The sequence below is a fragment of the Sphaerospermopsis sp. FACHB-1094 genome (genome assembly GCF_014696195.1).
Taxonomy (GTDB): domain Bacteria; phylum Cyanobacteriota; class Cyanobacteriia; order Cyanobacteriales; family Nostocaceae; genus Sphaerospermopsis; species Sphaerospermopsis kisseleviana.
In genome coordinates this window covers 1-42,170 of record NZ_JACJPT010000040.1, presented here as the reverse complement: position 1 = coordinate 42,170, position 42,170 = coordinate 1, and the positions used below count along the sequence as shown (strand labels likewise).

General features: G+C 38.0%; 40 protein-coding genes, 1 rRNA gene and 1 pseudogene. 24 read left to right on the top strand and 18 right to left on the bottom strand.

What is annotated here, in order from left to right:
- Positions 1 to 753: 753 nt before the first annotated feature.
- The 3 genes from gyrA (at position 754) to H6F47_RS14060 (ending at position 5,376) form a co-directional block, all read left to right on the top strand.
- Positions 754 to 3,342: a DNA topoisomerase (ATP-hydrolyzing) subunit A gene (gene gyrA, locus H6F47_RS14070; RefSeq protein WP_190649648.1), complete on the top strand. Its 2,589-nt coding sequence runs from the start codon at positions 754 to 756 to the stop codon at positions 3,340 to 3,342.
- The gene (gene lnt / locus H6F47_RS14065; RefSeq protein ID WP_242027398.1) at positions 3,323 to 4,906 is read left to right on the top strand and encodes an apolipoprotein N-acyltransferase; all 1,584 of its coding nucleotides are present in this window, start codon (positions 3,323 to 3,325) and stop codon (positions 4,904 to 4,906) included. The genes gyrA and lnt overlap by 20 nt, the downstream gene beginning before the upstream one ends.
- Before the next feature lie 116 nt (positions 4,907 to 5,022).
- Positions 5,023 to 5,376, top strand: a complete 354-nt coding sequence (locus tag H6F47_RS14060; protein WP_190649645.1) for a hypothetical protein — start codon at positions 5,023 to 5,025, stop codon at positions 5,374 to 5,376.
- 61 nt (positions 5,377 to 5,437) lie between these two features.
- Here H6F47_RS14060 and H6F47_RS14055 read toward each other — a convergent pair whose 3' ends face one another.
- The gene (locus tag H6F47_RS14055) at positions 5,438 to 6,376 is read right to left on the bottom strand and encodes a phosphoribulokinase (RefSeq protein ID WP_190649643.1); all 939 of its coding nucleotides are present in this window, start codon (positions 6,374 to 6,376) and stop codon (positions 5,438 to 5,440) included.
- A gap of 435 nt (positions 6,377 to 6,811) precedes the next feature.
- Between H6F47_RS14055 and H6F47_RS14050 the strand changes: the two genes are divergently transcribed.
- Entirely contained in the window at positions 6,812 to 7,474 is a 663-nt protein-coding gene (locus tag H6F47_RS14050; protein WP_190649641.1) for a class I SAM-dependent methyltransferase, read from the top strand.
- Here the strand turns inward: H6F47_RS14050 and H6F47_RS14045 are convergent.
- On the bottom strand, positions 7,405 to 7,641 hold the full coding sequence (locus tag H6F47_RS14045; protein WP_190649639.1) for a hypothetical protein: 237 nt from the start codon (positions 7,639 to 7,641) through the stop codon (positions 7,405 to 7,407). The genes H6F47_RS14050 and H6F47_RS14045 overlap by 70 nt on opposite strands.
- A gap of 266 nt (positions 7,642 to 7,907) precedes the next feature.
- On the opposite strand from H6F47_RS14045, the gene H6F47_RS14040 reads away from it, so the two are divergent.
- Together H6F47_RS14040 and H6F47_RS14035 are read left to right on the top strand one after the other, a co-directional pair.
- Entirely contained in the window at positions 7,908 to 8,987 is a 1,080-nt protein-coding gene (locus H6F47_RS14040; RefSeq protein WP_190649637.1) for a D-alanine--D-alanine ligase family protein, read from the top strand.
- Positions 8,988 to 9,158: 171 nt separating this feature from the next.
- Entirely contained in the window at positions 9,159 to 9,518 is a 360-nt protein-coding gene (locus H6F47_RS14035) for a hypothetical protein (protein WP_096571206.1), read from the top strand.
- Positions 9,519 to 10,071: 553 nt separating this feature from the next.
- On the opposite strand, the gene H6F47_RS14030 is transcribed toward H6F47_RS14035, so the two are convergent.
- The 3 genes and pseudogenes from H6F47_RS14030 to H6F47_RS14020 all read right to left on the bottom strand — a co-directional run.
- Positions 10,072 to 11,007: an alpha/beta hydrolase gene (locus H6F47_RS14030; RefSeq protein WP_137666466.1), complete on the bottom strand. Its 936-nt coding sequence runs from the start codon at positions 11,005 to 11,007 to the stop codon at positions 10,072 to 10,074.
- A gap of 175 nt (positions 11,008 to 11,182) precedes the next feature.
- A complete protein-coding gene (locus tag H6F47_RS14025) occupies positions 11,183 to 11,686 on the bottom strand; it encodes a DUF4112 domain-containing protein (RefSeq protein ID WP_190649635.1) in 504 nt (167 codons plus the stop codon).
- Positions 11,687 to 11,740: 54 nt separating this feature from the next.
- Positions 11,741 to 12,235: pseudogene (locus H6F47_RS14020) on the bottom strand (YihY/virulence factor BrkB family protein); the annotation flags it as partial.
- 377 nt (positions 12,236 to 12,612) lie between these two features.
- Between H6F47_RS14020 and H6F47_RS14015 the strand changes: the two are divergent.
- Both H6F47_RS14015 and H6F47_RS14010 read left to right on the top strand, forming a co-directional pair.
- The gene (locus H6F47_RS14015) at positions 12,613 to 13,113 is read left to right on the top strand and encodes a hypothetical protein (protein ID WP_137666464.1); all 501 of its coding nucleotides are present in this window, start codon (positions 12,613 to 12,615) and stop codon (positions 13,111 to 13,113) included.
- A 53-nt stretch (positions 13,114 to 13,166) separates the two neighbouring features.
- Positions 13,167 to 13,751 carry a Uma2 family endonuclease gene (locus tag H6F47_RS14010; RefSeq protein ID WP_190649633.1) on the top strand — a complete coding sequence of 195 codons (585 nt, stop codon included), beginning with the start codon at positions 13,167 to 13,169 and terminating at the stop codon, positions 13,749 to 13,751.
- Positions 13,752 to 13,853: 102 nt separating this feature from the next.
- On the opposite strand, the gene thrC is transcribed toward H6F47_RS14010, so the two are convergent.
- Entirely contained in the window at positions 13,854 to 14,945 is a 1,092-nt protein-coding gene (gene thrC / locus H6F47_RS14005; RefSeq protein ID WP_096571216.1) for a threonine synthase, read from the bottom strand.
- Between the two features lie 323 nt (positions 14,946 to 15,268).
- On the opposite strand from thrC, the gene H6F47_RS14000 reads away from it, so the two are divergent.
- The 3 genes from H6F47_RS14000 to H6F47_RS13990 all read left to right on the top strand — a co-directional run bounded on the left by H6F47_RS14000 (position 15,269) and on the right by H6F47_RS13990 (position 16,983).
- Positions 15,269 to 15,457 (top strand): hypothetical protein, encoded by a 189-nt coding sequence (locus H6F47_RS14000; RefSeq protein WP_096571218.1) that lies wholly within the window; start codon positions 15,269 to 15,271, stop codon positions 15,455 to 15,457.
- 654 nt (positions 15,458 to 16,111) lie between these two features.
- Positions 16,112 to 16,429 carry a DUF2605 domain-containing protein gene (locus H6F47_RS13995; protein WP_096571220.1) on the top strand — a complete coding sequence of 106 codons (318 nt, stop codon included), beginning with the start codon at positions 16,112 to 16,114 and terminating at the stop codon, positions 16,427 to 16,429.
- Between the two features lie 227 nt (positions 16,430 to 16,656).
- On the top strand, positions 16,657 to 16,983 hold the full coding sequence (locus H6F47_RS13990; RefSeq protein ID WP_137666461.1) for a DUF2973 domain-containing protein: 327 nt from the start codon (positions 16,657 to 16,659) through the stop codon (positions 16,981 to 16,983).
- 396 nt (positions 16,984 to 17,379) lie between these two features.
- Here H6F47_RS13990 and H6F47_RS13985 read toward each other — a convergent pair whose 3' ends face one another.
- The gene (locus tag H6F47_RS13985) at positions 17,380 to 17,550 is read right to left on the bottom strand and encodes a type II toxin-antitoxin system HicB family antitoxin (protein WP_137666460.1); all 171 of its coding nucleotides are present in this window, start codon (positions 17,548 to 17,550) and stop codon (positions 17,380 to 17,382) included.
- A 179-nt stretch (positions 17,551 to 17,729) separates the two neighbouring features.
- Entirely contained in the window at positions 17,730 to 19,958 is a 2,229-nt protein-coding gene (locus H6F47_RS13980; RefSeq protein WP_137666459.1) for an amylo-alpha-1,6-glucosidase, read from the bottom strand.
- On the opposite strand from H6F47_RS13980, the gene H6F47_RS13975 reads away from it, so the two are divergent.
- From H6F47_RS13975 to H6F47_RS13965, 3 genes are all read left to right on the top strand, one after another.
- Positions 19,957 to 20,151 carry a hypothetical protein gene (locus H6F47_RS13975; protein WP_137666458.1) on the top strand — a complete coding sequence of 65 codons (195 nt, stop codon included), beginning with the start codon at positions 19,957 to 19,959 and terminating at the stop codon, positions 20,149 to 20,151. The two genes, H6F47_RS13980 and H6F47_RS13975, sit on opposite strands and share 2 nt — an antisense overlap.
- Positions 20,152 to 20,367: 216 nt before the next feature.
- Positions 20,368 to 22,368, top strand: a complete 2,001-nt coding sequence (locus tag H6F47_RS13970; protein ID WP_190649631.1) for a DICT sensory domain-containing protein — start codon at positions 20,368 to 20,370, stop codon at positions 22,366 to 22,368.
- Positions 22,369 to 22,496: 128 nt separating this feature from the next.
- Complete coding sequence (locus H6F47_RS13965; RefSeq protein WP_190347667.1) at positions 22,497 to 23,519, top strand: DMT family transporter; 1,023 nt, start codon at positions 22,497 to 22,499, stop codon at positions 23,517 to 23,519.
- A 253-nt stretch (positions 23,520 to 23,772) separates the two neighbouring features.
- Here H6F47_RS13965 and H6F47_RS13960 read toward each other — a convergent pair whose 3' ends face one another.
- The gene (locus tag H6F47_RS13960; protein ID WP_096571228.1) at positions 23,773 to 24,168 is read right to left on the bottom strand and encodes a metal-sensing transcriptional repressor; all 396 of its coding nucleotides are present in this window, start codon (positions 24,166 to 24,168) and stop codon (positions 23,773 to 23,775) included.
- 258 nt (positions 24,169 to 24,426) lie between these two features.
- Here H6F47_RS13960 and H6F47_RS13955 point away from each other — a divergent pair, with 258 nt between their 5' ends.
- Positions 24,427 to 25,620 carry an HhoA/HhoB/HtrA family serine endopeptidase gene (locus H6F47_RS13955; RefSeq protein WP_096571230.1) on the top strand — a complete coding sequence of 398 codons (1,194 nt, stop codon included), beginning with the start codon at positions 24,427 to 24,429 and terminating at the stop codon, positions 25,618 to 25,620.
- A gap of 255 nt (positions 25,621 to 25,875) precedes the next feature.
- Positions 25,876 to 26,388: a hypothetical protein gene (locus tag H6F47_RS13950; protein WP_096571232.1), complete on the top strand. Its 513-nt coding sequence runs from the start codon at positions 25,876 to 25,878 to the stop codon at positions 26,386 to 26,388.
- A gap of 195 nt (positions 26,389 to 26,583) precedes the next feature.
- Here H6F47_RS13950 and H6F47_RS13945 read toward each other — a convergent pair whose 3' ends face one another.
- The 3 genes from H6F47_RS13945 to H6F47_RS13935 all read right to left on the bottom strand — a co-directional run bounded on the left by H6F47_RS13945 (position 26,584) and on the right by H6F47_RS13935 (position 29,091).
- A complete protein-coding gene (locus H6F47_RS13945) occupies positions 26,584 to 26,802 on the bottom strand; it encodes a helix-turn-helix domain-containing protein (protein WP_242027397.1) in 219 nt (72 codons plus the stop codon).
- A gap of 247 nt (positions 26,803 to 27,049) precedes the next feature.
- Complete coding sequence (locus H6F47_RS13940) at positions 27,050 to 27,835, bottom strand: ABC transporter ATP-binding protein (protein WP_137669118.1); 786 nt, start codon at positions 27,833 to 27,835, stop codon at positions 27,050 to 27,052.
- A 140-nt stretch (positions 27,836 to 27,975) separates the two neighbouring features.
- Positions 27,976 to 29,091 carry a branched-chain amino acid ABC transporter permease gene (locus H6F47_RS13935; RefSeq protein ID WP_190649629.1) on the bottom strand — a complete coding sequence of 372 codons (1,116 nt, stop codon included), beginning with the start codon at positions 29,089 to 29,091 and terminating at the stop codon, positions 27,976 to 27,978.
- Positions 29,092 to 29,344: 253 nt separating this feature from the next.
- Here H6F47_RS13935 and H6F47_RS13930 point away from each other — a divergent pair, with 253 nt between their 5' ends.
- Positions 29,345 to 30,931 carry a glucose-6-phosphate isomerase gene (locus H6F47_RS13930; protein ID WP_190347687.1) on the top strand — a complete coding sequence of 529 codons (1,587 nt, stop codon included), beginning with the start codon at positions 29,345 to 29,347 and terminating at the stop codon, positions 30,929 to 30,931.
- A gap of 70 nt (positions 30,932 to 31,001) precedes the next feature.
- Here the strand turns inward: H6F47_RS13930 and H6F47_RS13925 are convergent, their stop codons facing one another.
- Positions 31,002 to 31,655 (bottom strand): Nif11-like leader peptide family natural product precursor, encoded by a 654-nt coding sequence (locus H6F47_RS13925; protein WP_190347666.1) that lies wholly within the window; start codon positions 31,653 to 31,655, stop codon positions 31,002 to 31,004.
- A gap of 196 nt (positions 31,656 to 31,851) precedes the next feature.
- Between H6F47_RS13925 and H6F47_RS13920 the strand changes: the two genes are divergently transcribed.
- From H6F47_RS13920 to H6F47_RS13905, 4 genes are read left to right on the top strand one after another with little or no spacing between them, the layout of a single operon-like run.
- Positions 31,852 to 32,169, top strand: coding sequence for a hypothetical protein (locus tag H6F47_RS13920; protein ID WP_137668594.1), 318 nt, complete (start codon positions 31,852 to 31,854; stop codon positions 32,167 to 32,169).
- The gene (locus tag H6F47_RS13915; RefSeq protein ID WP_190347665.1) at positions 32,166 to 32,528 is read left to right on the top strand and encodes an aspartyl protease; all 363 of its coding nucleotides are present in this window, start codon (positions 32,166 to 32,168) and stop codon (positions 32,526 to 32,528) included. The genes H6F47_RS13920 and H6F47_RS13915 overlap by 4 nt, the downstream gene beginning before the upstream one ends.
- A gap of 44 nt (positions 32,529 to 32,572) precedes the next feature.
- Positions 32,573 to 32,890, top strand: coding sequence for a hypothetical protein (locus tag H6F47_RS13910; protein ID WP_096571248.1), 318 nt, complete (start codon positions 32,573 to 32,575; stop codon positions 32,888 to 32,890).
- Entirely contained in the window at positions 32,887 to 33,249 is a 363-nt protein-coding gene (locus H6F47_RS13905) for an aspartyl protease (RefSeq protein ID WP_190649627.1), read from the top strand. The genes H6F47_RS13910 and H6F47_RS13905 overlap by 4 nt, the downstream gene beginning before the upstream one ends.
- 67 nt (positions 33,250 to 33,316) lie before the next feature.
- Here the strand turns inward: H6F47_RS13905 and H6F47_RS13900 are convergent, their stop codons facing one another.
- Genes H6F47_RS13900 through H6F47_RS13885 form a run of 3 tightly spaced genes read right to left on the bottom strand, consistent with a single transcriptional unit; the run spans position 33,317 to position 37,767 of the window.
- Complete coding sequence (locus H6F47_RS13900; protein WP_242027396.1) at positions 33,317 to 35,089, bottom strand: DUF1802 family protein; 1,773 nt, start codon at positions 35,087 to 35,089, stop codon at positions 33,317 to 33,319.
- A gap of 6 nt (positions 35,090 to 35,095) precedes the next feature.
- Positions 35,096 to 37,036 (bottom strand): P-loop NTPase fold protein, encoded by a 1,941-nt coding sequence (locus tag H6F47_RS13890; protein ID WP_137668590.1) that lies wholly within the window; start codon positions 37,034 to 37,036, stop codon positions 35,096 to 35,098.
- Between the two features lie 47 nt (positions 37,037 to 37,083).
- Positions 37,084 to 37,767: a hypothetical protein gene (locus H6F47_RS13885; RefSeq protein ID WP_096571256.1), complete on the bottom strand. Its 684-nt coding sequence runs from the start codon at positions 37,765 to 37,767 to the stop codon at positions 37,084 to 37,086.
- Positions 37,768 to 38,201: 434 nt separating this feature from the next.
- Here H6F47_RS13885 and rplI point away from each other — a divergent pair, with 434 nt between their 5' ends.
- Both rplI and dnaB read left to right on the top strand, forming a co-directional pair.
- The gene (gene rplI / locus H6F47_RS13880) at positions 38,202 to 38,660 is read left to right on the top strand and encodes a 50S ribosomal protein L9 (protein ID WP_096571258.1); all 459 of its coding nucleotides are present in this window, start codon (positions 38,202 to 38,204) and stop codon (positions 38,658 to 38,660) included.
- Between the two features lie 159 nt (positions 38,661 to 38,819).
- Positions 38,820 to 40,607, top strand: a complete 1,788-nt coding sequence (gene dnaB, locus H6F47_RS13875; RefSeq protein ID WP_190649625.1) for a replicative DNA helicase — start codon at positions 38,820 to 38,822, stop codon at positions 40,605 to 40,607.
- 77 nt (positions 40,608 to 40,684) lie between these two features.
- Here dnaB and H6F47_RS13870 read toward each other — a convergent pair whose 3' ends face one another.
- Both H6F47_RS13870 and H6F47_RS13865 read right to left on the bottom strand, forming a co-directional pair.
- Positions 40,685 to 41,212 carry an FKBP-type peptidyl-prolyl cis-trans isomerase gene (locus H6F47_RS13870; RefSeq protein ID WP_096571262.1) on the bottom strand — a complete coding sequence of 176 codons (528 nt, stop codon included), beginning with the start codon at positions 41,210 to 41,212 and terminating at the stop codon, positions 40,685 to 40,687.
- A 79-nt stretch (positions 41,213 to 41,291) separates the two neighbouring features.
- Complete coding sequence (locus H6F47_RS13865) at positions 41,292 to 41,615, bottom strand: phasin family protein (protein ID WP_096571264.1); 324 nt, start codon at positions 41,613 to 41,615, stop codon at positions 41,292 to 41,294.
- A 476-nt stretch (positions 41,616 to 42,091) separates the two neighbouring features.
- Here H6F47_RS13865 and H6F47_RS13860 point away from each other — a divergent pair.
- Positions 42,092 to 42,170 (top strand): 16S ribosomal RNA (locus tag H6F47_RS13860); the annotation flags it as partial.

The window sequence follows — 42,170 nt, the reverse complement described above, 5'->3', positions numbered from 1 at the left end:
CCTGAGCCTGTCCTGAGCCTGTCCTGAGCCTGTCCTGAGCCTGTCCTGAGCGGTGTCGAAGGGCGGTGTCGAAGGGCGGTGTCGAAGGGCGGTGTCGAAGGTCGCAGTCGAAGTAAGTCGAAGTAAGCCGAAGTGCTTTCAAAAAGTGCCAGCTTTTATGAGGTGGCAAGTGAAAAACCCTGCACTTACAGCAGTTTTCATGTCTTTAGACTACAGTAAGGGCGAAGCATTCGGACAATTAATTATCGGTTTTTACCTAAGACTATCATCCGAATGCTTCGCCCCTACATTGTTGACGCGAAACCTAAATCAAAATGTGGTTTATTTACCTGAAAATAGCTGTAATTCCTACATAAAGAAAAAATCGTTCCTATCCAACTCTTGAAACTGTCACCTGTCACCGTGGTGTAGGCTATCAAACATCAAACTGATTTTATTCCTCAATCCTCAATCTTGAATTCTTAATTCTGAATCCTCAATTATTAGCTGCATTTTTTTAATAAAATCTTGAATTTGTGAATTTATGATTTGATAATTATTCTGACTCCTGACTCCTGACTCCTGACTCCTGACTCCTAAATTCTTACTTTTCTCTGATATGATCTTTTTGTTTGACTGTCTTTACCACAAACGGGGTCTATATATGTTAGAATTGTAGGAAAATATGACAATTTTTCAAGATTAATTTGACATAATTTTGTATTTTGTCAAGTACAAAGGCTAAAATCTACGTTTTTTGGAGTTTTGCAGGTTATGACAACCTCACAGGAGAGGATTATCCCGACGGATTTACGACAAGAGATGTCACAATCTTATCTGGAATACGCTATGAGCGTAATTGTCGGTCGGGCGCTACCAGATGCTAGGGATGGTCTAAAACCTGTGCATCGTCGCATCCTCTATGCTATGCACGAGTTAGGGCTGTTGCACGATCGCCCGTTTAGAAAGTGCGCCCGTGTGGTGGGGGAAGTTTTGGGTAAATATCACCCCCACGGTGACACGGCGGTATATGATGCTTTGGTACGGATGGCGCAGGACTTTTCCATGCGATCGCCTTTAATCAACGGTCATGGTAATTTTGGTTCTATTGACAATGACCCACCGGCGGCGATGCGTTATACAGAATGTCGTCTACAAGCATTAACTAGTCATTCCTTATTGCAAGATATTGAAGCTGAAACTGTAGACTTTATTGATAATTTTGATGGTTCTCAACAAGAACCCACAGTATTACCTTCCCGTATTCCCCAACTATTACTTAATGGTTCTTCGGGAATTGCGGTAGGCATGGCTACTAACATTCCTCCGCATAATTTGGGAGAATTAATTGATGGGTTAGTGGCATTAATTCACAACCCAGAAATAACCGACACTCAATTAATGCAGTATGTTCACGGTCCTGACTTCCCCACAGGGGCGCAAATTCTAGGAACATCAGCCATTAAAGAAGCGTACACCAGCGGACGGGGTTCAATTACCATGCGGGGTGTGGCAACTATTGAAACCGTTGAACAACGCAACCGCCCAGCTAGAGAAGCAATAATTGTTACCGAGTTACCCTACCAAACCAACAAAGCGGCCTTGATTGAAAAAATTGCCGAGTTGGTGAATGATAAGAAAATTGATGGTATTGCAGATATCCGAGATGAAAGCGATCGCGACGGGATGCGAATCGTCATAGAATTAAAACGTGATGCCTATCCCCGTGTTGTTTTAAATAATCTTTATAAACAAACCCCACTTCAGTCCAACTTTGGCGCGAATATGTTGGCTTTAGTGAACGGGGAACCACAAATACTCACCCTGAAAAACTTCCTCAGCGTCTTTTTAGATTTTCGCATTGAAACCATTAACAGACGTACTCGTTACCAACTGAGAAAAGCAGAGGAAAGAGATCATCTATTGCAAGGTTTATTAATTGCCCTCTCTCATTTAGATGCAATTATCAACCTGATTAGAAGCGCCCCCGACGCACCCTCAGCCAAAGGTGAATTAATTAGCAATTATGGACTTTCCGAAGTGCAAGCTGATGCCATTTTGCAAATGCAATTGCGGCGGTTAACAGCCTTAGAAGCGGATAAAATTCGCTTAGAACATGAAGAATTGCAAGTACAAATTGCAGACTTGCGGGATATTCTGGATAGACGGGAAAGGGTACTGGAAATTATCGAAACCGAAGTTACCCAAATTAAAACCCAGTTTGCCACACCGCGACGCACAGCTATTACCCATGCCGAAGGGGAAATAGATGATATAGACTTGATCGCTAACGAGAAAGTTTTAATTTTGGTGACACAACAAGGTTACATCAAACGGATGCCCGTGAATACCTTTGAAGCTCAAAACCGGGCTACCAGAGGAAAAGCCGGTGCTAAAGTCAAAGAAGATGATACCATCGAGCATTTTTTAACCTGCTGTGATCATGATAGCGTCTTATTTTTTAGCGATCGCGGCGTAGTTTACAGCCTCAAAGCTTATCAAATACCAGAAGGTTCACGCACCAGTCGGGGTACACCCATCGTCCAGATGTTACCCATACCCAAAGAAGAAAAAATCACTTCCATTGTGCCTGTAGACGAATTTAGCAGCGAAGAATATTTAGTCATGCTCACCAAAGGCGGTAACATCAAAAAAACCGCATTAGAAGCATTTAGCAACATTCGCGCTAACGGGTTAATAGCCATATCCTTAGAAGAAGGCGATCATTTGCGTTGGGTGAGACGTGCCAAAGTAGAAGATAGTATCATCATCGGTTCACGTCATGGTATGGCCATACACTTCCGTTGTACCCATGATCAACTGCGTCCTCTGGGAAGGGCAACTCGTGGGGTAAAATCAATGAAACTCAAACCCGGTGATGAACTGGTAGGAATGGATATTCTTCCTGCGGCCATTCTCGACACCTTAAACACAGAAACAGAAGCGGAACTAGAAGAAGAAACCATCGAAATTGAAGAAACCGCAGAAAATAGCGAAGAAACCACCGAAACACCAAACAGCACAGGACCCTGGGTATTAATCATCACGATGGGAGGCTATGGAAAGCGTGTACCCGTAGGACAATTTAGACTACAAAACCGCGCTGGACAAGGTATCACCGCCACCAAATTCAAAAACCGCAAAACCAAGGATCAACTAGCAACCTTGCGAATAGTCAACCCCGACGAAGAGATCATGATGGCGACAAACAGAGGTATTATTATTCGCCAATCTGTTAACGCCATTTCTGTACAATCACGGACAGCAACCGGGGTAAGAGTACAGAAACTCGATGAAGATGATGCCATTACTGGAGTAGCAGTAGTTCCCCCCGATGCTGGAGATGCTGAAGATTCTGAGTAAAAGAACAAGGCAGAAGTTAAAATACTTACTTCTTTACCTAGTAGCTTTAACTAGTGGGGCATTGATGGGGGTGACAGTCGCCCCTGTCGGTGCTTGGTTTTTGGCTTGGGTTGCCCTTGCACCTCTTTGGGTGATAGTTGTTAAATACACAACACAAAAAAATACTCCTGCCTTTTTATGTGCCTTTTTATGGGCGATCGCCTATCATGGAATAGCCCTATCATGGATCACAGGTATTCACCCCATGAAATGGTTAGGTGTACCCTGGTGGCCAAGTTTATTTATTACCATCTTTTGCTGGTCATTTATTAGCCTGTGGGGAGGTTTGTTAGTCTCTCTTTGGGCGTTTTTGATGGTGTGGTTAGATAAGCAACAGTCTTGGTTAAGGGTGTTAATTGGTACAGCTATATGGTGTGGTTTGGAAAGTTTGTGGAGTTCTGGATCTTTGTGGTGGAGTTCTTTATCTTACACTCAGTCACCGCATAATTTGGTAATTTTGCATTTGGGGCAATTTTCTGGACCGAATACGGTAACGGCGGTTATTGTGGCGGTTAATGGGTTGGTTGCGGAGTCTTGGATTTATTTTTGCACGCAGAGACGCAGAGACGCAGAGGAGAAAAAGAGTTTAAGGAAGGGGTTTTTTAATGGTTATTTGGTTTGTGCTGTTTTACTGTTAATTATCTCCCATGTTTTAGGCTTTGTTCTTTATTCCCAACCTTTGAATAATCGTGAAAATTCAGGTTTAAAAATAGGTATTGTTCAAGGTAATATTCCTAATGAAATTAAGTTGCTTCCTCAAGGATTTAGACGAGCAATTACAAACTATACTAATGGATATTTAACATTAGTAAATCAAGGTGTTGATGGGGTGTTAACTCCTGAAGGTGCTTTACCTTTATATGAACGTAATTTTCAAAATACTGCTTTGTTAGATGCGGTGAAGGATAAAGGGGTTGTAGTTTGGATCGGTGGTTTTGGGCAAAGGGGGAGAAGTTATACTAATAGTTTATTTGGGGTAAATGGTAAAGGGGAAGTTACTAGTAGATATGATAAGTCAAAGCTTGTACCTTTGGGGGAATTTGTTCCTTTTGAAGAAGTTATTGGGGCGTTAGTTCAACGGTTATCTCCTTTGGATGAACATCAAGTACATGGGGCAAAAAATCAAGTTTTTGATACTCCTTTGGGGCGGGTTATTGTGGGTATTTGTTATGAGTCTGCTTTTTCGGAAATCTTTAGATATCAGGCTGTTAATGGTGGGGAATTTATTTTGAGTTCTTCTAATGATGCCCATTATACGGCAGCAATGGCAGATCAACATCATGCCCAGGATATCATGCGAGCAATTGAAACTGATCGATGGGCTGTGAGGGCAACAAATACCGGTTATTCTGCTTTTGTCGATCCGCATGGGAGAACTTTGTGGAAATCAGGGTATAATATTTATGAAACTCACGCTGAAACTATTTATACTCGGAAAACTCAGACTTTATACGTGCGTTGGGGTGATTGGTTGATGCCTTTGTTGTTGGTTTTGGGGTTTTTGGGGTGGTTTATGACTAAATAGCCGGGAATTTTGGTAAGTAGGACTTGCTGGATATAAGATATCCTTATTTGACAAGTAGCTATTTTGTAACACATACTTTTAAAGTATCCTTTTTTTTAAATTAAAGAGTTGTCACCATGCAACTGAAAACCTTTTTGACCAGTGTTGCCGTCACCGCTTTGGTTATTCCCAGTGTATTAGCAAATACATCAAAAGTTTTGGCTGAAGACATTACCATTCTGTTAGAAAATAAAACAAGGGCAAATATGACAGAATTTTACGCTTCTCCTAGTGGGGTTAAAAATTGGGAAAACGATATTTTAGGTGATGATGTTTTACGATCTGGAAAGGTGATAGAAATTAATTTCAATGACGAGCGCACAACTTGTATCTATGACTTTCTAGCCAAATTTGCTGATGGTGATGTAGTGGAAAAATATGATATCAATATTTGTAAATTGGCAGGTGGTAGTTACGAATTTTATGATTAAGTTTAATACTTATCATGTCTGCCTAGTCTGCTAACCACCAGTCACCAATCAGCAGTCCTATTTACTGATGAATCTGCGTTGCTTTGAGCATATGATAGGTAATAATCAACTGTGTCAAAGCTAGGGGGTAACTTTGCAATGTTTCCCCTGTTGTGCCAGCGATTTTACCAAGTTCAGGATTGATTTCGCGATCGCAAATATTCTTTAAATAAGGCAGATCATTACACATGATATGCTCTATCTTATTCACCTGTTCCAAGGTAGCGTGTCCATCAACTTCCAACACATCCACCGGTTTACCCATATCCCTACCTAGTCCCAAACGCACCGCTGATTCAGAATCATCATTATCTGGGTGAATAATCTGAGTAAAATCAGGATGGGGAATAGTTGGACGCAATACCAAACGTACATTTAAATGTCCATTGCTTTCATCCTCATTTTCATTGGGAGGATAGAAACTCACCACAATATCAGACCATTGACGTTGGGGACGAATAAACGCTTCTGAGTCAGGTTCCCGCTTTTCTAACTCTGCTAATACTTGTTCTTCACTATAACCGCGTTTTTCGGTATCCCGTTTAACCTTCCATTTTGCCCGTAGTGATTCAGGAGGAGCAAGATAAACCTTAACATCATAAGCATCACGAGCAGCACGGGTAGAGTAACCCAGTAAACCTTCAATAATGACAAACTTATTCGGTTTAATGTACTGTGGAGGCTCAAATTGACCCGTTTTGTGGCTATAAACAGGCTTTAGAATTGTTTGACCTGTCCGTAGCAGCGATAAATGCTGCTGCATAATATCTAAGTAATTACAGTCAGGATGCAAGGCTGTAATACCGATTTCCGCCCGTTGTTGACGATCATAACGGTGGTAATCATCGGTACAGATGAGTGTAACATTCTCCGGTCCAAGTACCTGAGCAATACCCCTAGTTAGCGTAGTCTTTCCTGCTGCGCTATCACCAACAATACCAAGAATGATTGGACGACTCATCTTACCCCCTTGAATACAAGCTGGTTACTTAATGCTGGTTACTTAATAATGTTTCTGGAGAACATTTTCAGTTAGTTTATTCATTCTAGTGGCAAATTAGTTAAAAAATTCCAGCTTTCTCTTTTCTCGCAACATCTCTCAACATAATCCTGCTCTTATCCTGATTCAAAAACTGTAAAATTCGCATTTATAATTGTGATAAGGAAAAAATATGTTAAGTTAAATAGAAATCTCCACAATAGAATGTATTAATTTGTCATAAGTTGTAGGGGCGAAGCTTATGGGCGATAATTTAACGGAAAAATCAGACATCTAGATATCCCATAAGCTTCGCCCTGCCCCCATAAATAGGTTCCATAATTTCTTTTCTGGAGATGTCTAATAAAAAATACTGAGATACAGATATATTAGTTCAATAAATTTAGCATCACAGTAATGGCAAAACAAACTATAGGCTTAGAACAAAACCTGTATGATTATTTACTTTCTGTTTCTGTACGTGAACCAGAAATTTTAACCCAACTACGTCAAGAAACCGCCCAGCTACGAATGTCTATAATGCAAATTTCCCCAGAACAGGGACAATTTATGGCACTGTTGGTTAAATTACTAGGAGCAAAAAAAACATTAGACATAGGAGTATTTACGGGTTATAGTTCCTTAGTAGTAGCGTTGGCTTTACCAGCAGATGGTAAAATTATTGCCTGTGATGTCAGTGAAGAATATACCAGCATAGCTAGGCGATATTGGGAAAAAGCAGGAATAGCAGATAAAGTTGACTTGCATATTGCCCCAGCTTTGGAAACTTTGGATAACTTGTTAGCAGCAGGAGAAGCAGAAAGTTTTGATTTTGCCTTTATTGACGCTGATAAAGGAAACTATGAAAATTATTATGAGCGATCGCTGCAATTAATTCGACCCGGTGGACTAATTGCCATTGATAATGTCTTATGGTCTGGGAAAGTAGCAGATCCAGAAATACAAGATAATCAAACTAAAAAAATTCGCGCCTTTAATCAAAAATTATATCAAGACTCAAGAATTACCTTGAGTTTAGTTCCCATAGCTGATGGTTTGACATTAGCTAATAAAAATTGAAGTACAGGGAACGGGGAACGGGGACTGGTGACTGGGGACTGGGGACTGGTGACTGGGGACTGGGGACTGGTGACTGGTGACTGGTGACTGATGACTGGGGACTGTGAAAACAAGAAACAGGAAATATTTAGGGGATGCTGAATAAATGTAAAACCTAGATAAATCAAGGGATTGAGGATGATGAAAATTAAAATTGCGCCTGGTTTTAGGTGCTATGATCCTCAAAAAGCTTGCACTTTGTGAGTGTTTGCAGAATTTCAAAATAAAAAAAACTCCTTGATAGCGAAGCGTGGCGTTAGCCATACTCCTAGCCCTCACAGATAACTTTTTCAGCAAACCCTATTTATCTTTCTCCTGACTCCTTGATCTCCTGACTCCTAATAACATTCCTTGTGGTACGCTATCACCTTTAGATAGTGTCGAGGTAAGGAAGATGTCTAAACTGCGGGTGGGGTTGCTGTTTGGTGGACGTTCTGGAGAACATGAAGTATCAATAATTTCTGCAAGGGCGATCGCAAATGCTTTGAGTGCAGAAGCAAATAGTCAGAAATATGAAATTGTGCCTTTTTACATCCAAAAAAATGGTGTTTGGCAAGGGGGAGAAACTGCACAACAAGTTTTAAAATCTAGTGAAGCCACAGAAAATCCCGCTATAACCCCTAATTTATGGCAATTTCCCGCAGAAACAGCAGAAATTGATTTGTGGTTTCCCATACTCCACGGACCCAATGGCGAAGATGGAACAATTCAAGGTTTACTAACATTAATGCAAGTTCCCTTTGTTGGTTCTGGGGTGTTAGGTTCAGCCGCCGGGATGGATAAAATTGCTATGAAAACCGCTTTTGCTCAAGCAGGTTTATCCCAGGTAAAATACAAAGCAATAATGAGAGCGCAAATTTGGTCAAACCCTTGTATATTTCCTAAATTGTGTGATGAAATAGAAGCAACATTAGGCTATCCTTGTTTTGTCAAACCTGCTAATCTGGGTTCATCCGTAGGAATAGCCAAAGTGCGATCGCGTCAAGAATTAGAAGCGGCTTTAGATAACGCTGCAACTTATGATAGACGCATCATAGTCGAAGCCGGAGTAGTTGCCAGAGAAGTAGAATGTGCGGTTTTAGGCAACGACAACCCCAAAGCCTCCGTTATTGGTGAAATTACCTTTGATAGCGATTTTTACGATTATGAAACCAAGTATACTGAGGGTAAAGCAGACTTATTAATTCCTGCACCTTTACCAGAAACAGTAGTTCAACAAATTCAAGAAATGGCATTACAAGCCTTTGCAGCAGTTGATGGTGCAGGTTTAGCGCGAGTAGACTTTTTCTATGTAGAAGCTACTGGAGAAATTTTGATTAACGAAATTAACACCTTACCAGGGTTTACATCTACAAGTATGTATCCGCAACTTTGGGCAAATACTGGTATTTCTTTTACAGAATTAGTAGATCAATTAATTCAACTTGCCATTGAAAGACATACCAATTCTAAATTAGAAGATTCAGTAAAGTAATTTGCAGATAATGGGGAAAAAGTAGCATAATATCCAATTTTTTTGGAAATTTTTGGTAAAAAACCGCTATTTTGCCAAAAAACTACTTTCAACCCCCTTTATCCTACTGTTAAATAACACTTGTATCTTATAGTATAATAAACTACTAGAGGATGCAAGTGGAAATGAATCATGAACAGTCACAATGCAAAACCAGAACTAACCACAACTGTAAACAGCACTTCAGAAGAATTAAAAAATACATCTCTAATTAAGAAACGGTGCCTAAAGTATCCTTGGTTATGGTTTGTGGGGTTGTTAGTTATTCCCCTGGGAGTGGGAATATTTGGCTATTTCCAGCTAATTTATATTGGCTACGTTCCCAAAATAGAACCAGAAAAAACCATAGAAGTAGTCAGTAAAAAAGAAAACGTACTATCTTCTAATATCAGTAATCCTACACCTTTATGGTTAATGTTGGCGATCGCCCTCAGTTGTGCATCTGGTTGTTGGGTTATTTATCGCATACTCAAACTTCCACAACGTATTTAAGAAAGGGTGTCGAGGAATAGGTGAAAGGTGACAGGTGACAGTGAAGAAGCAGGGGAGAAGATTTTCCCCAATGACTAATGGCTAAAAACAAATAATAAAAAGTGCCAACTTGGCAACCAATCAGTAAACAACCCAGTTAAATTATTAAAAGATAAACGACTTCAATAATGTTGTTATCTGGGGTTACTACATAAAATATCTTCTGCTTAAAAAGGCTGTTTCACAAGTTTGAATTATGAACAAACAAAGCAATCTACTAATATTTTGTTGGGCTATTAGTTCAGCAAAAAATAATAAAAAATCAAAGAAATCAAAAAGAAATCAGGTTTAACATTTGCTGCAACAGGAATACTCACATCATCTAGACACTATCGTTGAAATACATAGCCCCCTAAATAACGGATAGCGTCTATTAAAACATATTCCTGAACGCCCCAGCAGCAAATGTAGAGTGGGAGAAAAAAGGCGCTTGGTATGCCTTCTCCCACTCTTCTTTTATCAATTAATAATTGATAATTGATGATTGACAATTGATAATGGCTTAAATTACAGTTTAACAGAAATTCGTATCTTGCAAAAATTTCATAATTTCTCTATTCACTACATCATTAGCACCTGTGGATGCGTCATGATAACAATTTTCTATAATTTTTAACTGTGAATGAGGAATATAATGATGTAATTTTTCACCGTGACTCACAGGAAACCAACTATCTTGATCACCCCATAAAATTAAAGTTGGACATTCAATAGCAGTGAGACTATTTTGAATTTCAGTTAACATATTTGGTTTTTTAGCTTGTAAATTCTCAATTTCTCTAGCTGCTATTTGTAATTCTTCCGCAACTTTCACTAAAGTTCCGGGAATTTCAATAAAAGGATAAGTTATCCAATAAACATCTTCCTCTGTGAGAATAGCAGGATTAAATAACACTTTTCGTCTTTCCATACCCATGACTTCCCTGACTAGAGGTGCAAACACAAAAGCAAGACGTAAAAAATCAATTGTGTGGATAATTTCTAATGGTGTTTGTGCTAATAAACCCATTGCCCAATGAGGTAAGGTTTCGGTAAAAATGGGCGCATTCATAACCACTAAACTCCCAATTAATTGAGGATTTTTAGCCGCTAATGCTAAAGAAACTAACGCACCTAAAGACTCAGCGACAATGACGGGAGGTTCATCACATAAAGATTGAATAATCCGTTCTAATTCAATTATTTGATGACCACTCTTTTCTCTACGGTAAATAGCTTTTTCCGAAAAACCATAACCTTTAGCATCAAAACAAATTACCCGAAAATATTTAGATAATGGTTCAATACTGTATCGCCAATTATAACTCCAACTGCCCAAACCATGTAATAAAATTAATGGTTTACCTGTACCTTTTTCACCATAAGCAATTTTTACAGGATAGCCATACGCATCAGTAATAATTATATTTTGTTGACCTTGAGGAAAATGAAATTGCCACCAGTTTTTCATATTATTAGTTAGGGAATAGGGAATAGGGAATAGGGAATAGGGAATAGGATATTTTGAGTTAAGCTGTTACACAACTAAATTGTATAATCCTAATATTCTGAACTCTTGTTTAACAGGCAAGATGCCTGTTCCACTTATACAAATTAAATGCATAACAGCTTAGTTAATGATTAATTTACCCACCATTTAAAGCTTTCCATAGCATTCCTATAAAAATAACAGGTAATGCAATTAAAACAATACCAAGTACAACCAACACTGCAAAAAGAGCAATAATAAAACCTTGATCGGCCTTCTTTTTTTCAGCAGGAGATTTTAAGTAATCTTCCAATAAAATCAGGTTGTAATTATTTGCTCTCCAAGCAAAATCAAATAAATCTCCCAACATCGGAATAGCACCGACTAAAGCATCAATGATAATATTTACAATCATTCTGCCTAAAGTTGCTTTTGATATACCTAACTTTGCCGATTCAATGATAATATAAAGAGAAAATATCAATCCCAAAACATCACCACCAACAGGTATTAATCCCAAAATTGGATCTAAACCAATACCTACTGGAGTTCCCGGAATGGTAATAGCATTATCTAACAGTTTACTAATTTGTTGTAAACGTTTTAATGTTGGTGCATAACCATCAGATTCAATGTAAATTTTATTGTGAGAGTTAGACATTTTATATAATTGGTAATTGGTAATTGGTAATTGGTAATTGGGTTATTTACCTTCCTAGTTTCCTGTTTTCACTGTCATAGAGTCACCAACAATTACATTTAATTGGTTGCAAACAAGGAGAACAAAGGCACTCATCCATAACCATAACATTAATACTATAAAAGTTCCCACTGTACCATAAACTTTATTATAATTTCCAAAGTTGGTAACATAAAGGCGAAATAATGCCGAAACCAGCGCCCAAAAGATAGCTGCTAAAACTGCTCCTGGCATTAATGGTGTACCTGGTTTCCACACACTTGGTCCATAACGATAGACTAAGCTAAATGTAGCAGCAACAATCATTAAAGCTAAAGGCCAAAGTAACAATTTCCAAAGAGGTAATAAGAATCCCAAATAAGGATTACCACGCACCAGCATACCCAAAAGTAAATCACTAATAAATACCAGAAAAGAAGCCAGCATTAAAAGTAAGATAGTACCAATTGTTAATCCTAAAGAAATGAGTTTAGCTTTCCAAAAAGGGCGCGTATCTTGTGGGGAAACTTCTGTTCCTATTTGGGTGCTGATCCGAGCATCACTGACTTGCCATTTTAATTGTAGGTATTCTGTAATAGCTTGCGATCGCTTCTGAATTATATCTTGTGCTTCGGTAACTTCCTGGTTAACTAGAATACTCCCCATCAATGGAGAAATCAACATTGCCCCAATAATTGATGAGAGTCCAGTTTTACTGTCAATATATAGCAGGGAACAGGGAACAGATTTTATGTCAAAATTTATACATAAAAGCTACTATGATATAATGTCCGCCCAATCACTTACGATATAGCTGTTTCATGAGAAATTACCAATTACCAATTACCAATTACCAATTACCAATTACCAGCCTCAACAGATATGATAATTGTGCAACCGGACATGATATGACTCAAGATTTAACACAAAAATGGTTATCCGAAATTCAAAGCCTCAAACAGCAGATGGCTCAACTGCAACAAAAACGTGATGAAGCTTGGGAAAGTTCACAAAAATGGCGACAACTCTATAACACTGAATCAGAACAACGTCGCACCGATGCCAAGATGTATCAACAAGAAATTGCATCTTTAAAAGCTGAACTTTGGAAACTTCAAGGTATTAACACTGATACAATTACAGAAACTACCACAACGGCTATTGAGTCAGAACTAACCGAAGACACATCTATAGAGGAATTAAAAGCTAAATTGATCGCTGTGACTCAAGAACGCGATCGCCTCATTCAAGCATTCAAAACAGAACAGGAAAACCACGAGCAAACCCGTAAAAATCTCACTACAGCTTTAGGTGATGCTATTGATAGTTTGACACAGTTGAGAGCAGCCACAAAGGCAACAGGGGAGACAGAGGAAGCAGGGGAGGTGGGAGATAACGTAAGTACCTAGTTATCAACTTGGGTTAATATGTACTAAGCGAATGGAATTATGGAATTATATTTATGGTTCAAACTCCTCAAGCACCAATCAATTATTTTTCCTTTGAAGATTACTATGCCTATGATGATGGCACTGGAAATCGCTATGAATTAGTAGATGGAGAATTAGTTTTAATGCCACCAGAATCAATTTTTAATTCTGATATATCAATGCGATTATTGTTGGAATTGTCTAAAATAGTCCCTCTTCATTTATTAAAATATAAAGAAATTATGATTGAAGTAAGTGGACGTAGAGCTAAGGTAAGAATCCCTGATTTACTAATCTTGGGTGAAGAATGTCGCGCCGCTTTAGAAGCGACAAAAAGAGGAACTATTACCCATGAAATGCCACCACCATTAATAGCTATAGAAGTGGTATCACCTGGTACTGAAAATGAAGTGCGAGACTATCGCTTCAAGCGTTCTGAGTATGCAGCTAGGGGAATTTCTGAATATTGGATTGTTGATCCTGTACAAAACAAAATTACGGTTTTGTCTTTAGTAGAAGGTTTGTATGAAGAATTTATTTATACAGGTGATGAATTAATTAAAAGTGAAGTATTGCCAGAAATTAAGATTAAGGTCAGTGATATTCTCGTTTCATAGATAGCTATTAAAATCAGGGGAAGCAGGAGAAGCAGGGGGGTAATTATTTGTATTTTTCCAATCACCAGTCACCAGTCACCAGTCCCCAGTCCCCAGCATTCTTTAAAAACCCATAGCCTCAGCTACCGCTTGCAAATCTGCGGGAATACCTTGTTTAAACTGAGCATGACTGTGTTTAATGGCTGTATCTGGATCTTTCAAACCATTACCAGTTAAAATGCAAACTATCGTCGCACCAGCAGGAACTTGATCTTTCACTTTTAATAACCCAGCTACGGAAGCAGCACTGGCAGGTTCACAGAAAATACCTTCAGAAGACGCTAACAACCGATAAGCGTCCAAAATTTCCTCATCTGTAACAGAGTTAAAACTACCCATACTGGAAGTTTGGGCAGCGATCGCCTTATCCCAACTCGCAGGATTACCAATTCTAATCGCCGTCGCTATAGTTTCAGGATGTAGCACTGGTTGACCATTTACCAACGGTGCAGCCCCAGCAGCTTGAAAACCCATCATTTTTGGCAAGCGATCGCATTTTCCCGCTTGATGGTATTGACAAAAACCCATCCAATATGCTGTGATATTTCCCGCATTTCCCACCGGAATACACAACCAGTCAGGAGCATTACCCAACGCATCCACCACTTCAAAAGCCCCTGTTTTCTGACCTTCCAAGCGGTAAGGATTGACAGAATTTACCAAAGTAATCGGATAATGATCCGCCATTTCCCGGACAATTTCTAAAGCCCGGTCAAAATTACCTTTAATAGCTAAAACTTCCGCCCCATATAACAAAGCTTGAGCCAACTTACCCAAAGCCACATAACCATCAGGAATCAATACAAAGGGGCGCATTCCTCCGCGTTTAGCATAGGCAGCAGCAGCAGCGGAAGTATTGCCTGTACTAGCACAAATCACCGCCTTAGCACCAGCTTCCTTAGCCTTGGTAATAGCCATAGTCATACCCCGGTCTTTAAAACTGCCAGTGGGGTTCAGACCATCATATTTAACAAATACTTGCACCTGCTTACCAATACGTTCAGCGATCGCTGGTACAGGAATCAAAGGAGTATTACCCTCCAACAAAGTCACCACAGGGGTACTTTCGCTCACAGGCAAGTATTCACGGTAGGCTTCTATTAGCCCCGGCCAAGGTTGGCGATGAGATTTAGCAACAGACAAGCTCAAAGTCACAGGATTCTAAACTTCTTAACTAGGGATTAGGAGATGAGAAAAATAGATTTTTTTTGATAGTGTCAATCACTTTACCATGCAAATGGCGATATCTAGCAACAGATCAGGCAGGGAGCAGGGGAGGAAAGATTTTTCCTAGTCACCAATCACCAGTCACCAATCACCACCGAGGAACACACTCACTATTATCGCAGTCACTTATGATTTAGCAGGAAACCTATTAGAGTATGTAATTAAAAGTATACTTGATTTTAAGAAAGGTTAAGATAGCTTTATTATAATATCTCTAATGGTGTGAGTTTAGTTTCGGAAAGAACATAACTATGTCAACTTTATCATCCAGTGTTGCCAGCTGCGAATCTCATAGTGAATTGGTAAAGAAGCTCACCAAGGCTTACTACCAAGACGAACAACAAGAAAAATTTATTGACCTGCAAGCAGAAGTAGATTCCCTGCTGCAACAGTTACAGAACCTCAAAAGCCAAAGACTAGAAACTTCTAGCCACGAATAATAAATTAACCAGCGAGGTCATCATTCCAGGCGCTGATTAATTTTCGACCAGCGCCTCAAGCTATATATATCAGCAGTTTCCACCAGCAAAGCTAGAGATTGGTCACTGTGGAGTTGAGCGATCGCTGTCAGATTTTGTGGTGATTTATCAGTAAAATTCAGTATAGATAACCTGACAATTAGCAGAAAAAATCATGGTTCGGACGGAAAAAATCATGGTTCGGGGAAGTTTCTGCGCTTATTCATTTACTAAATTTTCATTTCCATCTGGAGTCAAAGAAGCAATAGCTGAACCAGAAATAGTCAAAACCACATCATAGTTACCATCATTGGTAAGATCAATCATCTGTACAGGTCAGTCACTCATTTTGATCTGGGAGTAATGCAATTTTGTGGGATGACCCCACAAAACTGCATTGCCCCCTAACAATTGTTTGTAATTATTATCTCTAAATGTTCACAATAGATACTCCTTTAGACAGATCAAAAAATAGTCGCAAGGAACTGTACAAACCTCTTGCCAAAATTATACAATTGTGTATTGTATAACAAATTACAAATTTTGGTTGTTTTGGCAGGTAAGTTATGAGGCGATTGTTAAGTTTCGTAAATAGCGTTAATATTAAGAAGACATTAGGAAATATGCTTCTTATATATGGGTGACTCAAATTCACCAAGTGCTGAGTTGCTAAAGTCAGTCTTGGAGCCGCTGTTAGAGGATTTTGAATATTGGTTTGCGCGATCACGTCAATTATTAGAAAATGAGAAAATCTCATTTATGAGTGAACAGGAACAATCTGATTTACTCAACCGAGTTACGCAAGCACAAGCAGAATTAAATACTTCCAAAATGCTATTTGCTGTAACTGGTAAAAAAGTGGGACTGGATATGGCTACATTAATGCCTTGGCATCAATTATTAGGCGAATGTTGGAAAGTTGGTATGCGTTACCGTCAATCACAGCATGAGTGATCTTTATGGTCATAAATCCCAACATTAGGACAAAGACCTTAACATTATTTTCATAAAAAAATAATGTATACCATGTTACGTTAATCTGAATAAGATTACAAAATATCACAACACAAATAAATAACTTAACTTTTGTTTTCCCTGTAAATTGCAGGTAAAGAAAAGTTGAGGACTACGATATAAAACTTTAGATTTTGTAAAATTTGTTGCCCCTGGAGGATAATTTTATGTTACACCTGCTCTACGTTTTAGCTTTTACCGTTTTAGCGTTTATTGCTGTCAGTAATTTAATTCGTAACCTAGTCATGTTCAGTTTTGATCGGGAGCGACCTTATCCAAATACATCCTCTGCGGGGAATAAAGGTAGCTTTGGTTATTATCGAGCAACAAGACAATCTGTACCTCATCCAGAATTATTAGATAATTCCGGTAATTTAATTAAAGAACCGCTTTTGGTAATGCGTTCTATTAATGTGGATGATGCGCGTCAACAGTTGGATGCTTTATATGAATCTTCTCCTGGTCAAAAAATTGAACGTTCAGAAGATGCTTAATTACAGCAGGAGTCAGGAGTCAGGGGTCAGGAGTAAAACTGGCTTGGTGTATAGGTTTCAATTTAGATTCTGTACCTCACTTATCTGCAATCTGCTGTAATTCAATAATTATTTTTATAATTTGGGAATCTGTAGGGGTTTAGCAATGTGCTTTACCCCTACTTTTGTTATAATAAAAATATTAATTATTGACAAATAAGCTGTTACACAGCTAAATTGTATAATCCTAATATTCTGAACTCTTATTTAACAGGCAAGATGCCTGTTCCACTTATACAAATTAAATGCACAACAGCTTAATGCACTCAAAAAAAGGGTGAATTAAAACAAGATTCTCAAGTTATGGTTTCCACTTCAGAAGATGAAATAGAAAAAATATCAGGTGATTTTCAGTGGTTAGTTGCTGATATAGGTATAGGCAATAATCATTTCTTTGAGAGCATCTTGTAACATATCTCTACATTCTTCTAATGTTTCTCCTTCTGTAATGACTTCTTGCCATTCAATTAGTTGTCCCATATATCCGCTATTGGTTTTAGTATATTTTGCAGTGTATGTAGTTAGCATAAGGCTTTAATTATGAAGTCTTTGATAGATTATTATAACTTATTTTTTTGTCAGAATCAGGATGTCCAGGATTAAAGGATTAACAGGATGTTTATCAAAAAAATCTGCGTTTATCTGTGTTCATCTGATTATACCCAGATCCCGGACTTCTTCAAGAAGTCGGGGATCTATGAACTAATCTAAGCTTCAATTACAACTCTTAAATTCCCCCTTTTATTCGCAACTCTACAGGAAGTTGTACTCCCCACCCGCTCAAATTCTAAGTCAAGAATCGTCGCACCAACACGCAAATTATGCAACGATAAACGATTAATTGATTCCGGCAAAGCAGGGTCAATAATTCGTAAACAATTATTCTGTGCGTCTGGTACTAAATTCACTATCATTTGCAATAATTGAAATATACTACCTGTAGCCCAAGCTTGGGGACTACAAGCAACAGGATATTGCACAGGTGCATTATCTCCATTCATTTCATAACCACAAAATAATTCTGGTGGACGTTGATAAGATTGCTGAGAAGTCATATTAAACAAACCTTGAAATAATTCCAAAGCTTGATCAATTAAACCCAAAGAACGCAGTCCCATCGCAATTAAAGAATTATCATGTGGCCACACTGAACCAATGTGATAACCCATTGGATTATAAGCAGGTGACAAACTACTTAAAGTTCTAATTCCCCAACCATTAAACATATCCGGCGCTCGCAATCTTTCTGCTACACTGTAGGCTTTTTCTGGGGTAAAAATTCCCAAAGATAAACAATGTCCAGGATTAGAACTAATACTATCTACTTGATTTCCTTCCCCATCTAAAGCTAAAGCACAAAAATCTTGATCTTCTATCCAAAAATCTTTGTTAAATCTAACTCTGAGATTTTTAGCTTCTTCTAACCAAGTTTCAGCTAAATCTAGCCGCTTTTTCATCTTCGCTATTTCTGCTAATTTGATTTTTGCAGCATAGACATAAGCTTGCACTTCACATAAAGAAATCGCCCCTTTAGCTAACTCACCTTTTCTATTCACAATACAATCACCAGAGTCTTTCCAACCTTGGTTAACTAAACCACCTTTTGATTTACGATTGTAGCTAAGATAGCCTGTTTCTTGAATATTTCTATCAATCCAATCCATGGCGGATAAAGCATTTCTCCACAATGTTTCTAGGGTTTCTTGATCATGAGTCCAAGCATAGTAATCAGCATACAACATCAACCATAAAGGCGTTGCATCTACTGTTCCGTAATAAGGTGTATGGGGAATTTCTTGACACCTTGCTAGTTCTCCAAACCGTAACTCATGTAAAATTTTCCCTGGTTTTTCTTCTCGCCAAATATCTTCTTTTTTACCTTGATATTCTGCCAAGATCATTAAAGTTTCTTTAGCAATTTGGGGATTTAACATCAAAGTTTGGGAAGCGGTAATAATAGAATCCCGTCCAAACAAAGTGGAAAACCAAGGAACACCTGCGGAAACAGTTTTATATTTGCCAAAAGATTGGCGCAATAAATACAAATCTTGTTCTGCTCTTTCAATCACTCTATTAAAAAGACTTTTATCTGAGTGAATGCGGGTAATTTGTTGTACCCAGTTTTGCTCCTCCATTAATTCAGAAGCTTTTGCTTGTGCCAAAGTTGTGGCAGCATTGACATTAGAAATCGGTTGATTATTAGTTAAACTCTGCAACCGATAACCGAGTTTTTTGGTTTCGTGAGAAGCTAATTCTAAACGCCAAATTGCGGTATAACCTTGAAAATAATCTGGTAGTTGATGTTGGAATTGTATCCGGGATTCCATCACTGCACCATCTAAACCTTGATAGGCAAGGCTGAGGTTTTCTGAACAGTTTTTTAGTTCTGATAATCGTAATAATTTACCCCGGTTTCCTCGATAAAAACCACGAACTTCAAATAAATCTGCAAAGTCAGCATCAAAGCTAAGACTAATTTCAAAAGTAATGCTAGAAGTGCTGTAGTTAGAAATTTCTATTTCTTCAAATAATGCACCATTAAGGACAATTTCCCGATGAATACCAATAGTATCAGCATTTAAGTGATCATCAATTTTGGGGTTAGTGCATAAAACAGAGAGAGCAAAACCTTTATCAGCAGTGCTGCTTAATAAAACAGGCGATCGCCCATTAATTTGTAACTCTAAACGACTCAAAAATCGGGTATCAGCGCAAAATAAACCCACACTGGGATTCCCATCTTCTAGGGAACAACCGGAAATGTTCCCCATTGTATCTGTCACCAAAAATAAATCATCATCTTTAACCGTTAAAGTGGGTTGTGGTCTTTCACTGACAACGCAAGGCCATTCTGGAATGGGTACTTGTTCAGCAGGAATAAAAATTTTGCCATCGAGGACGATTTTCTCTGGGGTCATCAACATATCCGGTGTCATGAGCCAAATTTCCCTATACTGGACGCGGGACTGGGGAAGAGGCAGGGAAGCACAGGGCAAGGGAGCAGGGGGCAGGGGAAGATTAATAACCCAATCACCAGTCACCAATCACCAGTCACCAATCACCAATCACCAGTCACCAGTCACCAATAAATCTATACCTTTTACATCTGAAGTCAAGGCTGAAAACTGAGGATTTTCTAGGGTTTTATTCTTTGATCAGCAATGAGAGATACTAGAACTAGAAAATACTCATAAATATGTTTAGTTAATGTTTAGTTAATGTTTATTTAAAAAAATTTTGAGTTTTGTCAATGGTCAACAGTCATCAAACTTACCAAGGTAGTTTTTGGGTTAATATCTGGACAGGTGCTTTCTAAAGGTCTAGATTGGGCGTTTAAAGATATTCATGAGCATTTCGACTTCTGTGCTGAGTGATTTGCTACAGTCACTACCTTACTTGCGGACTCAGTTGTATTTCAAGGCTTCCCTAACTGCGCTCTCCCATGCAATGGAAGATCAGGTTTTGGCGACTTCCTTGGATCAACCGCTTATTATTGCTAGTTTTCAGCGAGAGCGATTTTATCGTCAAGAAGCTCATCGCTATCAACGCCTTGCCGAGAGAAGTGACCAAATATACGTATTATCTGCACCAGAAACAGAGTTTGCTAATAGTTCGGATGACTATGAAAAGGTAGCTTTTGAACCGGATGATGCTTTAAGTAAAGAATGGCATTTAGTTGTAATCGCGGATAATTATGCTACTTGTTTAGTATGTCGAGAAAGTGTGAGGTCAATTGCTAAAAATCAGCAGTTACCAGAAATGACCTCTAGTCTGGATATAGACACAGCGCGGAGATTTGAGGGAATTTGGACTTCTGACAGAGGAGTTAGTCTCAAGGCCGCAGAATTGATATTGCAAAGAATAGAAGTTTATAGACCCGATTTAGCGGGCAAAATTAACCAGGCACGTCAGAGGTTTGGTATCGGTTCAGTACCACTCAAGTCCCAACCAAAATCAATTAATGAATCCGCTTTTAGTATTGATACTGACCCTTTTGTACAGCGATTAGTAACTTATTTGCAAGCTAGTCAATATAAGCTGCATAAAGCTTATCGTTCTATTGCTGCTCAAGCTAGAAAAGAAAAGTTGATCAATTCTATTAGTATGGCAATTAGGCGATCGCTTGATCCACAGGCAGTTTTGCAAGTAGCTGCTCAAGAGTTAGGTCAACATCTAGAAGCTGATCGTTGTCTGATTTACCGCGCTCAATCTACTGATGACCAAGCAATAATTGAACATGAGTTTTTAAGTCCTGATGTTGTCTCAGTACGGGGACAAACCTGGAATTTGGCACAAAATCCTTTATTTCACGAAATTACCCAACTGGGTGAAGGTATATGTATTACTGATACACTTACAGATTGTCGTGTTACTAGTTCTACCGCACTTTCTTTAATTGTTAAAAGGTTTACTATTCATTCGTGGTTGATAGAACCTGTATTTTCCCAGGGACGACTACTGGGAATGGTAGAGTTACATTTTTGTCATTTACCTGCCCATGAATGGCAAGCTGGAGAATTGGATTTAGTTAAGGCGATCGCTACTCAAGTAGGTGCAGCTTTGATTCAAGCTGAAGCTTTTGCCAATTTAGAAGAACTAAACAAACAATTAGAAGCCCTTGACCGTACCCGCAGTAATTTAATTGCTATCACCGGTCATGAACTGCGAACCCCCCTCTCCACCATTCAAGTGTGTTTAGAAAGTCTGGCCAGTGAACCGGATATGCCTTTAGAGTTGCAACAGGTAATGCTAACTACAGCACTTTCTGATTCAGAAAGAATGCGGAAACTGGTACAGGATTTTCTCACTCTTTCTAACTTAGAAAGCGGGCGTGTGGAATGGCATCCCGAATCTTTGACTTTACAAGAATGTGTAGATTTAGCCCTTAGTCGCCTACGTACACGCTCCACAGCAGAAAAACCACCAACCATCAAAACACAAATTGCCGAAAGTTTACCTTTAGTTAGGGCTGATGGTGATTGGCTTGTGGAAGTATTAGCCAAAATTATAGATAATGCTTGTAAGTTCACACCCACATCAGGGGAAATAACAATTAAAGCTCATCAAAATAGTAATTATGAGGTAGAAGTGATTGTAGCTGATACTGGTAGGGGAATTGAACCCAACCGTTTAGAAGTAGTATTTGATCGTTTTTATCAAGAAGAGGGAGCTTTAAGACGGACTGCGGGAGGTACGGGACTGGGTTTAGCCATTTGTAGGCAAATAGTCAACGGTTGGAGTGGGAAAATTTGGGCTGAGTCCCAAGGTAAGAACCAGGGAAGTCAGTTTCATTTTACTATTCCCATTGTTCAGAGTAGTCAGGAGCTAGAGAAGATCAAAAGATGAGGAGACAGGTGACAGTAATAATGCAAAAAAGATCGGTAACAATGTTACATAAACAGAAAAACCAATGTTTCTGTAAAATTAGGTAAAGTAATATTTACACTTAATTTAACAAAAATCCAATACAACTGATGCAACTGCAACTGAGAGGATCAAAATCTACCCTAGCTTCCCTATTATTAATTGCTCCCTTTTTCCTCTGGGGTACAGCAATGGTAGCAATGAAAGGAGTCATACCTCATACCACACCATTATTTATGGCAGGAGTACGTTTACTACCTGCGGGGGTATTAATTCTCATCGCTGCTGCTTTCATGGGTAGACCCCAACCCAAAGGATGGTTAGCATGGTTATGGATTATCATCTTTGCTTTAGTTGATGCTACCCTGTTTCAAGGTTTTTTAGCAGAAGGTTTAGTGAGAACCAGTGCGGGTTTAGGTTCTGTAATGATTGACTCCCAACCTTTAGCAGTAGCTTTATTGTCCCTGTGGTTATTTCAAGAACATATTGGTCTTTGGGGATGGTTAGGGTTAGGATTGGGAGTTACTGGTATTAGTTTAATTGGCCTACAAGAAGAATGGATTTTTCACCTTCTCGATTCAGGGGTAAAAATTACTACTGATAATTGGCAGCAATTATTTAACAGTGGTGAATGGTTAATGTTACTGGCAGCTTTATCAATGGCTGTAGGTACGGTATTAATTCGCTTTGTTTGTAGATATGCTGATCCGGTAACAGCCACGGGATGGCATATAATTTTGGGGGGGTTGCCTCTGTGGGGAATTTCTGCGGTTGTAGAAAACCAACAGTGGCAAAATCTGGTATTGTCCGATTGGTTAAATTTGGGTTATGCAACTATCTTTGGTAGTGCGATCGCCTATGGTTTATTCTTTTATTTTGCATCAAGTGGAAATCTAACGAGTTTAAGTTCTCTTACCTTTCTCACACCAGTTTTTGCTTTAATATTTGGTCATCTTTTTCTTGCAGAAGTTCTCACCCCCATTCAATGGCTAGGAGTTATGCTGACTTTAATCAGTATTTATTTAATTAACCAACGGGAAAATTTAGCAGGACAAAATCAAAAAGCTACCATCAATGAAAACACTAATCAACAAAAACCAGTTTTAGAAGCATCTGTAACTAAGAAACTTTAAAAAATTACCCTAATATACTCCTTGGGAGATCAGGAAAATGAGGTATGGGTTTCATGCATTTTAACGTGATTTTTTGATGATTTTTGAGCGATAGCGAAGCGCTGCTGCAAGCAGTTCGCTATTGATCGGAAGTTAATCGCCAAAAGCCTGAAACGACGGATTTTCGTTCATGCACATCATGGTAAATTTGTACAGTGCGTAAGTCCCATTATCAATTATCAATTATCAATTACCAAACCATAGATAATCAACTCTATGGTAAAAACCGATCTAAAGCTGCTTTGAGTTGTTCAATTTCTACATCAATATTGCCATTTTCTGAAGCTCTAGCAATACATTCCGTTAAATGCTCATCTAAAACAATCCGCGCTACTTTATCTAATGCACCCCTCACAGCCGCAATTTGTAATAATACATCGGGACAAGGGCTGTTTTGCTGCACCATTGTTTTAATACCGCGAATGTGTCCTTCTATTCGTGATAGTCGGTTAACAATTCGCCGTAAAGATTCTTCACTATGAACATGAGGATGAACCGAGTTGACTGTTTCTGAATTATGATTTGTATGCTCGTGGTTGTGGTGGTGTGTGTGTTCTGCTTGCTGTGATGAAGGCAAGGATGTTTCAGCTAATCGGTTTGATGCTGTCATGAGTCCTGTGGGGTTTGGTATTAATTAGATCCTAGCCTAGAGTGATTTGAGATTGGCGGAAAAACCGTACTGAGTCAGGGTAAATGTCCATAATAGCTTGGTTGGTGTATGTTCCATTAACTTGATGACAGAAGTTGTTAGATCACAAGTTGGGTAAAAACTTCAATCAGCACAGATTTGTAAACCAGCTATAAAAATAATTGTAGCTAGATTTGTAAATAGATAGCAAACATTAGGCTTCTAGATTAGGTTGTGATTATGCAAATTTTTCAACTACCTCAGTTTATACGTAAACTCAGTACCCGTGTTTTAGCGATTTTTTTAGGAGTGGTGTTAACGGTTTCTTGTGTGTCAGTTTTACCTTCCCACGCAGAAACAGCACCGGATCAAGTGGTTGCCCAAAAACCATCTGCTGCTGTTGGTGCTATTGGTAACAGTAGCTTTGTCACTGCGGCGGTAAATCGTGTGGGTTCTGCTGTGGTAAGGATTGATACCGAAAAAACTATTACTCGTCCTGTTGATCCCATTTTGGAAGATCCGTTTTTACGAAGGTTTTTTGGTGATGGTTTCCCCCAAATGTCACCCACTGAACAGTTAAGGGGTTTAGGTTCTGGTTTTATTCTGGATAAAAGTGGGATAATTTTGACTAATGCCCATGTTGTAGATCAAGCTGATAAAGTAACTGTACGCTTGAAAGATGGCCGTACTTATGAAGGTAAGGTAAAAGGCATTGATGAAGTTACTGATTTAGCAGTAGTTAAGATTAATGCTGGTAGCGATTTACCGATCGCACCTTTGGGATCTTCTAGCAGTGTACAGGTGGGAGATTGGGCGATCGCTGTCGGTAATCCGTTAGGATTTGATAATACTGTCACTTTGGGTATTGTCAGCACTTTAAAACGTTCTAGCGCCCAGGTGGGAATTAGTGATAAACGTTTAGATTTCATTCAAACTGACGCAGCGATTAACCCTGGTAACTCTGGAGGTCCGTTGTTAAATGCTGAAGGAGAAGTAATTGGCATTAATACCGCTATTCGTGCAGATGCAATGGGAATCGGGTTTGCTATTCCGATAGATAAAGCTAAGGCGATCGCTGCACAATTACAAAAAAACGGTAAAGTTGCTCATCCCTATTTAGGGGTACAGATGGTGACATTAACACCCCAGTTAGCAAGACAAAATAACACTGATCCTAACTCTGCAATTCAAATACCAGAAGTGAATGGTGTGTTAGTGATCCGAGTTGTACCTAACTCCCCTGCTGCTACTGCGGGTATGCGACGCGGTGATGTGATTTTACAAATTGACAGTCAAACAATTACCACTGCTGAACAATTGCAAAGAGTTGTAGAAGATAGTCGTTTAGGTGAAGCGTTGCAGGTAAAAGTACAAAGAGGAAATCAACTTCAGGTGCTTTCTGTGCGTACTGCTGAGTTACAAGACATTTCTTAATATCCAAATCCCAAGAAAATGGGGATATGTTGAGGCATATCCTCATTTTTTCATGTTAAGTTTCTAATTAGGGTTTGCTGAAAAATTTATCTGTGAAGGCTAGGTGACTGGGGACTGGGGACTGGGGACTGGGAACTGGGGACTGGGGACTGGGGACTGGTGACTGGGAAGAGTACCCAATTACCAATTACCAATTACCCATTACCTATTACCAATTACCTATTACCTATTACCTAATTTTGAATTTCTGAAAATATGGCATCTAACAAAAATATTCTCAGCGAAATATTATCTTCTTCGCCAAACTTTTTTTCTCAACTGGTATTTGGCTTTCTGTTAGCTATTATTTCCAGTTTTGCAGGAGCTTCATTAATTCTCAGTTTATTTGTGGGGATTATGGGTGGTGTTGCTTTAGGGTGGTTTACAAACGTCAACGAAAATAACCCCCAAATACCAGATGTAGCTTCTAATGATGGCATTGATGCAGCACTGAAATACTGGTTATTTTTCATGTTCAGCTTTGTGTTTCTTGGTTATTCCGCACCAATAAGTATTTTATTTGGAGGAATAGCAGCTGTAGGTGGTGGTTGGATTATTGCTTGGTGGAGAAGTAAAGAAGCAACTCAAACTCAATTATCAGATGAAATTTTAGAAGAAGCAGAAATCCCAGAACCCAACGAGAAAAGTACCAGAGGCAGAAAAAGAATATCTACCCGTCGTTATCGTCGCGCTTCTGGCAGTTTCAATTTTCGCTTTTGGCAAAAATAGATGTAAGCATTCAGCTATCAGTTTATAACAGCAAAAACAAAGATTTAGCAGCATTAATTGAGGAAATTTCCACTTTGTATTTTAGCGTTGAAAGCTGAAAGTTGATGGACACCGACGGCTGAATACTTACGAGCAAAGGAACGATATTGAACGATATTGATGTTATTAAATCAAATAATACAAATTCCCAGAAACTTACAAAATTTGTCTCATTCTCGCTTGATAGTCCATTAATGCACCTTGAGTAATGACATTACAACCATTTCTCCTAGCGGTGGGAATTTGTCCGGTTCTTAAAGCTGTATACAATGTGTGGTGATCTACACCGAGAAATCTCGCTGCTTCTGTTAGGGATGTACCGGAGTTGATCATACATCCTCTTTTTCTTTTTCGGCTTGCAAATGTATGTAACATAAGGCAATGAAAAATGAGTTATTAGATCTTTATGTTGCTGGATAAAAAAACGGAGGTTAATGTTTTTTCAACAAAACTTGACGTTTTGACTACAAGTACAGTGGTAAGCTGTTACACAGCTAAATTGTATAATCCTAATATTCTCAACTCCTGTGATCAAACTTTTGTGATCAAACTTTTGACTTGATGCAAAACCTATCTCAATTATAGCTTTAAGCTGATTACTGATTACTGAATGCTGATGATTTTATTGTCCTAAATACGCTTCTAAAACTTTGGCATTTTTTTGAATTTCCGTAGGAGTACCGACTGCTAAATTTTGTCCTTCTGCTAATACCCAAACTTTGTCACACAAAGACATAATTACATCCATATTATGTTCAATAATTAAAAAAGTTAAACCATTTTCTCTGTTCCATTTGAGGATGCGATCGCAAATATCATCTATTAATCTAGGATTCACTCCTGCTGCTGGTTCATCTAATAATATTAACTTAGGATTTGTCATCAAAGCGCGTCCCATTTCTAATAGTTTACGCTGTCCACCTGACAAACCACCAGCATAGTCATTTGCTTTTTTTTCTAATCCTACAGATTCTAATAAAAACATTGCCCTTTCTTTATTTTGTTTTTCTTCTCTAGCGACAATGTGTGGTTGAAATTGCACTTGCCAAAAATTCTCACCAATTTGTTTTTGTGCTGCTAACAGCATATTTTCTAAAACTGATAAACGTGATAGAGTTTTGGGAACTTGGAAGGTACGAATTAAACCTTGTTGGGCAATTTGAAATGGTTGTAAATTGTGAATCGGTTCACCATCAAAAATCACTCTTCCTTTATCTGGGTGGATGAAATTGGACAGTAAATTAAATAAAGTCGTTTTACCCGCACCATTAGGACCAATTAAACCAGTGATACTACCTTGAGTAACTTCGATGTTAGCATCTTGAACCGCTTGAATACCACCAAAATTTTTACAAAGTCCGGTAGCTGCTAATAGGGGAATTTGGGGAGATTGAATATTATTTACCATGATGTTTTTATTCTCAACTTAACTTTTAATTAATTATTATCAACGTTTTTGATCAATTACCAATTTTCAAAATTAATCAAAATTAATCAAAATTAATCAAAATTAATAACTTCCGTTCCCAGTCACCAATCACCAATCACCTATTTACCAAGAGTAAGTTCCTCTTTTTTACCTAGAATACCTTGAGGTCGCCAAATCATCAGTACCATGAGAATTAGACCGATAAACATAATTCTAAAAGCACCGATACGTTCTACATCTAAAGGAACAATTTTTGGTAAAAATTCCCGTGTGAGGGCATCATAAGCGAAATAAATTACTGCCCCTAAAATTGTACCGATATTATTACCAGAACCGCCTAAAATTATCATAATCCAAGCGTCAAAAGTGAGTTGAGGTTGAAAATTATCAGGATAAATGGCGCTCAGTTGCCAAGCGAAGAAAGCACCAGCAATACCAGCGATCGCACCGCCTAACATCAAAGATTGTAACTTATAAGAAAAGACATTTTTACCTAATGCTTTGGGTACTTCTTCATCTTCACGGATAGCTTTGAGAACTCGACCCCAAGGAGATTTGACTAAAAATTCTAAGCGCCAAAAAACAAAAGCTAAGACTAACAAAGCCAATAACATTAAGCCCGCTTTAGGGTTGTAATTATACAATCCCACCACACCAGCAACATAAATAGCGACTGACAATAAACCTAAAATTATACCCACTACCAAACGGGAAGAAAATTCTTTTTTAATGGAAACAGTGACAGATTTTTGAGCAGTTGTTACCCAACGCCACAAAGAAAATAAAGTAACAATTGCAAGTAAGGAAAGTACACCAATCATCAAAAATCGGAAAAATAAATTGGGTGTGGTTGATAGAGGAATCGCATAACTTTGGACACCAAACGCCCCAGAAATCCAAGCATCATCTACTGGTAAATCTTGGTTATTCACCACCAAACGAATTAATTCCCCAGTACCAATAGTAACAATACCCAGATAATCTTCCCGGAGGCGTAGAGTTGCAAAACCAATAACTAAACCTAACAAAGCGGAGACAATTGCCCCAGCGATCGCCGAAAATAATAGAGGTACACCTTTTAAACTTAATAAAACTGTAGTATATGCACCCAAGGTCATAAAAGCAATATGACCAAAATTAATCAAACCTGTAAAACCCCACTGTAAATTAAGCCCTAATGCGAACAAAGCAAAAGTAGCAGTAGAAATAGCCAGAAAAATGAGATATTCAATCATAATTAGTCATTAGTTATTTTTACCCAGTCCCCAATCCCCAGTCACCACGATAGAAATTACAGGTGAAATAGTCAAGTTTTTGCGTGTTGTGCCAATGCCAGATGTGTAAATTGGTGATTGGTGACTGGGTTAACCTCCCTTTCTTCCCCTGCCTCCTGCCTCCTCATTACAAACTGTATAAGACAGAGCAGGGATCGCCAAAACCATAGATTAAACTGGAGTTTGATCAAGTATATGTGAGAATTCCCTCATGATGGATGCTAAGGCACTTTGGCAACGATACCAAGAATGGTTATATTACCACGAGGGATTAGGACTGTATCTAGATATCAGCCGGATGCGGTTTGATAACGCTTTCGTGGAGTCGTTGCAGTCGAAATTTGATAAGGCTTTTGCGGATATGGCCGCTTTGGAAAAGGGAGCGATCGCCAATCCTGATGAAAACCGCATGGTAGGACACTACTGGTTGCGTAACCCAGACTTAGCACCCTCTCCAGAACTAAAACAAGAAATAGTTCAAACTTTAGAACAAATCGAAGCTTTTGCGGATCAGGTACAAACCGGGGCAGTTCATCCCCCCAAAGAAAGCCGCTTTACTGACATTATTTCTATCGGTATTGGTGGTTCAGCTTTAGGTCCCCAGTTTGTCGCTGAAGCACTTGCACCCGATTTTCCTCCCCTCAACATTCACTTTATCGACAATACCGATCCTGCTGGTATTGATCGGGTTCTCTCCTCTATCGACGATAAACTGGCTACTACCCTGGTATTAGTCATTTCTAAATCTGGTGGTACACCCGAACCCCGCAACGGCATGATCGAGGTGAAAAAAGCCTACGCTGCCAAAAATTTAGACTTTGCTAAATATGCAGTTGCCATCACCAGCACAGATAGTAACTTAGATAAAGTGGCTCAATCTGAGGGTTGGTTAACAACTGTCCCCATGTATGACTGGGTAGGTGGGCGTACTTCAGAAATGTCTTCCGTAGGATTATTACCCGCAGCATTACAGGGTATTGATATCCGTGCCATGTTAGATGGTGCAAAAGAAATGGATGATGCCACCCGTGTTGCTAATATTAAAAATAACCCAGCAGCATTATTAGCATTATCTTGGTATTTCTCCGGTAACGGTAAAGGCGAAAAAGATATGGTTGTCTTACCTTACAAAGACAGCTTGTTATTATTTAGCCGTTATTTACAACAATTGGTAATGGAATCTTTGGGTAAAGAACAAGATTTAGACGGTAAAACTGTATATCAAGGTATTGCCGTTTATGGTAACAAAGGTTCAACAGACCAACACGCCTATGTACAACAATTGCGGGAAGGTGTACCCAATTTCTTTGCAACTTTAATTGAAGTTTTAGAAGATCGTCAAGGTGCATCTCCTGAAATTGATCCTGGTGTCACATCTGGTGATTATTTATCAGGTTTCTTATTAGGAACTCGTCAAGCATTGTATGAGAATAACCGCGATTCTATTACAGTGACAATTCCTCAAGTTAATGCTCGCACAGTGGGAGCGTTAATTGCATTATATGAACGGGCTGTAGGATTTTATGCCAGCTTAGTTAATATTAACGCTTATCACCAACCTGGTGTAGAAGCTGGTAAAAAAGCTGCCGCTGCAATTCTCGATTTACAACAAAAAGTAATCAAAGTATTGCAAACAGAAAAGAAAGCCCTTTCTATTACCGAAATAGCTGATAAAGCTGGTGCTGCTGAACAAGTTGAAGCAATTTACAAAATTCTGCGTCATCTTCATGCTAATAATCGCGGTGTGGTGTTAACAGGTGATTTAAGCAAACCAGGAACTTTAACAGTTTCTTTGGGTTAAATACAATCAATTCTCCTGTTAAAATATCCTGTTTTTACAATCCTCGATTTCTTCAAGAAGTCGGGGATTTTTAGTTTAATAGACGCTGATTAAAGTAACCATGAGGTAAAAAACATTGACGAAGAAAATATTCTTCATCATCTATATCACCACTTTTAAAAAATCCCATCTCTGGTTTTTTTACATGGGAAAAGGGAGCTAACATTCCCCATTCTTCCGCTAACCATATCCATTGTCCTGTAGGAATCATACTGATTACTGGTGTGACATAAGCTTCACCCGTAGCAATAGAAATTCTGACTCTGGAGGATGATTTAATATCAATTAAAATCCAGATAAAGGCTTCTATGGGAAATATATAATTGTGTTGTCTGGCAATTTCCAGAAAATTTTGTGGTGTAGTTGTTGATAGCAACTTATCTTTCAAATCTGGATATTTTTCCGCAATGGCTAAAAAGCCCCAAATTATTTCTTGATTAATCATTACCCAAGCTAATTCTTGTTCTGTAAAACTATAGCCATATTCTTTGACTATCGCTATGAACTGTTTTAGGCTGATAGTTTTAGTTATTTGTTTGATGAGAATTTCTCTAGAACTTGATAAGTTTAGAAAATTCTGCACATTATCCCATTGTAAAATATTAATTGCTGGGCTATTTTGAATCTTGTCTAACCAAGTTATATAATCATCCTCTTGCCAAAAGTTCCTGAGTATGTGTCTCATTATTCTCACTACCAATTTTCGCTTTTATTGAAGTTAAATTTGGTAGAGATTCCCTGTTGTTTAATCTTGCCTTAATTATAAGATGTAAAAATTTCAACTGGTTGTATTTGAACTGTAATCAAAACATAAGTTAACATTTTGACATCAAACTCAGTTTTTGATACCATAATAATAGTGAAAATTAGAGTTTAAAACCATGACACAACTAACACCCAAACCACCAAGAAGAAGAGGCAGAATTTTTCCAGAACTGACTTTATCCCCTGAAGAGTTAGCAAAACGTGAAGCAGAAAGAGAAGCCTTTCATCAGCGTTGTTGGGCAATTTTTGAGCGTGTCCGTCCAGAATTAATGAAAGAACATTATAACTGGTATATTGCTGTAGAACCAGATAGCGGTCATTATTTCATTGATCAGGATATGGAAATTGCTAGTAAAAAAGCACGGGAGCAACATCCTAATGTGATACATTTTCTATTTCGCATTAATGAAACTGGGGTAACTGGTAGAATATGATACAGGGTTATCTTGGTGATGAGGGGCAGTTATTTTTTGAGATTGAATTAATTACAAATGATGGCTTAAACTTGCCTGTTGATGCTTTGTTAGATACGGGTTTCACAGGCTTTATTGCTATTAATAAACAAGATTTAGATGCTTTGAATTGGCAATTTATTAGTGAACAAAGAATGCGAACTGCACAAGGAATAAAAGTATTTGATATTTATTCCGGTAAGGTGATTTTGGATAATCAAGAGTATGAAATACCTGTTTATGCTGGAGATCAATTAACGGAGATTTTATTAGGTTCACGGTGGTTGGAGTTTTTACCTTTAATGGTGAATTTTCCAGCAGGTGTTTTAACTTTAGGGTGATTTTTTGCTACAATTAAAATAATTAAAAATAGGAGTTTAAAACCATGACTCAACTAACACCCAAACAACTAAGAAGAAGAGGTAGAATTTTTCCAGAACTGACTTTATCCTCTGAAGAGTTAGCAAAACGTAAAGCAGAAAAAGAAGCATTTCATAAACGCTGTCGGGCAATTTTTGAGCGTGTCCGTCCAGAATTAATGAAAGAACATTATAACTGGTATATTGCCGTAGAACCAGATAGCGGTGATTATTTCATTGATCAAGACATAGAAGTTGCCAGTCAACAAGCACGGGATAAACACCCTCATGCTGTACATTGTATGTTTAGGTTAAATGAAATTGGGGCAGTTGGCAGAATATGATACAGGGTTATTTTGGTGATGGAGGTCAATTATTTTTTGAAATTGAATTAATCACTACTGATGGTTTCAATCTGCCTGTAGATGCTATGTTTGATACTGGTTTTACAGGCTTTCTTGCTATTAATAAACAAGATTTAGAAGCTTTGAATTGGCAATTTCTGCGTGAACAAGAATTGATAACAGCGCAAGGACAAAAAGCTTTTGATCTTTATTTAGGTAAGGTGATTTTGGATAATCAAGAGTATGAAATTCCTGTTTATGCTGGTGATGAGTTAACAGAGATTTTATTAGGTTCAGAGTGGTTGGAGTTTTTACCTTTGGTGGTGAATTTTTCAGCAGGTGTTTTAACTTTGGCATAGGTTGAGGAAACGAACCACTAAGACACCAAGAGCGTGAAGATAAAAGAAGAAGAAAGAAGAGTTATTTTTATATTGCTAAATCGCGTAGGTAGTAGAATTTATCGTTTTTCCAGTCGTTTCCTTTTTCTCTTCCTAAGTAACCGGTTAGGGGTGATGAAAGTTCTATTAATATTTCGTGCATTTCTTCAGGTTTTAATGGTTGTGGTGGATGTGATCCGAAATATGCACCATGTAAAGTATCAACTCCTGTAGATTCTATTCCTGCATTTTGTAGATAATTTTTGACGAGTTGGATAATGTGCGATCGCAATTTTATTTCTTGTTCTACTTTATCTATATATTTGTTAATTTTATCATCAGCTTCTTCTCCAAATGGTTTTTTTTCTAGGTCTTGCTTCAAATTTAATAAATCTATTGAACCAGGGTGTTTTGCTTTTAAAGTGACTAATTTTTGTAAAGTTTCTGGACGAATAACGTTCATTTTACTTCCTTGTGCAGTTTTTTCAGTATCTGGTGTTAATTTACCAGCAGCTATAATAATTTTGATACAATTATTATATTCTTCTTGTAAATGTTTTAATCCTAGTTTTACAAGTTGTGCTACTGTACTATCAGCAACTTTTTCTGTTTTAGTTGCCTTACATTCTCCTATAACTGGATAAGGATACTCACAGTAAAAATCTAGACCTCCAGCACCACCTAATTTATCAGGATCTAAATTAGCTTTAGGGTTTGTATTGGAGCAAGAAAAACCTAATTTAATTAAACTTTTTCTAACCAGCCTTTCAAATTCATTACCATCACTAGAATTACCAACTTTAGCTATATCTTGAATCCATGACAAATCAACATCTCTGGTGACAAACTCATAAAGTCTGTTATTTGTAAATGTATCACTACTCCATCCTAAAATTTCTTTAATTTCATTTTCTAATACTAATTTATAAATTGTATAACGAAAGTCTACTTTTATCAAATTATAATTATAAGGCGGATTGCCAATAATTTTTTCTGTACGTGATGTTTGTTGATTATTATTTATCTCCTCTAAGAATTTAATTTTCAATTCTTCCTCCGAAACATTAATAGGAATATCTAAATACTGATCGGTTAACGAAATAAATAAGCCTGAACCCCTTAAAATATCCTTATTTGTAGTCCATGAAGAAGGCACTGATCCGTATTGGAAATTATCGAAAGAGTTGGAATTATCAGGTCTCAAATTGTATAAATTATTTTTGGTCATTTGTGATAACTCAAACAGTAATTCTTCCAGTTCAGGATGTAGGGGAGGTTGGCGGTTTTCTAGTTGTTGTTTACGCTGATTAAATACATGATCACTTAATACGGGTTTAGCTTCAGATACAGAAATGTTATTAGGTAAGGGTGCAAATTTTCCTAGTTTTTCTTGAATATTGGGAATAGCTGGAATTTCATAAGGTTTATCTAAATGATAAACTCTTAAATAGGCCAGAAAAAAATGCGGACGGTTTTGTAATATTTTTTCAAATCTTTCTGGTTTCCAGATGGTTAATTGAGATAAAATATCTAGTTGTTTAGATTTATCTGGAATTTCTAAAAATTCACATCTAGCCCAGGATTTAATTGTAACTTCCTCATAATTAACTTGATTGTTAACACTTTGAGTAGTAGCTAAAAAACTTGAACTGTAATATTTATCTATTCCTATTGTAGAAATATCAACAGGATAAAGGGCGAATATTTGCCCCAAATTTAGTAATTTCTGAGGTAAAGCAGTAATAATTTGCCCTTGTATTAAAGCTTCAACATCAGGAGCAGGTAAACACAAGGCGTTATAAATTGAAATTGATTTATTCATAATTAATTAACCAAATAAATCACTTAAATCATCAGCATCTTCTGTTTCATTCATATTTGAAGAAGTAAGAAATTCGTCTATAATATCTTCATCATCAACATCAGGCATATTACCCGATGGATCACTTAATATTTCTCTCAATAAGAGATTATCAAAAGTAATATTATGCTTAGAGATAATATCAAAAATCTGTTCTTCTGTTAATTGATAATTTTGTTGTTTTTGATAAAGATTGAAAATCGCTATCAATGGGCGTATTTGTTCTTCGATTAAATCTACATTTTCTCCCCCCTTTTGTAAAATCAATTCATCAAACAACCTATATGTTGCTGATTTTTTTTGCATTTGTTTTATTTTGGATTTAGAACGCACTAAACAACCACGTGTTAAATCAAAAGTATGATAGTCATTTAACCGTCTTAAAGCTGCATTTAATGTAAATTGAGAATCTTGGACAACTGCTACACCAATTTTTACTTCTTTACCATTTTCATTACCGATAATTTTGAATTTTATAAAATTGTTATTCTTGGATTTAGGTAAAATATCTTTGGTAATTTCTTCAATTATTACTCCTTCTAATGTTTGTCCTTTTAAAGTGCTAAAGCCAAAATAAAGAGCTTCAGCAATAAGAGCAGCATCCTCTATATATTCTTCAAATCTTGCTTCACTTTCTCTTGTAAAGGCTAGTTCAAACCTTTCCAAAGGATCACTAGGAAGTATTTCTTCTTCAACCTTAAAATTATCTGCACACCATCGCAAAGCTTCCCTAACACTAGGTTTATTTTTACCGTATTCTCTAAGTTGACTTTCTTCAAATGGATAAAGTGGATGGGGAGGAATTAAATTTTTTGAACTGTAATATTCTCCTAACCAAACAGTTGCTAATTCAACCATATAACCAGCATTAATACTATCTAAATTTAGTGGGTTACCTTGTGTAAATTTAGAAATCCTGTCAGGTGTACCACCTGGTATTGTCTTGATCTTGTTAGTCCATATTTCAGGCATCATTACAGTGAGAATAACAATGCCTTGGCTAAGTTCATAGTTTTCCAGAGTGTCATGGAGAATTTTAACTAAATTAGCAATTACGCATTCTGTGGGCAAACCATCCTCAGTAGAGTTGTTGTAAACATCGATTTCATCAAAACAAATAACTACTGGGTTATAAAAACTCACTAAATTTAAAATTTGCTGAATATTTTTAAGAGCTTCAGCTTCTCTATCTTGAGGAGTTTTACTAGGATTAGGTAATCCCAATTCATCAGCATTTAATTGAGCTAATTCCTCTCCAGATAACCATTTACTTGCAAAAGGGGCTTGGGTTTCTGAAAGTGTCCACAAAATAGCTCGAATAATGTAGGGATCTGCATCAGGTTTATTTTTAATCACCTGTTTTTGCAGGGCATTCATGAGATTTTTATTTTTAGTCAAACTACTTTTATAGGCTTGGTCAAATTTTTTGACTAACTCTGCTGGACTGAGTGCATTTTCTTTACCTTCATTGGCCATAGCTGCGGCTACTTCTTGCCACTGCATTACTTCCTGACTACCAGTTTTACTGAGACTATCTGCTAAAGTTTGCTGGAATTGGTACTTCACTAAATTTAAGTCTGTATAGTTACTAGCACCTGAATAAACGAATAAAGCGCCGCCTACTTTTTCTAGTTCATGACGAATACGACTAAGGAGATGCGTTTTACCAACTCCCTTTTGTGCAGTGATCGCAATTGAGGTTACTTTATCTTGACTAGATTTACTTTTCTTGACAACTTCGATGGCTTTAAAAACTTTATTAGAAGCATGACTATTTAAAGTAGGTACATCGGGAAATCCTTTTCCCCAAATATTCTGTTGTTGAGTAATTCCAGCGTTAGTAAATGGATTATGACTATTGATAGCGGCGTTAACAGCTTCTATGGCAGAAACAGGGGTATTTGTCATGATAATTTCTTAGGTGTAAGGAACGAAAAAGTTTAGAAATAATTTGATTAAATCAAGCGTTTAGCATAAGAACGTAGTTGTGTCCCAGGTATAGAAATTGAATCTTCCCGTTTATCAGGGGTAAAATCTGGTATTTCTCCTGTCATCAGTTGCAAAATATCATCAGCTTGCATTTCTACCAGCCATTTATTGAATTTTTCGCGGCTAACTCGTTCACTTATTTCTCTTCTAATGCGATAAATAGGCACTAAATCATCCAGGTTATATTCGTAATTCAACTTATCATAAACATCTAAAGCTACAGTCTTAAACTCCTCATAAGAACCAATAACCCCACCCTTAACCCCATTACCAGACGCAACCGGCGCACCTAACACAACATTAAGATCACTTATCCACCGCAACAGTGCATTAGCAGCCCAAGTACCAACAATAGTTCCCTCAAACTTAAACTCTTTACTACGCAAACCCGCACCCAACACCTCTAAACCAGTTGGTGATGTGAGAGTATAACTAATAGCAGAACCTTTTTTAGAGACAGCGATCGCTCCCTGTGCTTCCAAATCCTCTAAAATACCCTGATAGTCCGCCATCTTCTGACCCTTAGACACTACCCGCTTGCCTAATTTACCCTTAGCTACCTTCTGCTGACTTGCTCCCAAATCCCACAACGCAAGCAGCAAGCGAGTTTTAGCGTAACTTGCCTGTAAATCCTTAATCTTTGAACTCATGGTAATGTGTGTTAAATAAGTGCAACTATTATAATAGTGATTGTAATTTTTATGTCACCACAACTCAAAAATTGTTTATTTTCTCAATATTGCCGATCAATAACGCAAAATATCTACACAAAAAGCAACAGAGAATTTACCTAACTTATAAAATATCTGGACTGATGCAAAACAGAAGCAAAATAGCGGTAATTCATGAATTACTCCCCCAGAAATAATCAGATTTTTAGTCCAATCTTACGTAAGTCCTCAAATGTATTGAGCAAATATTGGGCAAAGTTTTTGGGGATTGAGTGTTGCGATCGCCCCCCATAATTCGTTAAAATATCTAGTCTTTGGGATATAAACAAAGTCGCTTCTCGTCAAGCTACACTTTTGTAACCTATCCTGCTGACACCCAATTTAACGAGATTTTACAGGAAAAAAGAAAAACAATGGCCAAACGAGTGCAGTTAGTATTAACAAAAGATGTGAGCAAGCTGGGAAAATCCGGCGACTTAGTGGATGTAGCTCCCGGCTATGCTCGTAATTATCTCATTCCCCAGAGTCTAGCTACTCAAGTTACCCCCGGTATTTTAAGACAAGTAGAACGCCGTCGTGAACAAGAACGTCAACGTCAACTAGAACTTAAACAACAAGCACAAGAGCAAAAAGCAGCCCTAGAAAAAGTTGCTAAATTAACAATTGCCAAGCAAGTAGGCGAAAACGAAGCCATCTTCGGTACTGTCACCACCCAAGATGTAGCAGATGCAATTAAAGCAGCTACCAGTCAAGAAATTGACAAACGTGGTATCACCATTCCTGATATCAACCACCTGGGTACATACAAAGCCGAAATCAAGCTGCACTCTGAAGTAACAGCCCAAATTGATATCGAAGTTGTTGCCAGCTAAGATAGGTGACAGGTGACAGGTGACAGGTGACAGGTAAGAAGGTTATAGGGTAATGAAGAAAATTAAGTATTGCCTTTTGCCTTTTGCCTTTTACCTGCAAACTACCAAGTTAAGCTTGAAGCTAATATTTAAATCCTGCTGATAAATCCTAAATTGCTTATGGCTGAAGAACTAAGTTTTCAAGGTGATGGCAGCGATCGTCTCCCACCCCAAAACATCGAAGCAGAAGAAGCGATTTTGGGGGGTATTCTCCTAGATCCAGAAGCTATAGGAAGAGTACGCGATCGCCTTGTTCCCGAAGCCTTTTATATTAACGCCCATAGAGAAATCTATCAAGCCGCCCTCACTCTTCACGCCCAAAGTAAACCCACAGACTTACTTTCCCTCACCAGTTGGTTAACAGACAACGATAAACTAACCCGCATTGGTGGCAGAAATAAATTAGCCACCCTAGTAGATCGTACAGTTTCAGCAGTTAACATAGATGCCCTAGCAGAATTAGTCATGGAAAAATACCTGCGACGGCAATTAATCAAAGCAGGTAACGAAATTGTACAACTAGGTTTCGAGACACAAACAGAATTACCCATAGTTTTAGATCAAGCAGAACAGAAAGTATTTAGTATTACTCAAGAAAAACCAGAATCAGGTTTAGTTCACATAGCAGATACATTAATTAACGCCTTCCAAGACGTTGAAAAAAGACATGAAGGCATTGCTTTACCTGGTATTCCCTGCGGTTTTTATGATTTAGATGCCATGACTAGCGGTTTTCAGCGTTCTGATTTAATCATCGTCGCTGGCAGACCATCAATGGGAAAAACAGCATTTTGCTTGAACTTAGCTCACAACATCGCCGCAGGTTATAAATTACCAGTCGCAGTATTCAGCTTAGAAATGTCAAAAGAACAGCTAGTACAAAGACTATTAGCCAGTGAAGCCCAAATTGAAAGCGGTTATTTACGAAGTGGACGTATTAGCCAAACCCAATGGGACTCTTTAGGTCGTGCAATTGGTATGCTTTCAGAAATGCCCATTTTTATTGACGACACTCCCAATATTACAGTTACACAAATGCGGAGTCAAGCGCGAAAACTCCAAGCACAACAGAACACAGAACTAGGATTAATAATAATAGATTATCTACAATTAATGGAAGGCGCAGGAGATAATCGCGTACAAGAACTATCAAAAATTACCCGTTCTTTAAAAGGTTTAGCAAGGGAATTATCAGTACCAGTAATTGCCCTATCACAGTTAAGTCGGGGAGTAGAAGCAAGGACTAATAAACGCCCGATGTTGTCAGATTTAAGAGAATCTGGTTGTTTAACAGGTGATAGCTTAATCACTTTAGCAGATACTGGATTACAAGTACCAATTAAAGAATTAGTAGGTAAATCTGGTTTTGCAGTTTGGGCATTGAATGAAAAAACAATGAAGCTAGAAAAAGCTATTGTGAGTAACGCTTTTTCTACAGGTATCAAACCTGTATTTACCTTAAAAACTCGACTAGGAAGAAAAATTAGAGCAACTGCTAATCACAAACTCCTCACAATTCATGGTTGGAAAAAACTAGATGAGTTAAGTCCTAAACAACATATATGTTTACCAAGACATCTATCTATTTCGGGTAAACAAACCATGACTGATTGGGATAAAATTGTCGCAATCATACCAGATAGAGAAGAAGAAGTATTTGACTTAACAGTTCCCAATTTACATAACTTTGTCGCCAATAACATCATTGTTCATAACTCCATCGAACAAGATGCAGATTTAGTCATCATGCTTTACCGCGACGAATATTACTCACCAGACACACCAGATCGCGGAATAGCAGAAGTCATCATAGCCAAACACCGTAACGGACCAACAGGAACAGTAAAACTATTATTTGATCCTCAATTTACAAAATTCAAAAACCTAGCTAGACCAAACAATTATTAATAATAACAGGTAATTGATAATCGGTAATTGGTTTACCCATTACCCATTACCCATTACCCATTACCCATCACCAAATTTTATTTAATATCCAACAATTCCACATCAAAAATCAAAGTAGCATTAGGAGGAATCACACCACCAGCACCACGCGCACCATAACCCAACTCAGAAGGGATAATCAACTGACGGCGATCGCCCACCTTCATTGTACTCAGACCTTCATCCCAACCTTTAATGACTTGTCCTATACCAATTTTAAAACTAAAAGGTTGACCGCGATCGCGTGAACTATCAAACTTCTTCCCATTTTCCAAAGTACCAGTATAGTGAACTACAACCGTTTGTCCCTTTTGAGGAGTAGCTTCACCATCCCCCTTTGCTAATTCAATATACTGTAGTCCAGAGGAAGTAGTTACGACATTCGCATCAGACATAATATTGCTCGCTACTAGAGTAGTTTTTTCTTCAATTACAGCAGTGGAAACTGGTGGATTGTGACTTAACTTAGCAGCAACAGCAGTATCCTGATTACCACCCATTTGTGCTAATACCAAAGCCACAACACACACCAGCATGAATACCACGCTCAAAAAAATTCCTTTCAAAATCAGCCCTCCCTATATAGGTAGCTTGGTAAACAGATTACCAACAGGACAGAAACCAGTTTAAAACACAATCCGCACTCTAACGCCACAGCTTATTTTCCAAATCCCGCACCTGACGCTCCAAACGATCAATTCTTCCCCGCAGTTCATCCACCTCAGACTGACGAGCAACCCCCAAATCTTGCATCATATTCCGCATCTGCCGTTGCATCTGCACTTCCCAATTACCCTGCTCCGACTTCAACTGCTGCACAATATCATCCATCACCACCTTAGCTTGCTCAGGATTCAACTTCCCATCCTTCACCAATTCATCACCTACCTGTTTAAGCTTATCAGCAACCAAAGATGTAGTTCCTAAACCTAACATCATTAACTGTTCCAACCAGTTATTGCTATCCATACATCCTTCCTATTTATTTGATATATAACCAGCAGACCTTCCATCCTGAACCCCAAAAGACCATCCTGAATGCCCACTGATCCTAGCTTACAGATATATTTTGGCAAATTTGACCACATCAGCAAATTAACCTCACCACTTCAAAAACTCAAATAGATCACAAAATCCAACCCTTTCTCCTCCCCTCTGCACAAATAATGGTAGTCCCAACAGCACCAAAACCTGTTCCAGTAAAGCTTTCAACCCATTTACCAAAAAGTCTAAAAAATTTTTGAAAAAGTAGTTGACATTCCCAGAGAGGTCAGCTATATTAAATGAGGTGAGGCAAACGAAGCCCACCACTGAACCGAGACAAAATAATACTTTGAAAGAAAAAAGACGACCATTCCTCGTCAAAGAAATTTAACTAACGAATTCTGGCGATAAAAAAGGAATTCGGAAGTAAAACAAAAATAAAAGAGCTAAACAAACTTAACAAAACGGAGAGTTTGATCCTGGCTCAGGATGAACGCTGGCGGTATGCTTAACACATGCAAGTCGAACGGACTCTTAGGA

Coding starts and splice junctions, on each gene's coding strand:
- H6F47_RS13900 (WP_242027396.1), bottom strand. CDS start 35,089: ATGAATAAATCAATTTCAATTTATAACGCCTTGTGTTTACCTGCTCCT.
- H6F47_RS13980 (WP_137666459.1), bottom strand. CDS start 19,958: ATGACACCGGATATGTTGATGACCCCAGAGAAAATCGTCCTCGATGGC.
- lnt (WP_242027398.1), top strand. CDS start 3,323: ATGCTGAAGATTCTGAGTAAAAGAACAAGGCAGAAGTTAAAATACTTA.
- H6F47_RS13920 (WP_137668594.1), top strand. CDS start 31,852: ATGACACAACTAACACCCAAACCACCAAGAAGAAGAGGCAGAATTTTT.
- H6F47_RS13965 (WP_190347667.1), top strand. CDS start 22,497: ATGCAACTGCAACTGAGAGGATCAAAATCTACCCTAGCTTCCCTATTA.
- H6F47_RS14055 (WP_190649643.1), bottom strand. CDS start 6,376: ATGAGTCGTCCAATCATTCTTGGTATTGTTGGTGATAGCGCAGCAGGA.
- H6F47_RS13910 (WP_096571248.1), top strand. CDS start 32,573: ATGACTCAACTAACACCCAAACAACTAAGAAGAAGAGGTAGAATTTTT.
- rplI (WP_096571258.1), top strand. CDS start 38,202: ATGGCCAAACGAGTGCAGTTAGTATTAACAAAAGATGTGAGCAAGCTG.
- H6F47_RS14040 (WP_190649637.1), top strand. CDS start 7,908: ATGTCTAAACTGCGGGTGGGGTTGCTGTTTGGTGGACGTTCTGGAGAA.
- dnaB (WP_190649625.1), top strand. CDS start 38,820: ATGGCTGAAGAACTAAGTTTTCAAGGTGATGGCAGCGATCGTCTCCCA.
- H6F47_RS14060 (WP_190649645.1), top strand. CDS start 5,023: ATGCAACTGAAAACCTTTTTGACCAGTGTTGCCGTCACCGCTTTGGTT.
- H6F47_RS13990 (WP_137666461.1), top strand. CDS start 16,657: ATGTTACACCTGCTCTACGTTTTAGCTTTTACCGTTTTAGCGTTTATT.
- H6F47_RS14000 (WP_096571218.1), top strand. CDS start 15,269: ATGTCAACTTTATCATCCAGTGTTGCCAGCTGCGAATCTCATAGTGAA.
- H6F47_RS14025 (WP_190649635.1), bottom strand. CDS start 11,686: ATGTCTAACTCTCACAATAAAATTTACATTGAATCTGATGGTTATGCA.
- H6F47_RS13905 (WP_190649627.1), top strand. CDS start 32,887: ATGATACAGGGTTATTTTGGTGATGGAGGTCAATTATTTTTTGAAATT.
- H6F47_RS14010 (WP_190649633.1), top strand. CDS start 13,167: ATGGTTCAAACTCCTCAAGCACCAATCAATTATTTTTCCTTTGAAGAT.
- H6F47_RS13915 (WP_190347665.1), top strand. CDS start 32,166: ATGATACAGGGTTATCTTGGTGATGAGGGGCAGTTATTTTTTGAGATT.
- H6F47_RS13890 (WP_137668590.1), bottom strand. CDS start 37,036: ATGACAAATACCCCTGTTTCTGCCATAGAAGCTGTTAACGCCGCTATC.
- H6F47_RS14030 (WP_137666466.1), bottom strand. CDS start 11,007: ATGAAAAACTGGTGGCAATTTCATTTTCCTCAAGGTCAACAAAATATA.
- H6F47_RS13945 (WP_242027397.1), bottom strand. CDS start 26,802: ATGTTACATACATTTGCAAGCCGAAAAAGAAAAAGAGGATGTATGATC.
- H6F47_RS13885 (WP_096571256.1), bottom strand. CDS start 37,767: ATGAGTTCAAAGATTAAGGATTTACAGGCAAGTTACGCTAAAACTCGC.
- H6F47_RS13955 (WP_096571230.1), top strand. CDS start 24,427: ATGCAAATTTTTCAACTACCTCAGTTTATACGTAAACTCAGTACCCGT.
- H6F47_RS14035 (WP_096571206.1), top strand. CDS start 9,159: ATGAACAGTCACAATGCAAAACCAGAACTAACCACAACTGTAAACAGC.
- H6F47_RS14050 (WP_190649641.1), top strand. CDS start 6,812: ATGGCAAAACAAACTATAGGCTTAGAACAAAACCTGTATGATTATTTA.
- H6F47_RS13960 (WP_096571228.1), bottom strand. CDS start 24,168: ATGACAGCATCAAACCGATTAGCTGAAACATCCTTGCCTTCATCACAG.
- H6F47_RS13940 (WP_137669118.1), bottom strand. CDS start 27,835: ATGGTAAATAATATTCAATCTCCCCAAATTCCCCTATTAGCAGCTACC.
- H6F47_RS13925 (WP_190347666.1), bottom strand. CDS start 31,655: ATGAGACACATACTCAGGAACTTTTGGCAAGAGGATGATTATATAACT.
- H6F47_RS14015 (WP_137666464.1), top strand. CDS start 12,613: ATGACTCAAGATTTAACACAAAAATGGTTATCCGAAATTCAAAGCCTC.
- gyrA (WP_190649648.1), top strand. CDS start 754: ATGACAACCTCACAGGAGAGGATTATCCCGACGGATTTACGACAAGAG.
- H6F47_RS13950 (WP_096571232.1), top strand. CDS start 25,876: ATGGCATCTAACAAAAATATTCTCAGCGAAATATTATCTTCTTCGCCA.
- H6F47_RS13995 (WP_096571220.1), top strand. CDS start 16,112: ATGGGTGACTCAAATTCACCAAGTGCTGAGTTGCTAAAGTCAGTCTTG.
- H6F47_RS13975 (WP_137666458.1), top strand. CDS start 19,957: ATGAGCCAAATTTCCCTATACTGGACGCGGGACTGGGGAAGAGGCAGG.
- H6F47_RS13935 (WP_190649629.1), bottom strand. CDS start 29,091: ATGATTGAATATCTCATTTTTCTGGCTATTTCTACTGCTACTTTTGCT.
- H6F47_RS13930 (WP_190347687.1), top strand. CDS start 29,345: ATGGATGCTAAGGCACTTTGGCAACGATACCAAGAATGGTTATATTAC.
- H6F47_RS13865 (WP_096571264.1), bottom strand. CDS start 41,615: ATGGATAGCAATAACTGGTTGGAACAGTTAATGATGTTAGGTTTAGGA.
- H6F47_RS13970 (WP_190649631.1), top strand. CDS start 20,368: ATGAGCATTTCGACTTCTGTGCTGAGTGATTTGCTACAGTCACTACCT.
- H6F47_RS13985 (WP_137666460.1), bottom strand. CDS start 17,550: ATGCTAACTACATACACTGCAAAATATACTAAAACCAATAGCGGATAT.